A 57671-nucleotide genomic window follows, 5' to 3' on the forward strand; every position below is an offset into this window, starting at 1 on the left:
GGCAATGTAGCGCGGCTGGTGCGTCAGCTGGGCCTCAAAGCGCTGGATATTGGCCACGCCCACGCTGTGCGGAAAATGCTCGAACATCACCTGGTCATTGGGGGAGTCGCCGACAAAAGCCCACTGGTTCAGCTCGGCATCCAGCTCGCGCCCGAACAGCTCGCGCACGATCCAGCGCGCCCCGACAAGTTTGTTGTGGGCGCCAAACCAGCCGTTGATGTGAATGCTGCTGACCGAGGCCGTCATGCCGGCGCTTTGCATGATCCGGACCGCCTGGGCGATGTGTTCCGGGCCCAGGTGCGTGAACTCACTGTGGTCGATGGCGATGTCGGTTTCGCGGCCGGCCGAGTCTTGCGAGAGTTGGGCGCCGGGCACCTCGCGCAGCACCTGACGCGCCACTTCCTGCATCCGGCTGTAATTGGCGGCGCGCGTGGCGGCGTCCTGTTGATATAGTTTTGATAGCTGCTTGCGCAGGAGGGACGGTGGCTGGAGGCCAATTTCATATAAATTCTGGCAGGCAAAGGCGGCCGCACCGGTTTCGGCCACGATGGCGTCGACCGGCCAGGGCAAAAGCCCCCGGGTGGCGTCGCCCCGCGCCAACGGTTCGCTCCAGCCAATCGGACGCCCGGTGATGGGAATCACGTGCAGGCCCGCGGCCTTGAGGTCACCCAGCGCCTGCAAAGCGTCGGGCGTAATCGCGCCCTCGGTCGTCAGCGTGTCGTCGATGTCGGTGAAGACGCCAATGAGCTGGCGGCGGTCTGCCAGCGGCCAATCAGCCAGCTCCAGCATGTCGAAAAACGATCAGCCTGCGCTTTGCAGTGCCAGCCCGGCATGCTCGCGCAGCGGATGAAAGTGGATTTTCGGAAAGCGCTCCTGCGCCAGTCGCACGTCATAGGGCGAAGTGCACAGGTAGGCCAGGGTGTTGGCGGCGTCCCGCGCCATGCGCATGGGGTAGGCCTCGCAAAAGGTCTTGAGCTCGGCCGGGGTGTCGGCAGTGATCCAGCGCGCGCCGGTGTACTGGCTGCTTTCCAGCCGGATGTCGGCGTCGTATTCGCCTTTGAGGCGGTGCTGCACCACTTCAAACTGCAGCTGACCAATGGCACCGAGCAGCATGTTGCCGCCGACCTCAGGCCGGAACACCTGAATCGCGCCTTCTTCCCCCAGCTGCGCCAAGCCTTGCTGCAATTGCTTGGTGCGCAAGGGGTTGCGCAACACCACGGTCATGAACAGTTCGGGCGCAAAGAAGGGCAGGCCGGTGAACTGCAGGTTGACGCTGCCGTCGGTGATGGTGTCGCCCAGCTGCACGCCACCGTGGGTGGTAAAGCCGACGATGTCGCCGGCATAGGCTTCTTCCACCGCCTCGCGGCGCTGGCTCATGAAGGTCACCACGCTGGTCGGGCGCAGCTCCTTGCCGGTGCGCATCACCTTGAGCTTCATGCCCGGCGTGTACTTGCCCGAGGCCATGCGCACAAAGGCGATGCGGTCGCGGTGGTTGGCGTCCATATTGGCCTGCACCTTGAACACCACGCCGGAGAAGAATTCGTCTTCCGGCTGCACTTCCCTGAGCACCGGCTGCTTGTTGACAACGAAGGAACTGGTGCGGGACTGGGGCGAGGGCGCCAGGTCCACCAGCGCGTCCAGCACTTCCATCACGCCAAAGTTGTTCACGCCCGAGCCAAAAAACACCGGGGTTTGCTTGCCCGCCAGAAAGGCCTCGTGGTCCCAGGTGGGTGACGCGCCGGTGGCCAGTTCCATGCTCTCAAACGCTGTTTCGAATTCGTGGCCAAAGCGCTTCAGCAGTGTGGCTTGATCGCTCATGGGGATGGTGGTGAAGTCCTTCGGACCGCGGTCGCTGCCGGGCTCAAATACCGTCATGGCCTGCGTGCGCAGGTTGATGATGCCGCCAAAGGTCTTGCCTTGGCCGACCGGCCAGGTCATGGGCACGCAGGGCATGCCGAGTTCGCGCTCGATCTCGTCCATGATGTCCAGCGGTTCGCGCACTTCGCGGTCCATCTTGTTGACAAAAGTGATGATGGGCGTGTTGCGCTGGCGGCAGACTTCAATCAGGCGCCGGGTTTGTGCTTCCACGCCGGTGGCGGCGTCAATCACCATCAGCGCCGAGTCCACGGCAGTCAGCACGCGGTAGGTGTCTTCCGAGAAGTCCTTGTGGCCGGGGGTGTCAAGCAGGTTGATGACGTGGTCTCGGTACAGCATCTGCATGACGGATGAGGCCACCGAAATGCCGCGCTGCTTCTCGATTTCCATCCAGTCGCTGGTGGCATGGCGGGTCGCTTTGCGTGCCTTGACGCTGCCTGCGATCTGGATCGCGCCCGAGAACAGCAAGAGCTTTTCGGTCAGCGTGGTTTTACCCGCGTCGGGGTGGGAGATGATAGCAAAAGTGCGTCTCCGCTTTGTTTCTTCAAGGAATGATAGGTGCTGCATGCCGTCAATTTTTCAATTATGTACGCGAGTATGTACGCAGGCTATGAGCATGCCACCTGAACCGCCTTGCGGTAACCGGCTGCGTACCGTAACTGTGCCTTTCGCTGCTTCCCAACATGATAACCTAAAAACAGTACTACTGGATAACCTAAATATTGAACAACTCGATAACCTAAATACTACTTGACTCGATAACCTAAAAACTGCAATACTCGATAACCTAAAAAGTACAAGCAGAGAGCACCATGGCAACGCCATCAGAAAACCTCGCCGCATCCCTCGGAGTCCTGAAAACATTGCAGGATCAGGAGGTTGTGGCCATTCGAACCAACCACTTGACCCGCACCCACAGGGAGCGGCTGCTCAAAAACGGGTTCCTCCGAGAAGTCGTAAAAGGCTGGTACATCCCGACCCGCCCCGACGAAACCCCCGGCGAAAGCACCGCTTGGTACACGTCTTTCTGGGCATTTTGCGCCGACTATCTCAATGAACGCTTTGGTGAGGACTGGTGCCTTAGCCCTGAGCAATCCCTGACTCTTTTTACCGGCGACTGGACGGTGCCCAGACAGGTACAGGTCCGCTCCCCGAAAGGCGGTAACAAGCCTTTGTCCCTGCCCCACGGGACCTCGATATTCGATGTCCGCCTGGAGTTGCCACCCGTGCCGGATGTCGAAATCAACAGCGGCTTGCGCATTTACAACCTGCCTGCGGGCCTCATCGCTACCTCGCCGACGCATTTCACCGCGCAACCCATTGTCATGCGCGCTGCTCTAGCCGCAATTACGGATGCCTCTGAAGTGCTGGGCCGCTTGCTAGAGGGAGGGCATAGCACCATTGCCGGAAGACTGGCCGGAGCCTTTCGCAATATTGGCAGAGTCACCATAGCGGACAACATCGTGGAAACGATGCGGGCAGCGGGCTACACCATAACCGAAGCCGACCCCTTCAAAGGTATCCCGCACGTGGCGCTCAGCCTGCGCGAAACCTCTCCCTACGTAAACCGGGTCACGATGACATGGCAAAAAATGCGGGAGGATGTGCTTGCAAATTTTCCAGCCCCGCCGAAAATGCCACCCGACAAGGCGGCGTATCTTCAGCATGTTGATGATGTCTATGTTCTTGACGCCTACAACTCGCTGTCTATTGAGGGCTACCGGGTCAGCGCCGAACTGATTCAGCGGGTGCGTTCAGGTGACTGGAATCCCGACGCCGTGGAGGCGGATCGCAATCAGCGGGACGCTCTCGCAGCCCGTGGGTACTGGCAGGCTTTCCAGCGCGTGAAGCAAAGCGTTGACCGGGTTTTGAGCAACGAGAACGCAGGGAAAGTGGCGGAAGCCGATCACGGGGCCTGGTATCGAGAACTATTCGGACCGAGTATCACTGCCGGTATTCTTAAACCTGCCGACCTTGCCGGTTATCGCAGCGGCCCGGTCTACATTCGCCGCTCGCTGCACGTTCCCCCGAACCGTGAAGCGGTACGCGAACTCATGCCCGCATTCTTTGATTTGCTCCAGAACGAAGCCGAGCCAGCCGTTCGCGTGGTCATGGGGCATTTCATCTTCGTCTATATCCATCCCTATATCGACGGCAACGGACGCATGGGACGATTTTTGATGAACGTGATGTTTGCATCAGGCGGATACCCATGGACTGTCGTCCCGGTAGACCGGCGCAACGACTACATGGCTGCGCTGGAAAAGGCCAGTGCCGAAGGCAACATTGTTCCCTTCTCCCAGTTCTTAGGCCAACTCGTGGGGCAGTCCAACGGTTAAGCGCCTTTTGTCAGCTTCACCGCTCCCGGTCGCGCGTTGGATCAGGACCGGGTGAAACGTCACGGTCGCTGGTTTTATTGTCCGGCTCATTGCGTCCGGATTCCTCTGAACTTGCCTGTTGCCGGTCTGCCCCGGCGGCCTTTTTGAAGGCGGTAAGAACGTCCGGCAAATAAGCATGTTGCTTGTGCTTCGCCTTTTCAAACTCCTCTCCCAGCCTGGGGCTTTTAATTTCGCTGCTGTGGCTGTCTACAAGATGCGCCAGCGATGGCATGCCGTTATCACCGCGTGTAGCCGCGCTCGGCCAAAGCCTGAACGAAGGATCTGGGGTCATCGCTCTGCTGCCAGGCTTCGGTGACCTCGCGGATATGGTCCTTTTTGGTGAGACCCGTTTGCCGTGACTGCTCCTGCTCGTAAAGTGTGATTTGGCCGACCTGTCGCGACTTGTCATACCCTTCCGGCAAGGCAAGCTCGTGATCTCGTGCAAAGCTGCGGGTCACCCGCATTAGCTTGTCATGGTCAAAAGCAAGGTGCACCGCGCGCTTTTGATCCACGTCTAGGGGTGGGAAATGATGGCAAAGGTGCGGCGACGGCGGGTTTCGGCGAGAAATGACAAGATAAAAATCCAAAAAAGGGCGCGAGTCGGTCAGATCGCGCATAGGTTCGCTGGTGGTGCTGGCGCCTCGCGTCTTGATGCGATTGTCCACAAAGAACTTCAAATCGCCGGTCAAAGAGGTGTTTCCCGTAACGGTGACCATGGGTAGATTTTAAGCGGCGTGCCCCGCATCGCTTTTACAGAGTTGAAGATGTTAGGCTTGGCCACGAATGGGGCTACCCGAACTGCCGCCAAAAAACACGTCACTTGGGAATAAAAAATGAAATTGGTCCTGGCTCTTGCCTCGCTTTTAAGCGCTTGCGTTTCAAGCCACGCCGTCACCTGCGACATACTGGCGTCCCAGATTGAATCGAAGATCAAGGCTGCCGGTGTGACGAACTTCACACTCGACGTTGTCGACCCAGGAAGCGCGGGCACGGCCAAGGTTGTTGGCACATGCGACCTGGGCAAGAAAGAGATCGTTTATGCCAGCAGCAGTTCAACCGTCCTCCTTTCCAGGGGTACAGCCGCCAATTCCAACAGCCGCAGCTCCGACCGGGGTCAAAGCGAAGAAAAAATGTTGACCGAGTGCAAGGACGGTTTCTTCGGACCGGATTGCAAGAGGAAGTAGGTGCGGCGACGTGTGTTTTCCGGCCAATCCGTATAATGCTGCATTTCCGAGGAGCGTTGCAGTTCACGCACAGTGAACGAGGCTCGGACCGCGTGAGTTGGCACCCCGCCATTCACCGCATCAACCGCGCTCACCCACTGCTTTGTGAGGTGAGTCTTTCTTGGAAGCTTCTCCTGCGCAAGTGGTGATTTTTCAAAATCATTTTTTGGAGTTAAGCATGAGCGCCGTATTGAAACCCGTCAAATCCCAAGTTAAATCCTTAGCCAAGGCCCAAGCCAAGGCACCCGTCAAGGCCCTGGTTAAGGCTCCCGTTAAAGCCCCGGCCAAAGCCGCCGTCAAGGCCGTTGCTAAAGTTGTCGCCAAAGTCGAAGACTTTGTTGTAGCCGACCTGGGCTTGGCCGCCTGGGGCCGCAAAGAATTGAACATTGCCCAGACCGAAATGCCTGGCCTGATGGCGATTCGCGAAGAGTTCGCCAAGTCGCAGCCTTTGAAGGGCGCGCGCATCACCGGCTCGCTGCACATGACGATTCAGACCGGCGTGCTGGTCGAAACCCTGCAGGCGCTGGGGGCTGAAGTGCGCTGGGCCTCGTGCAATATTTTCTCCACCCAGGACCATGCTGCGGCGGCCCTGGTGGAAGCGGGTACCCCGGTGTTTGCCTACAAGGGCGAGACCCTGACCGACTACTGGGACTACACCCACCGCATCTTTGAATTCGGCGGCAAAAAGGGCACCGCGCTTGAGGGCCCGAACATGATTCTGGACGACGGTGGCGACGCCACCTTGCTGATGCACCTGGGTGCCAAGGCCGAGAAAGACATCAAGGTGCTGGCCAAGCCCGGCAGCGAAGAAGAGATCTGCCTGTTCAACGCCATCAAGGCCAAGCTCAAGCTGGACCCGACCTGGTACAGCCGCCGCCTGAAAAACATCATCGGCGTGACGGAAGAAACCACCACCGGCGTGCTGCGCTTGAATGAAATGGCCGCCCGTGGCGAGTTGGCCTTGCGCGCCATCAACGTCAACGACTCGGTGACCAAGAGCAAGTTCGACAACCTGTACGGCTGCCGCGAATCCCTGGTGGATGCGATCAAGCGCGCCACCGACGTGATGATTGCCGGCAAAGTGGCTTGCGTCGCCGGCTACGGCGATGTCGGCAAGGGCTCGGCCCAGGCGCTGCGTGCCCTGAGCGCCCAGGTGTGGGTGACCGAAGTGGACCCGATCAATGCGCTGCAAGCCGCGATGGAAGGTTACAAGGTCGTGACCATGGAATACGCCGCCGACAAGTGCGATATTTTCGTCTCCTGCACCGGCAACAAGAACGTCATCACCTACAAGCACATGGCGGCCATGAAAGACCAGGCCATCGTCTGCAACATTGGTCACTTTGACAATGAAATCGACGTCGCCTCGCTGTCTAAATGCAAGTGGGAAGAGATCAAGCCGCAGGTGGACCATGTCATCTTCCCGGCCAAAGGCAAGACCCCGTCCAAACGCATCATCCTGCTGGCCAAGGGCCGTCTGGTGAATCTGGGTTGCGGCACAGGCCACCCCAGCTTCGTGATGTCTTCCAGTTTCGCCAACCAGACGATCGCCCAGATCGAACTGTTCACCAAGCCCAAGGAGTACAAATCCGGCAAGGTGTATGTCTTGCCCAAGCACCTCGATGAGAAAGTGGCGCGTTTGCACCTGGGCAAGGTCGGCGCCATGCTGACCGTACTGACAGACGAGCAGGCCGCCTACATCGGTGTGGACAAAGCCGGCCCGTACAAGGCCAACACCTACCGCTATTGATGCGCATCGATCAGCTCCTGGTGGCCCGCGGTCTGGCCAGCACCCGCTCCCAGGCCCAGCGCCTGATTGCGGGTGGCGTGCAATGGCGCAAGGGCAACGAATGGAAGACCATCACCAAGAATGGCGATGAAGTGCCGGACGATGCCCCGATCCAGCTGCTGGACGACGCCGAAGCCCGCTACGTGTCCCGCGGCGGCCTGAAGCTCGAAGCCGCGTTGAAACAAGTGGGCCTGTCCGTTGCCGGTCTGGCCTGCTTGGATGTCGGCCAGTCCACCGGCGGCTTTACCGACTGCCTGTTGCAGCACGGTGCGGCCTCGGTGGTGGGGGTGGATGTGGGCAGTGCCCAGCTGCATCCGCGCCTGCGCGAAGACCCGCGTGTGCTGTGCGTTGAAAAAGTCAACGCCCGCTCCTTGAGTGCTATTGATTTAATAGCTGCTTACGCAGATAGTACGGGGGCTGATGGCCAATTTGACCATGAAGACGATGGGGCCGAAGCATCAGAATTCGTACCCGAGTTTGACCTGATCGTTGCTGACCTGTCCTTCATTTCGCAAACCCTGGTGCTGCCCGCGGTGGTGCCTCTGCTCAAAGGCGGCGGCACCCTGCTGACGCTTGTCAAACCCCAGTTCGAGTTGCAGCCCGGCCAGGTCGGCAAGGGTGGCATCGTGCGGGATGAGTCGATGTATGCGCTGGTTGAGCAGCGCCTGCGCGATGCCTGTGCCGCGCTCGGTCTGACGGTGACCGCGTGGTTCGACTCGCCGATTGAAGGCGGTGACGGCAATCGCGAGTTTTTCATTTGCGCCCGCAAGCCTGGCGCGCCCGTTTCCTGAGACCGAGCCAGCCATGCAAGAGACCTCCCGATTCCCCCTGAGTTTTGAGTTCTTTCCACCCAAGACTCCAGAGGGTGTTGAGAAGCTGCGGCTGGTGCGCCAGCAGCTCTATGCCCTGAAGCCCGAGTTCTGCTCAGTCACCTTTGGCGCGGGCGGCTCCACGCAGGAAGGCACTTTCAACACCGTGCGCGACATCCTGGCCGAGGGCGTCAGCGCCGCCTCGCATTTTTCCTGCATCGGCGCCACCCGCACCACCGTGCGCGAGCAACTGGCTACGCTCAAGGCCATGGGCGTGAAGCGGCTGGTGGCCTTGCGCGGCGACCTGCCCAGCGGCTATGGTGCCGGTGGCGAGTTTCAATACGCCAGTGACCTGGTGGCGTTCATCCGGGCGGAAACCGGCGACGACTTTCACATCGAGGTGGCCGCCTACCCGGAAGTGCATCCGCAGGCCAAATCGCCGGCGAGCGACTTGCAGGCCTTTGCCGCCAAGGTCAACGCCGGCGCCAACGCCGCCATCACCCAGTATTTTTACAACGCTGACGCCTACTTCCGGTTTGTGGAAGAGGTGGACGCGCTGGGCCTGACCATTCCCGTGGTGCCTGGCATCATGCCCATCACCAGTTCAAATCAGCTCATGCGATTCAGCGATGCCTGCGGCGCCGAGATCCCGCGCTGGATTCGCCTGCGCCTGCAAAGTTTCGGGGACGATGTGGCGTCCATCAAGGCCTTTGGTCTGGATGTGGTCACGGATCTGTGTGAACAACTTCGCGCGGGCGGTGCGCCGGGCTTGCATTTTTACAGCATGAACCAGAGCATGGCGACGCTGGAGATCTGTAGAAAGCTTGCTTTGTGACGGCAAGACGCGACAGTTGATTCGATTGGTGCGATGGTTGGGCCGAAGTGTCGGATTAACTTACAACATCAACCGGCCAGGGCTCCTGCAGCTGCCAGGAAATGACATAAGTGCTTGATTTGTCGTGATTGACTGAGTGTGGTCTTGTTTCGGCATAGTTCATGCTTATCAGGCTGGTCAGGTTAATGCTTGACCAGCCAGTTTTGAGCCGGACACATAATTTCCGCCGGCAGTGGTTGCTGATGATGTTGAAGCATGAAGCACAAAAAACCACAAAACAATACTCTCCCTTTGAAATATGCGCGGGGCGCTGACCGATTCATTACGGAATTGCCGGTCGACATGGGCGGCGTACAGGGGGTGACCCGCAACATCAGTGCAACAGGCATTTATTTTGAGACCGAGGTGGCGCATGAGCCAGGTTCTCGCGTGAACTTCACGGTCGAGGTCCATATTCGAGGTGAGAAATTAAAGCTGGTCTGCGAGGGTGAGGTGGTTCGGGTGGGCTGTTACGACGGCGTGTTGGGCATGGCCACCAAACTCCTGAGTTCCTTTTTTTCCGACGCTGCTGAAATTGTCGATGTCAACTCAAGGTCTCTGGCTGCCAGACAGATACATTAAGATCAGCCCGAATTAACTGGGTATCGAACATCGGGCTATGAAAATACTAATTACTGGGGCGGCCGGCTTCATTGGAATGACCACCGCTCTGCGCTTGCTGGCGCGCGGGGACGAGGTGGTGGGTCTGGACAACCTCAACGACTATTACGACGTCACCCTGAAAGAGAATCGCCTGAAACGGCTGACGTCCCACGCGAATTTCCGCTTCGTCAAAATGGACGTGGCCGATCGGGAGGGCATGGCCCAACTTTTTACCGCCGAGAAATTTGACCGGGTCATTCATCTTGCCGCTCAAGCGGGCGTGCGCTATTCGCTGCAGAACCCCCACGCGTATATAGACAGCAACGTCGTCGGTTTTACGAATATTCTGGAAGGGTGCCGTCACGCCCAGGTGCAGCACCTGGTTTACGCGTCAAGCTCCAGTGTCTACGGTGGCAACACCAAGATGCCGTTTTCCGAACACGACAGCGTGGATCACCCGGTCAGCCTGTATGCCGCCACCAAGAAAGCCAACGAGCTGATGGCCCATACCTACAGTCATCTGTATCGTCTGCCCACCACCGGTCTTCGCTTTTTCACCGTCTACGGTCCCTGGGGTCGGCCTGACATGGCGCTGTTCCTGTTTACCAAGGCTATTCTGGATGGGCGGCCCATTGATGTCTTCAACTATGGGCAGATGCAACGCGACTTCACTTTCGTGGACGACATCGTTGAAGGTGTCATTCGCGTGTTGGACCGCGTCGCGGTCTCCAACCCATCCTATGACGCCGTTTTGGCGGACCCCGCCACCAGCAATGCGCCTTACAGGGTATTCAACATTGGCAACAACAACCCGGTGCCCCTGCTCGATTTCATTGCGTGTATTGAAGATGCGCTGGGCAAGAAAGCTGAAAAGAACCTGTTGCCTCTGCAAGATGGTGATGTGCCTGCCACCTATGCCAACACCGATGCGTTGAACGAATGGGTCGGTTTTGTCCCCGGCACCTCCATTGAGCAGGGTATTGGCCGCTTTGTGGCGTGGTACCGCGATTACTACAAGATGTAAAACCTATCACAGTGCAGTCTGGCAATGTTCGACCAGGCCGCGCGCGCCGGCTTCGCACAGGTCCAGCACGCGTTCGAAACCCTCAATGTTGCCGTAATAAGGGTCAGGAACGTCGCTGACATCGACCCCTTGGGCGAATTCGAGAAACAGCCGGAGTTTGTGCCTGTGGTCGGCCGGGCATAGGCGCATCAGATCGTTCAGGTTGGACTGGTCCATCGCCAGGATCAGGTCGTACTGACTGAAGTCCTGTTCGATGACCCGGCGCGATCTGCGCTTGCCAATGGCATATCCGCGAGCAGACAGAACTGTTTTGACCCTTGGGTCGGGTGGTTCCTTGCGAGGGCTGGCATGGGTCCCAGCCGCATCAACCCGGATGCTTCCTGCACGGCCGGCTTGCTCCGCCAGGTGCAATGTCACTGTCTGCGCCATCGGCGAACGGCAGATGTTGGCCATGCAGACTATCAAGAGTTTCGTCATTGGAGGAGTTTCAGAGAGCTCGTTCTTGTGTTTCGCATAAGGCTCACTTGTGGGTTACGCTTTGCAAGATGGTACCCAAAGTTGTTTCCGGTAGAGCTCATGACCTCGAATGCGGTAATAATTCGCGAAGAGAGCGAACTTATTTCAATTGGGACAAGAGATGACAGAGCCAATGGCGGTCAACGCGGGAAACCACCGACCAGTGGCTGTTCTCACGAAGGTCGAGAAAACCTATCACCTGGATTCAGTGAACGTCCCCGTTATCAAGGGGGTTGATGTTGTCGTCCGGCGCGCATGTTTTACCGTGCTGCTGGGCCCCTCGGGCAGTGGCAAGACGACCCTGCTTAACATGATCGGCTGCATCGACAAGCCGGACAAAGGAGACGTGGTCGTGGCTGGCTGCAAGGTCGGCGACTTGACCGACGACGCTCTGTCGGATTTCCGCGCGAAAAACATTGGGTTCATTTTTCAGAACTTCAATCTGCTGCCGGTCTTGAGCGCCTACGAAAATATCGAATACCCTTTGCTGCTGGCGGGTGCATCTGCGAAAAAACGAGGTGAGCGGGTGCCCAAGCTGCTGGACGCCGTGGGCTTGGGTGACCGGGCAAAAAATCTTCCCGGGCAATTGTCGGGCGGCCAGCGACAACGGGTGGCCATTGCCCGCGCCTTGGCCTGCAAGCCCAAGTTGGTCATCGCGGATGAACCGACAGCGAATCTGGACAGCGAGACCGGGGCTTCCATTCTGGCCCTGATGCGCCAGATGGTGGAGCGTTATGAGGTGTCGTTTATCTTCTCGTCGCATGATCCTGATGTGATCAATGCCGCAGACGATACGATCTTCCTGAAGGATGGAGCGATTCAGGGCATTCGCCGCAAAGGTCAGGAGCCATCGCCATGATGACCTTGTCCCTGGCAATACGCAACCTTCTTCGCAATCGTCGTCGCTCACTTGCCACCTTACTGGCAATGGCGATCGGCGCGACGTCGATACTCTTGTTCGGGGGGTTCAGCGCCAACATCAACTACATGATGCACACCCATCACGTGCAAGCTGGTGGTCATCTGCAAATTCAGCATCGGGACTTTTATCTATATGGCAGCGGCAACCCGACTGCCTACGGCATTTCCGATTACGCGAAGATACTGACCGCCATACAGCACGATCAGGTATTGCGCGACATGGTGCTGGTCGCGTCGCCGACCATGCAATTTGGCGGCATTGCAGGCAATTACGTGGCCGGCGTGTCGCGCACCATCATCGGTAACGGGTTCGTGGCCGAAGACATCAACCGCATGCGGCGTTGGAACGACTTCAATCTGCGGACCACGTCCCGCGTGTTTGCGCTTGAGGGGGCGCCAGCCGATGCTGCGATTGTCGGGACTGGCGTTGCCCGGGTGCTGCAGCTCTGCGACGCGCTCAAGATCACCCGCTGTCCCAAGCCGGAAAAGGAAACAATACCCGACGGCAAGGCGACCCCCGACGATATCGCCCAACTCAGCCTCCAGGAGACCCCCGCTGTGTCCGGCGACGACCTGGCCCGTTCACGCAGAATTGAAGTGCTGGTGGGGAACGCCCGGGGTGCACCGAACGTCACCTCACTGGAGGTGATTCGCGCCGAAGAGCAGGGCATCAAGGAGCTTGATGAGGTCTACGTGATGATGCATCTGTCGCAAATACAAAGGCTGATCTATGGCAAGTCGTCGCCCAAGGTGACGTCGATCATGCTGCAGTTGCGCCACTCCGATCAAATTCCCGTGGTGCTGGAGCGCCTGGCGCCGATACTGGCCAAATTTTCTTCCAGCCAGCCGCTGGTCGTGCAGGACTTCCGGACCCTGAATCCTTTCTATGTACAGACCATACGGATGTTCGACACCATATTCGGATTCGTTTTTGTGCTGATTGGGGCCATCGTTCTGTTTACCGTCAGCAACACCATGAATACCGCCGTTGTTGAGCGCACTGTTGAAATCGGAACCCTGCGTGCCATCGGATTGCGGCGGGCAGGCATTCGGCGACTGTTCGTAACCGAGGGCGCGCTGATTGGTTTTTGCGGGACCGTGCTTGGCGTTGTGCTGGCCCTGGTGTTGTCGGCGGTTGTCAATCAGACGGGTCTGTCCTGGTTGCCACCCGGCAATGTTGATCCGCTGCCATTGACCATCACGGTGTGGGGTGAAAGCCGCATGATTCTCGGCACAAGTTTGGGTCTAATCTGCATTGCCATCCTGTCTGCCTGGTGGCCGGCCTATCGGGCCGCGCGACTGGACGTGGTCGACGCCCTGCGCCATGCTTGAAAAAAAGAGGTTCCTCAATCATGAAATCACTATTTTTCCTGTTGTTCATGCTTGCACCTGGTTGGGCATGGTCCGCGCCAAGCGCAGACGAGATCCTCGCCGCCAGTGATACCATTCGCAACCCAGGGCGACCCTTCAGTGTCACCGTCACGCTGACGGAGTATCAGGCGGGCAAGCAGATCGATACCAGCACGCTGGTCAGTTACGCCCGTAAACAGGAGCAAAGCGGACAGTTCGCAAGCCTGATCCGTTTCGTCTTGCCAGCGCGCGACGCCGGCAAGCTGATGCTTAAGAACGGCAATGACATGTGGTTCTACGATCCCGTAGCCAAGGCCAGCGTGCGCTTGTCACCGCAACAGCGGCTGCTGGGGCAGGCGTCCAATGGCGACGTGGCGACCGTGAATTTCGCTAAAGATTACAAAGCGACGCTGGTCGGCGACGAGGACATCCAGGACGGTGAACGCCACACACGCAAGGCCCACAAGCTTGCTCTGACTGCGGTGACTCCTGACGTCACCTACGCAAGCATTGAGATGTGGATCGACGTCGAAAACAATCGGCCCCTCAAGTCGCGATTCTTCGCCGAATCGTCGCGCCTGCTCAAGACCGCCTACTATCGCCGCTTTCAGGCGCAGTTGGGCGCAGAGCGTCCGACCGAGACTGTGATTATTGACGGTCTGAATCCCCAATCAGTCACGCTCATGCGCTTTTCAGACTACAAGGCGCGCGTGATTCCCGATACATGGCTGCAGCGGGATTACCTGCCGCGCTTCCAACCAGATTAAGCCCATGCGCTCTTTCACCCCCCGCACAGTTCTAAGCACCTTACTTGCGGCCGCCTTGAGCCAGGCGGTGCCGGCTCTTGCCGCCGATGCGGAGACAGATGCCCTGCTGCTTGAGAGCGCCCCCGAGGCGGCCTCCGAAGGAACTGGGGACACCAAGCTTTTCTTCGAAGGCATGATTGGCAACGCCAGTCGGCGCTTTCAACCCGGCAGTCGCGACCTCGGGCGCGCGTCGCTTGATTTCTCACATACCGCTCGCATTGCTCCTGGATTGCGAGCCGTTATTTCTGATCGCCTGGATCATGTCTATCCGGCGGACGTCGGCGCTGACGCGACGGTCAATAGCCTCCGCGAAGCCTATTTGAGCTGGCAGCCAGAGGGGGGCAATACGGTTTTAGAGTTTGGACGCATCAACCTGCGCTATGGGCCCGGTTACGGCTACAACCCGACGGATTTTTTTCGTGATGGCTCCCTGCGCACCCTGACCTCCGCCAATCCTTTTGCCATCCGCGAAAATCGCCTCGGAACGGTCATGCTGCGCGGACAGCGCCTGTGGTCCGGTGGCTCGCTGTCGGTTGCCTATTCACCCAAATTGGAAGACCGCCCCAATGCCGATGGCTGGAGCCTCGACCTCGGTTCAACCAACAACCGTGATCGTGCGTTGGTCGCACTCAGCAACCAATTTTCGCAAAGCATCAGCGGCCAGGTGCTGGCCTACAAGGAAGATGGCCTGTCGCCAACGCTGGGTGCGAATCTCACAGCCTTGCTGTCAGATGCGGCCGTGGCTCACCTGGAGTGGTCACATGGCAGCGAGCCCGACCTGCTGAGCCGCGCGCTGGCTTTGCCAAACACTGCAACAACCCGCAATCGCTTTGTTGGTGGTGTGACCTACACCACGTTGAGCAAGTTGTCAGTGACGGCGGAATACCAATACAACGGTTTTGGGTTGGATCGGTCCAACTGGGCCGCTCTGGGTGCGACGCCTGCGATCCAGTTGGCATACCTGCGTGAAGCCTTGCGGCTACAGGAGTTGGCGCCCCGACAGGCTTACTTGATCTACGTGACACAAAAGAGCCTGGGGTTCAAAGATCTGGATTTGACGGCGTACCTTCGGCAGAACGCTGACGATCACAGTCGGCTGGCCTGGCTTGAGTTGCGCCACCACTGGCCGAGTTTTGATTTGACCTTTCAGCTGCAGCAAAACATCGGCAGCCCGACCACCGAGTTCGGCATCTTGCCTGATCGCCGCGTTGTCCAAGTGCTTGGAACCTATTACTTCTGAGCTACCGGCCATGGCAGCGCTTTTGTCTGCGTTGTTCATTCACATCGTTACTGACGTTCTGAGCTGCTGTGCAAGCCTTGCCAAACCTAAACCTTGTTCAGGCTGGACCGCCCTGAGGTTAGCATCAGGTGGTTTGCTGGGGAATCCGAAACGCGTGTCAAGTGAATCCACTTGGTACTTACGTGGCAACCTTGTCTGCTTCGCCCGTGTGTAAAGCCAAGTCTGGGCCATGGCGGCGCGGCAGAGTCTGCTTCGCGGCCTGCAATACTTGAAGAGAAACAGGAAAACAAAAAACCCACCGAAGTGGGCTTTTTTGAACTGTAAGAAGAATCGACAGTTTTTATTTCACCAAATTCCGACGGCGCTGGATGAACCCCAGACCAGCGAGCCCAAGACCCAACAAAGCCAAGCTGCCTGGCTCTGGAACATTGAAGCTGACATTGATAGCGCCAGTTACATTCTGGTATTCGCCGGGCGTGCCACCCAAGCCAATCACATTGCCATCAGTCTGAACGACCAGATAGAACGGGTTGGGCGCGGTGAAATAGCTTGTGCCGCTTTGAACGCCGGCGGAGCCTGCGTCCTGATCAGTCGAGGTCAGCGTGAAGGGATTGAACTGGAATTCAAACGCTGTCGGCGAGATGATCGTGCCAAGCCCATAGGACAAAAGGGTAGAACTGGCAAGCAGGTAGTCGTCGGCGTTATTGCCCAGCGTGGCGGCTACACCGCTGCCGGTCAGCGTTTTTGTAGTGTTTTGATTGGGATCCATGTACAGGCTGAACGTACCACTTATGCCCTGGAAAAGGGTGCTACTGATCACCTGCCCAGTCGATTGGAACACCGCGTACAGGTTGTATGTATTAGTGCCAATACCGTTCAGTTGTGAGGGCACGTTGGTCGTGCCTTGGTTGCTGAAGAACGAACCAAAATTGGCATAGGCAGAGGAGATGAAGTTGCCGCCAGCGGTAACCGTAGTCCATTCAGCGTAGCCGCCATTGATTTTGTCAGCCAGAACGGTGTTGGATAAGGCGCCGGGCACGCTACCCTCACTGACTGTGAAGTCCGGGAACGGGTAGGACAACACGGATGCCGAGGCTCCAGTTGCCAAAGACCCTAAGACAGCGACTGCGGCCAAGGCCAGTAATTTCTTTTTCATTTCAATACTCCTTACAGGTTGATAGTGACTAAGTGCTTTAAGAACTTACTCTGACAAAAAAATATAAGCAGATAGCGTGCCAGAAATTTTTTCTTATTTAAAATCAATAGCTTATGGGGTCAATGGCAAAAGTGCCAAAAAGCACTGTAAAAGAAGCTGACAGATTGAAATGAAGATCATGGGAATTTTTCACACCGACGGTGGCGCATGCTTCTTGGTTGGCGGCTCGTGGCGCGGTGTAATGCGTGCACAATCCGCACGAACTTCCTGGGGCGCCTAGATGAGCACAGTTTTTGACTACGAACGAGCCTATTCCCGTAACATTGGCTGGGTGACCCAGGTTGAACAGTTGAAGCTTCGAGGTTCGCGGATTGCCATTGCTGGGCTGGGGGGGGTGGGCGGCGCGCATTTGTTGACACTCACCCGGCTCGGGATTAGCCATTTCAACATTGCCGACTTCGACGATTTCGACGTGCATAACCTGAACCGTCAGGCCGGTGCATTCATGTCGTTCATGGGGCAAGCAAAAATTGATACGGTGGCGCGCCTTGCGCGCGATGTCAATCCGGAGCTGGATATCAGGCTTTTTCCTCAAGGCGTCAACCCCGACAACGTCGATGAATTCTTGCGTGATGTCGATGTGTATGTCGATGGACTGGATTTTTTTGCGCTACCAGCGCGTCGGATGGTGTTCGCAAAGTGCCGGGAAAAGGGCATACCTGCACTGACTGCGGCGCCGCTCGGCATGGGAACTGCTTTGCTCTACTTTCGTCCGGATGGTATGAGCTTTGAAGATTACTTCAAGGTTGACGGGCGCGAGTCACAGGAGCAATACGCCCGTTTCATCGCTGGACTGTCGCCGGCAATGGTTCAGCGCGATTACCTGGTTGCTCCCGAGGCGGTCAATTTCCAAGAAAAGAGGGGGCCCTCAACCATCATGGCTTGCGACCTGTGTGCTGGCGTGATGGGCACGTCCGTCTTGAAGCTCTTGCTCGGGCGTGGCTCAATGAAGGCAGCTCCGTGGGGTATGCACTTTGACGCGTATCATCAAAAGCTTAAATTCACTTGGCGCCCGTTTGGCAATTCCAATCCGTTGCAGCAATTGCTGCTGAAATTCATTCGGCCCGTGCTCCGCGGACGCACAGGCACTTGAGCTTGAGTCGCAATGGTCAAATCCCAGTGGATTCTGGAGTTAGTGTGAAATAGTAACGTTGTAACAAACAAGAGCTTGGACTAGGGGCGATTTTCTTGCGGGTCGTTGCAGCAAATGCGCTATATTCAAACGCGGTATAAAACGATAGTCGGCAACTTATTTAGGGGATATGCTTTGAAAAGTCTTTTTATCACTGCTAAAACCGCGTCCCGTTGGGTCGCGCTTGGTTTGCTGGTTAGCTTGGTGTCCGCTTGTGCTGGCTTTTCGTCCACGTACCCCGCTGCGCCGGTTGTCGCAGCTACCCCCGGGTACAACTATGTTGTCGGCGCTGGTGACTCGCTTAATATTATTGTCTGGCGTAACCCCGAGCTTTCCATGTCAGTTCCGGTTCGTCCAGATGGCAAGGTGTCAACGCCACTTGTGGATGAGCTGGTTGCCCAAGGTAAAACTTCAGTTGAGATAGCTCGTGACGTCGAAAAGGCCCTGAGCAAACTGGTCCGCGACCCAGTTGTAACGGTTATTGTCACCAGCTTTGTTGGCCCCTACAGTGAGCAGATACGGGTCATTGGCGAGGCAGCCAAGCCGCAGGCCTTGCCCTACAAACAGAAGATGACCATATTGGACGTGATGATTGCTGTGGGTGGTTTGACCGACTTCGCCGACGGTAATGGCGCTTCGATCACACGTGCTTCAGAGGGCGACAAGCGGTATTCTGTTCGGCTCAAGGACCTCATCAAGCGGGGCGACATATCTGCCAATGTGGAAATGAAGCCGGGTGACGTCCTCATCATCCCGCAGGGTTGGTTTTGAGATTGACATCCTCTCTTTATGTGCGGCATTGCCTGATGATGGCTTTGCGGTGTTCGAACGCTAACCAGAACGACTTTACTTGATGGATGAGCTGATTGGTCAAATACTCACGGCTGCCAAAGGTCTGTGGAAGCATCGCTGGCTGGGTCTGCTGGTTGCGTGGTTGGTTGCTGCAATTGGTTCAGTCGTGGTGCTGTCGGTGCCCAATAAATATGAGGCAACAGCCCGTATTTTTGTGGACACACAGTCCATATTGAAGCCTTTGATGTCTGGCTTGGCGGTGCAGCCTAATGTCGGGCAGCAGGTGGTGATGCTGAGTCGAACGCTTATCAGTCGCCCCAACGTCGAAAAACTAATTCGCATGGCCGATCTTGACCTCAAAAGTCAATCTAAGAGCGACCAGGACGCGTTGATTGATCAGTTGATGAAAACGCTTGAAATCAAGAATGTAGGCCGGGATAACATTTATGTATTGTCGTATCGGGACTCTAGTCCCGACAAAGCGAAGAGGGTCGTTCAATCGCTTGTATCAATTTTTGTCGAATCCAGCTTGGGGGCGTCTCGCAAGGACTCTGATACGGCCAAGAAATTCATCGATGAGCAGATCAAGACTTATGAGGCCAAGCTTGAAGAAGCTGAAGCACGGTTAAAAGAGTTTAGAGTTCGAAACATTGAGCTTCAAACCGCGGATGGCAAAGATATGGCCGGACAGATTGGTGCGGTGAGCAGTCAACTGAGTCAAGCCCGATTGGAGCTACGTGAGGCAGAAAACGCACGTGATGCGGCTAAGCGTCAGTTGGAGGCCGAAAAATCGCAGAATGCGAATATCACGTCGCGCAGCCTGCTGCAGGAGTCAGCGATGTCGATTTCAACGCCGGAGATTGACGGACGCATTGATGTGCAGAAGCGCAATCTGGATGCGCTTCTGCAGCGCTTTACCGAGCAACATCCCGATGTTGTCGGGGCTAGGCGTCTGATCAAGGAGCTTGAGGATCTCAAACGAAAAGAAGTGCTGGAGTTGCGCAAGACCGCGATGGCCAACCCGGCGGCGGCGTCGACCAACAGCTTGGCCTATCAGGAGTTGAATCGCCTGCTCGCCACATCGGAGGTGCAAGTTGCTTCTTTGCGAGCAAGGGTGGCGGAGTACGAGGCGCGTTTCAACCGGGCTCGTGAGCTGATGAAGGTGGCTCCGCAAATTGAAGCTGAATTTGCTCAATTGAATCGTGACTACGACATCAACAAGAAAAACTATAACGACCTTGTTTCTCGAAGAGAGACTGCGGCCCTGACTGGCGATCTGGAGAGTGCTGCTGGAGTGGCAGACTTTCGCCTGATCGACCCGCCCCGGGCGTCGCCCCAGCCGGTAGCGCCCAATCGCCTGTTGCTGTTGCCCCTCGCTTTGTTGGTTGGGTTGGGTGCTGGACTTGCAGTTGCCTTTGTCGCCAGTCAATTGCGTGCCGTTTTTTATGATGGTCGTTCTCTGCGGGATGGGGTGGGCCTGCCTCTTCTGGGGGTTGTTACTTTGGTGATGGACGAAGAAGCGGTGCGACAAGAGAAGTCTGACTTGAAAAAGTTTCTGGGCGCTTCCGGTGGGTTGGTTGGTGTTTTTGTTGCTGGGATGATCATTTTTTCTTTGATATCCGGGCGGGTAGGATGAACAAACTATGAGTAGCTTGATCGAGCAGGCGGCGCAGCGTCTGGAACAGCTTCGTCAAGCGGGCGCCGACATGCCTCCGATACCGCCAGTTGGTCCGGCGGGTGGCGTGGCTGGGAAACCAGTGAGCGAAGCGCAGCCTGCGGCTCTGTCACGACGTGTTGAAATTAATTTGGACGCGCTTGCTGCTGCTGGGATTGTCAGTCCCAATGCACCACGATCCCAGATTGCAGATCAATACCGGGTGATAAAGCGGCCGCTGATTGCCAACGCCATGGGCAGAGGTGCCTCGATCATCGCCAACGGCAACCTGATCATGGTAACCAGTGCATTGCCTGGCGAAGGCAAGACTTTTACCGCGATCAATCTGGCGATGAGCATGGCCACCGAGTTGGATTACACCGTGATGCTGGTCGATGCTGATGTGGCGCGACCTTCGATCATGAATGTGCTGGGACTGCCTGAAGGTCCCGGTCTGCTCGACCTGGTTGTTGACGAGTCGAAAGACTTGTCCAGCATGCTGTTGAGAACAAACATCGATAAGTTGACAATTTTGCCAAGTGGAACGCAGCATGCGCGCGCCACCGAGTTGTTGGCCAGTGACGCCATGATCCGGCTACTGGATGACATGGCCAAGCGCTACGCCGATCGCATCATCGTTTTTGATTCTCCGCCGCTTCTTCCCACTACAGAGTCGCGGGTGTTAGCTTCTCACATGGGTCAGGTGGTGATGGTGGTGCAGGCAGAAAAAACTTTGCAGTCAGATGTCCAGCAAGCCTTGGCCACCATTGAAGCATGCCCTGTCAAACTGATGCTGCTAAATCAGGCAAAGACCATTTCCAAGATGGGGTATGAATATGGCTATGGATACGGGTATGCGCAGCCGCAAGCCTGACTATCTTTTTGTGTCAAATCGGCCATGAGCTCTAGCCTCATTTCTTCGTCAATGCTCCGAATGCGCGTTGCCCGCGTTCCACTGGCGGGATTCCTGTTCGTGGCGTCGGCGGGCGCGTATAGTCAGGTGACCATCGTGCCGCGTGTCTCGATCACCGAAACCGTGACGGACAACGTTCGCCTGAGCAACACCAGCCACCAAGCGGAGCAAATTACCGAAATCGGCGCTGGGATCCAAATCAATATTGACGGGGGAAAGCTCAAGACATATTTTGACTATTCTGGAAGTAGTGTGATGTATGCACAAGGCTCATCACCTAACAGCACCGAATTCCAGAACGGGCTCAATACATTTGGTACGCTGGAGATGGTGGATAACTGGGCGTTTGTCGATTTCAGTGGCGCCATTTCGCAGCAAGGAATTTCGCCCTTTGGCACCCAGTCAATTGGCAACACATCCATCAACGCCAATAGAGCAGAGGTCTCCAACTACCGGCTTTCGCCTTATGTGCGCGGTCGGTTGGGTAGTCTGGCCGACTATGAGGCTCGTTACAGTCGGGCGATCACAGGCAGCGATGCTGCGGCAACGTCAGGCGTGACTACGGTCGATGGTCTCGTCAAGATCAGCGGTGACACTAGCTTTCGGAGTCTTGGCTGGTCGGCAGATGCCAGTCAGCAAAGTGTTGATTACAGTGCTGGACGTTCCACTGAAGTTGACCGGTTCAACCTTGGCTTGTCCTATTCGTTTGCGCCTCAATTCAACGTGTTCGCCAGTGCCGGGCGTGAATCCAACAACTACACCACCTTTGACAAGGAGAGCTACGCGACCAGCGGGTTTGGGGCGAACTGGTCTCCGTCCGAGAGGACCAAGTTGTCAGCCGCCCGCTATCGCCGTTCATTCGGAGACGCGCACAGTCTGAGTTTCGATTACCGAACGGCACGCACTGCCTGGAAATATACTGATGCGAAGGATGTCTCGGCGACGCCAAACCAGATCGGTTTTGCAAGTCTCGGATCCATCTACGATATTTTGTATAGCCAGTTTGCATCGATCGAACCTAATCCCGTCTCTCGCGCGCAGTTGGTCAATGCATTCTTGCAGGCCAATGGCATCAATCCGAATGCTGCGGTAGTCAGCAGTTTTTTGACGTCGGCTCTGTCAGTGACGCGTCGGCAAGACCTGTCGTTCGCGCTGCTGGGTGTGCGTGACACTGTCACTTTTTTGGCTACCCGGAGCGAGAGCAACAGGCTCGATACCTTGTCGACCGGCGTTGATGATTTCAACACGTCTTCCTTGATTCGTCAGCGTGGATTCAGTGTCAATTACGCGCATCGCTTAACCCCCGACTATTCGTTAGGTGTTCTTGTGTCGCAACAACATACGTCTGGTGATTCGAATTTGCAGAGTACAAAACTGCAATTGCTCAACGTCAACGTTACGGGCAAAGTGGGCAAGCAGGCCGTCGCGTCTGTGGGGGTCCGTCATGTGGTTTCCAGTGGCAACACAGCGCCTTACATCGAAAACGCTGTCATCGGCAGTTTGAATGTGCAGTTCTGACCCATGTATGAAGCTTTCTACGGGCTAAACAGCAAGCCTTTTCAGCTCAATCCCGATCCCAGTTTCTACTTTGGCAGCAAGCAGCACCGGCGGGCCAAGGCCTACCTTGAATACGGTGTGCAACGGAACGAGGGTTTCATTGTCATAACGGGCGAGGTGGGGGCTGGCAAGACCACCATTGTGCGAGGCTTGCTCGCCAGTCTGGACCCGGATAAAGTCGTTGCCGCCAATCTGGTAACTACGCAGCTCGATGCTGAAGACACACTGCGTCTGGTCGGGGCTGCCTTTGGCGTGCGGGTCAAGGACGTCTCAAAAGCTGACGTGCTGATGGCGTTGGAGGCCTACCTTGTCAATCAGGCAAGCCAGGGCAAACGCTGCCTGCTGATCGTCGATGAAGCTCAAAACCTCACCCCCCGGGCGGTGGAGGAGCTTCGCATGTTGTCGAACTTTCAGTTTGGCCAGCAGGCGCTACTACAGACGTTCCTGGTCGGCCAGCCTGAGTTTCGTGCCATCTTGCAAAGCCCCACCATGCAGCAACTCAGGCAGCGCGTCACGGCAACTTGCCATATCGGGCCACTGGATCTGGACGAGACAAGGGGTTACATTGAACACCGCTTGAAATGTGCGGGCTCTTCCGGGCGCCCCACATTCGATGCAGAAGCTTTCGACGCCATTTTCAACGCCTCCGGGGGCATCCCTCGCCGTGTCAACCTCATCTGCGATCGCTTGTTGCTCCTTGGTTTTCTGGGCAATAAAGACGCCTTTGGCCTGGATGATGTCAACGAGGTGGTGAGCGAAATTCACGACGAAGCGGCGGTCCCAGCCAATAAGGTGCTGGGAGACCGGCCCCCCTGGGACGACTCGGGTATTCAGGGTCTGACAGCGACCGGGTCAGTTGATATTGACCTCGCCAAATTGCAGGTCACGCCTGGTCTGGCGGCTGCTATTTCCAATCAAATCGACGACCTGGGTATCGAGCAGTATGACGGCCGCTTGAGGCGGCTTGAACGAAGCGTGCTTCGGCTGGAGCGCATCAACCTCGAAATTCTTGTCATGCTGCAAAAACTGGTTGCAGCTGTCAAAAAGCCAGGCCAGGAGAGCAGTCAATGAGCAATCAGTCTTCCATGAAAACACCGGGTAATGACTTGGGCCCCGTCATTTGCGTCGTGGGTGCCCGGCCCAATTTCATGAAGATGGCGCCCATCCTGAGGGCGATGGCGGCACACGTTCCGCCACTGCCGGTGCTGCTGGTCCATACGGGCCAACATTACGATAAGGACATGAGTGATCGGCTGTTTGAAGATCTGCGTCTGCCACGGCCGGACGTCAATCTTGAAGTGGGCTCCGGTACCCACGCCATCCAGACTGCGGAAGTCATGCGCCGGTTTGAGCCCATTGTCGATACCTACAAACCATCCTGCGTGGCGGTCGTGGGTGACGTCAATTCAACGCTCGCATGCTCCCTGGTTGCCGTCAAGAAGGGCGTGCCGGTGGTACATATTGAGGCCGGCCTGCGCAGTTATGACCGCGCCATGCCAGAAGAAATCAACCGCATCCTAACCGATCAGATATCGGACCGGCTCTACACGACAGAGCGTACGGCGGAGGAAAATCTGCGACTGGAGGGCATACCCTCCAGTCGAGTGTGTTTTGCTGGCAATGTCATGATCGATTCGGTGGTCTTTGGCCGGTCAAACGCCCGTAGCGCAGCAGAGACGTTAAAGGTCTGCAATGCAGACGCTTCAGTGTTAAGTCATCCTCTCGGTTACGGTGTGGTGACGCTACACCGTCCCTCGAATGTGGACCATCCTGAAACCCTACGTGCCTTGTTGGGGGTGCTGGGGGAGGTGGCGGCCCGTCTGCCTCTGGTGTTTGCGCTGCATCCCCGCACCCGCAGCAATATTGAGCGGTTTGGTCTGATGGACTTGATCGATCCCACGCGCATGGTTTTGCTGCCGCCGCAGGGTTATCTTGAAATGCTCGGGCTGATGTCGGGCGCGACCGTGGTCCTCACGGATTCAGGGGGGCTGCAGGAAGAGACCACGGCGCTGGGCGTGCCTTGTCTGACATTGCGGGAAAACACGGAACGTCCTATTACCGTTGAGCAAGGTACCAACATTCTGGTCGGGCGTGACCGGCAAGCCATTCTTGGCGCGGTTCAGGAAATTTTGGCGGGCAACGGCAAACGTGGCCGCGTTCCCGAATTTTGGGATGGACATGCCGCTGAGCGCATTGCGGCTGATCTTTATCAGTGGCTAATGAGTGGGAAACCGCAAGCGGCCTTGAAGTCGAGCACCCCGTAGAACATCGGTATGCCAGCCTCGCCCATCATCAACGCCTTGACGATCGATGTCGAAGACTATTTTCAAGTCTCAGCCTTTGCGCCGCACATTGCGCGTTCGGAGTGGAATACCCGTGAATGCCGCGTCGAGCGCAATATCGACGTCATTCTTGAAATGCTGGCAAGGCACGATACCAAGGCAACGTTTTTTACCTTGGGCTGGATTGCCGAGCGTTACCCGGACATGGTGCGACAGATCGTTCAACAAGGGCATGAACTGGCCAGTCACGGTTATGGTCACGAACGCGCCAGCGATCAGACCGAAGAGGCTTTTTTTGCCGACATTCAGCTCGCCAAAATCGTTTTGGAGGATTTGACGGATCGCGAAGTCAATGGCTATCGTGCCCCGAGTTTTTCAATAGGGACCGGCAACCTATGGGCCTTTGACTGCCTGGCTCGGGCCGGTTACCGCTACAGCTCAAGCATTTATCCCATTCGGCACGACCACTATGGCATGCCGGATTCGCCGCGTTTTGCCTATGAAGTGCGTCCGGACCTGATGGAAATCCCGATCACGACTCTGCGGGTATTTAGCCGTAATTTGCCTTCCAGTGGAGGTGGGTATTTCAGGCTATTGCCTTACGCCCTGTCACGCTGGATGTTGAACCGGGTGAATACGGACGACCGTGAGTCGGGCATTTTCTATTTTCATCCGTGGGAGATTGACACCGAGCAGCCTCGCATTGAGGGGATCAGCCAAAAAACACGCTTTCGGCATTACGTCAATATTGACCGCATGGAGGGTCGTTTGAACCAGTTGCTGCTTGATTTCAAATGGGGACGTATGGATCAGATATTCCTGGACAGATTTGCCAAACATGCCGTCACCGCCTGAGCACTCCGCGCTGACCATCAAGCGCCTGGACCCCCTGGATATCGCCACCGCAGCCCTCTGGGATGACTTTGTCATGGCGTGCCCAGAGGCTACATTTTTTCACCGGGCTGGCTGGCAAAAAATTGTGCGTGAGGTTTTTCGCCACGACACGTATTTTTTGTATGCCGAGGCAGGTGGTCGCATCCAGGGTGTATTGCCTTTGGGTCATGTCAACAGCTGGCTGTTTGGCAATTCATTGACGAGCCTGCCATTTGCGGTCTACGGCGGGGTTGCTGCGATCAGTACCCAGGCCGCCGATGCGCTTGAAGCGGAGGCCCAGCAGATCGCCAGGCGCCTGGGTGTCGCGCACCTCGAGTTCCGCAATGTCAATCCACGTCATTCAGACTGGCCGACACAAGATTTGTATGTCACCTTCCGCAAGGAAATCCTGCCGGATGACGAGGCCAATCTTCTGGCCATTCCGCGCAAGCAGCGCGCCATGGTGCGCAAAGGCATCAAGAACGGTCTGACGAGTGAAATTGACAGCACCGTTGACAGGTTTTTTGCGCTCTTTACTGACAACGTTCATCGGCACGGTACCCCTGCAATGCCCAAGAAATATTTTCAGGCTTTGCAGGCGGAGTTTGGCGCCGATTGCGAAGTTCTCACCGTCGTGGCGCCTGATGGCCGGCCATTGAGCAGTGTGATCAGCTTTTACTTTCGGGACGAAGTGTTGCCTTACTACGCGGGTGACTTTGAACCGGCGCGTGACTTGGCCGCGAATGATTTCAAATACTGGGAACTCATGCGCCGTGCCTGTGCCCGGGGCATTCGGGTGTTCGACTATGGCCGCAGCAAGCGGGGTACCGGCCCGTTTGCATTCAAGAAAAACTGGGGTTTTGAGCCCAAGCCGCTGCACTATGAGTTTTGTCTCTACAAGCGTGACGCCATACCGCAGAACAACCCGAACAACGCCAAGTACAAACTCATGATCAGCGCCTGGCGCCGCATGCCACTTGGAATGGCCAACTGGCTCGGCCCATTTGTTGTCAGGAATCTGGGATGAATTCGATAGCCGCCAATTCGCCAATTCCGTCAACGTTAACCCGACCCTGGCGGCTCGCTTTGCCTGCGTTACTGTTGCTGCTGGCGTGGGTTTTGTTCCTGTACCGTGACACGGGCATCGCGATGGTCACGATCTGGGCGCGGTCTGAAACCTTCACCCACGGTTTTCTCGTGCCCCCCATTGTGTTGTGGCTCATCTGGCGCCAGCGACACGCCATTGCCGCGCAGCAGATTCAGCCGGCACTGTGGATCCTTTTACCTGTCGCATGCACGGCCCTGGTCTGGTTGCTGGGTGATCTGGCCGCCGTCAATGCGGTGACCCAACTGGCTCTGGTGGCGTTATTGGTTTTGTCAGTGCCGGCGGTTCTGGGTCTGGCGGTGACGCGTCAGATCATCTTCCCGCTCGGTTTTCTGTTTTTTGCAGTACCCATTGGCGAGTTCGTTATGCCGCAACTCATGGCGTGGACTGCAGATTTCACGGTCTTTGCTTTGCGCCTGAGTGGTGTCCCGGTATACAGGGAAGGGCTGCAGTTCGTCATACCTTCCGGTAACTGGTCCGTGGTTGAGGCCTGCAGCGGCGTGCGCTACCTCATTGCATCCATCACGGTGGGCACTTTATTTGCGTACCTCAACTATCAGTCCACCAAGCGTCGCATTCTATTTGTCATCGTCTCCATTCTGGTTCCCATCGTTGCCAACTGGCTGCGCGCCTACATGATTGTCATGCTCGGGCACTTTTCTGGCAACAAGCTCGCAGTTGGGGTCGATCACCTGGTGTATGGATGGGTCTTCTTCGGCGTCGTCATCATGTTGATGTTCATCATTGGCGCCCGCTGGTCAGAACCCGAAAAAATGACGAGCGTCGGCGCTTCTGGTCATACCCAGCCGCTGCAGGCGGTTACTGCGACGAGAGTGTGGGCGATCGCGGCCTGTTTTGCCGCTGTGCTGGCCTTGCCCCAAATCGCCCTGTGGGTGATGGACCAGAGCGAAAGCGCTAAACCGGCCTCCCTTGTTGCCCCCGCGGCATTGGCGCCAGAGTGGCAGGCAGTGGCGTCGCCTGTTGCGGGCGGGTTCAAGCCGGCGTTCCAGAATCCATCCGCCGAGATCAATAGCACCTATGCACACGAGGGCCGCCCGGTCGGGCTGTATCTGGGCTATTACCGGCATCAGAATTACACCCGCAAATTGGTCAGTTCCAATAATTCACTGGTGCCCAGCAACGACCCGCAATGGGCGCAGGTGGCCTCTGCCAGCCACGAAGTGGCTATTGACGGCAAATCAGTCGTTGTGCGATCGGCTGAACTGCGGGCCACTGACTTGGCCGCGCAGGCTGTAAACAGCCGCCTGATTGTCTGGCAAATTTATTGGATAAACGGCACTTTGACCTCCAGTGACCACCTTGCCAAAGCTTATAGTGCTTTCTATCGGTTGACAGGGCGCGGTGACGACTCCGCGGTCATCATTGTTTACATGCCCAAAGATGCGCCGGGCGGCACTGATACTGTTCTTGCGTCGTTTCTGACGGCCAACTATCCGGCTATCAATCGCCTGTTGCTGAAGACTCGGCAGGACAAGTGAGAAGTAGATTGGCGGGAAGTTGATTCATTCATGATGTTTTGGAGGTTTTGCGATGACTGTGGTTGCTGTGATCGGGTTGGGTTATGTGGGGCTGCCGCTGGTGGTGGAATTTGGCAAACACCTTCGCACCATCGGGTTTGACATCGCTGTCTCCAAGGTGGAGTCCTGTCTCAAAGGCATTGATCCATCCCGTGAACTGTCTGATGAAGAAATGAGCGCCTCGCCGCATGCGGTGTACACGGCTGACCCATCCCTTTTGGCCGAGGCCGACATCATTGTTGTGGCAGTTCCCACCCCGGTCGACAATGCCCACATACCAGATTTTCGTCCCCTCATCGGTTCAAGCACCAGCGTGGGCCGTCACATGAAGAAGGGCGCCATCGTGGTCTATGAATCGACGGTGTATCCCGGCGCCACGGAGGAGGTCTGCATCCCCGTGCTGGAGCGCGAGTCTGGCCTGAAGTGGAAGCAGGACTTCTTTGTAGGGTATTCGCCCGAGCGTATAAATCCCGGCGACAAGGAGCACACCCTCACCAAGATCCTGAAAATTGTTTCAGGCGACACTCCTGAGACGCTCGACAAGGTTGCCAAGCTGTATGAAACGATTATCTTGCCGGGTGTGCATCGTGCGTCCAGCATCAAGGCCGCCGAGGCCGCAAAGGTCATTGAGAATACCCAGCGCGATCTGAACATCTCGCTCATGAACGAACTGGCCATTATTTTCGACAAGCTCGGCATCGACACCACCGAGGTGCTCGAAGCGGCTGGTACCAAATGGAACTTTCTCAAGTTCAAGCCGGGCCTGGTGGGGGGGCATTGCATTGGCGTTGACCCCTATTACCTCACCCACAAGGCCGAAATGCTGGGCTACAACCCGCAGGTCATCCTGGCAGGGCGCCGCATCAATGACGGCATGGGCAAGTTCATCGCCGAGCAGACGATCAAGCACATGATCGCTGGCGGCAGCTACGTCAAGGGCGCCAAAGTAAACGTGCTGGGGCTCACCTTCAAGGAGAACTGCGGAGACTTGCGCAACTCCAAAGTCATTGACATCATCAACGAACTCAAGACTTATGGCGTCGAAGTTTTCGTAACCGACCCGCAAGCCGAGTCGGATGAAGCCATGCATGAATATGGCGTCCCATTGTTGTCTTGGGCCGATCTGCCACGCGCGGATGCCATCGTGGCCGCCGTGGCCCACAAAGAATTTGCGGCGCTCAGCCTGGACGACTTCGCCAAGAAACTGGTCAAGGGCGGCGCGTTCATCGACGTCAAGGCTGCTTTTGACCGCAGCGTCATCGAAGGCGCTGGCTACAAGCTCTGGCGCCTGTAAGCGCGATAGGATGTCCAGAGTCTGAGCATGCAAGGTGATGACCGCCCTCTCGTCCTTCATGTGATGTACCGCTTTGACGTTGGCGGGCTTGAGAACGGCATTGTCAATCTCATCAATCACATGCCTGCCGATGCGTATCGGCACGCCGTGCTCGCGCTGACCGAAGTGACCGATTTCCGGCAGCGTATTCAGCGCAATGATGTCGAGTTCGTCTCACTGCGCAAGCCGCCAGGCCATGGCGTCTGGCAGTACCCCAAGCTTTTCAGGCTGATCCGCAAACTGCGCCCCGCCATTGTGCACAGCCGCAACCTTGCAGCTCTTGAAGTGCAAGTCCCCGCATGGGCGGCCGGAGTGCCGGTTCGCATTCACGGTGAGCACGGGCGTGACGTGGGAGATCTGGATGGCAGCAACGTCACCTATCAGCGCGTACGCCGCTTCTACCGGCCATTCGTTCACCACTACATGGCCTTGTCGCGCGATCTGGCTGACTACCTGGTGGACAAGGTGCAAGTTCCCCCCAGCAAGATAAACCAGGTCTACAACGGTGTCGACACTGACCGCTTCTGCCCTGCGCCCCATGGGCAGCAAGTCATTGCGGGTTGTCCGTTCAATCCGGCAGAACACTTCATAGTGGGCACAGTGGGGCGCATGCAGCCTGTCAAAGACCAGATCATGCTGGCGAATGCATTTGTGCAGGCCATCGTTCTGGACCCCAAACTGAGACTGCGTATGCGCCTGGTCATGGTGGGGGAGGGTCCCTTGCGTGCGCAAGCGCAAGCCATGCTCGACACCGCCGGCCTGGGTGCGCTGGCCTGGTTGCCCGGCGAGCGCAGCGATGTGGCTGACATCATGCGCGGCATGCATGTTTTTGCATTGCCATCGTTGGCCGAGGGAATTTCCAACACGATTCTGGAGGCCATGGCCAGCGCTGTGCCGGTCGTTGCCACCGCTGTCGGTGGCAATGCGGATCTCGTGTTGCAGGGGCAAACCGGCTATATCGTTCCGTCCGCGCATCCGCAGGCCATGGCACTTCGGCTGGTGGAGCTCGCCTCCAGTCCTGCGCGTGCGCATGCCATGGGTCAGGCAGGCCGCCAGCGTGTGCAGGCCACGTTCAGCTTGCAGGCCATGGTGTCCACTTATCAGCGTGTGTACGACCAGCAGTTGCGGCTATCAGACTCCATACGTTCCACCCCGAAAAATCAGTAAACAATATGTGTGGCATCACCGGCATTTTTGACACCCGAGGCAATAGCGCGATCAGCCGTGCCGTGCTGCAGCGCATGAATGATTCGCAGCTGCACCGCGGGCCTGACGAAGGCAGCCTGCATTTTGAGGCCGGCGTGGGCCTGGGGCACCGGCGTCTGTCAATCATCGACATCGCTACGGGCCAGCAGCCACTGTTCAATGAAGACGGCTCGGTCGTGGTGGTTTTCAATGGCGAAATCTACAACTACCTGCAACTCATCCCCGAGTTGCAGGCCTTGGGCCATGTTTTTCACACCAAGAGCGACACTGAGGTCATCGTCCACGCCTGGGAATCTTGGGGCGCTGATTGTGTCAAACGCTTTCGTGGCATGTTCGCCTTCGCCTTGTGGGACCGCAACCAGCAAACATTCTTCATGGCACGCGACCGCATGGGCGTCAAACCCATGTACTACGCGATTCTGGACGACGGCACGCTGCTGTTTGGCTCCGAGCTCAAGTCCATTTTGGCCCACGGCGGCCTGCGTCGTGACATCGACCCGCTTGCCGTGGAAGAGTACTTCGCATTGGGCTACGTCGCCGAGCCGCGCACTATTTTCAAGCAGGCCAGAAAACTCTCGCCAGCCCACAGCCTCACCATCCGCCGCGGCCAGCCCGTGGGCGAGCCGGTGGCGTACTGGGACGTCAAGTTCAGTTTGGACAACCCCATTTCTGAGACCGATGCCCAGGCCGAACTGGTGCTGCGACTGAAAGAGTCCGTGCGTTTGCGCATGATTGCCGAAGTCCCGCTCGGGGCCTTCCTTTCAGGGGGCGTGGACAGCAGCGCGGTGGTCGCCGTCATGGCTGGCTTGTCGACAGAACCCGTCAACACCTGCTCCATCGGGTTTGACGATCCCGCCTTCAACGAATCTGCCTTTGCCCAAAAGGTGGCCGACCGTTACCGCACCAATCACCGACTTGAAGTCGTCAAGAGCGACGACTTCGACCTGATCGACACCCTGGCCCGGCTGTACGACGAGCCCTACGCCGACAGTTCCGCTATCCCGACCTACCGCGTCTGCCAACTGGCGCGCAAACACGTCACTGTGGCTCTGTCGGGAGACGGCGGTGACGAGGCCATGGGCGGCTACCGTCGCTACCGCATGCACCTGATGGAAGAGCGCATGCGCTCCGCGCTGCCCCAAGGCCTGCGTGGAGCGCTGTTTGGCACGCTGGGCAAGCTCTACCCCAAGGCCGACTGGGCACCGCGTATCTTTCGCGCCAAGACCACATTTGAGGGCCTGGCGCGCAGTTCAGTTGGGGCCTACTTTCATTCCGTCTCCATCCTGCGCGGCCCCATGCGTGAAGCCCTGTTCAGTCCGAGCTTCAAAAGTGAACTCGCAGGATACAACGCGCAAGAGGTGTTCAACCGTCACGCTGCCAACGCGGGCACCGACGACCCGCTCGCCCTCATTCAGTACCTTGACCTCAAGACTTATCTGGTCGGTGACATCAACACCAAGGTGGATCGCGCCAGCATGGCGCACTCCCTGGAAGTGCGTGAACCTTTGATGGACCATGAGCTGGTCGAATGGCTCGCCACCTTGCCATCCAGTCACAAGATCAAGGGCCAGGAGGGCAAGTACATCTTCAAGAAGTCCATGGAGCCCCACCTGCCGTACGACGTGCTGTACCGGCCCAAAATGGGTTTCTCGGTGCCGCTGGCCCGCTGGTTCCGTGGCCCGCTGAAGCAGCGCGTCCGCGATGCCGTGCTGGGCGATCGGCTGGCTGCCACCGGGTGGTTTAACGCCGACTATTTGCGGCATCTGGTGGACGCCCACCAGTCCGGTGCCAGCGACTACAGTTCGTCGCTGTGGACCCTGCTGATGTTCGAAGCCTTTTTGCGTCAGGTGGTTGATGCGCCTGTGGCTGTGACCCCTGGGGCTGAAGCAGCGGAAGCCACCCCATGAGCCTGCGCATCCTTCACGTGCTGGACCACTCTATCCCACTCCACAGCGGCTACACCTTTCGTACCCTCTCCATTCTGCGTGAGCAGCGCAAGCTTGGATGGGAGACTGTCCACCTGACGACGCCCAAGCAAGGCCCGACAGATTCCCATCATGACGATGTAGAAGGCATGACTTTCTACCGAACGCCGAGTGTCGAAGGTGTTGGCTTGTTGACTCAAATGCGGCTCACGGCAAATCGGCTGGGTGAAGTCATTCGCCTGACCAAGCCAGATCTTATTCATGCCCATTCGCCGGTTCTCAACGCTTTGCCCAGTTTGTGGGCTGGATGGCGCCAGCGCTTGCCAGTGGTCTACGAAATGCGAGCCTCCTGGGAGGACGCGGCCGTCGACCACGGCACTACCGTCGAAGGCAGTTTTCGCTACCGGGTGTCACGGACACTGGAGAGTTTTGCACTTCGCCGCGCGGATCAAATCACCACAATTTGCGAGGGGCTTCGGGGCGATATTGCCGTACGTGGAATTCCGGCTGAGCGTATCACCGTGATTCCGAACGCCGTTGATGCCACCATGTTCCGGTTTGGTGTCGAGGCAGATCCGGCGCTGCGTCGTTCACTCGGGCTTGATGGTGCCACAGTGATTGGATTTGCAGGCTCCTTCTATGGTTATGAAGGGCTGGATCTGTTGCTTGAGGCTGCGCGGCGAATGCTGCCACGGCACCCGAATTTGCGCGTGTTGCTAGTAGGGGGTGGCCCGCAAGAGGCCAATCTGAAAGCCCAGGCAATGGCCTCAGGCCTGGGGGACCGGGTAATTTTCACCGGGCGTGTCGCTCATGCGGAGGTGCAGCGCTACTACGAACTAATTGACGTGTTGGCCTACCCCCGCTTGCCCATCCGGCTAACTGAACTGGTCACACCCCTGAAACCACTTGAGGCGATGGCGCAGGGTCGCATGTTTGTTGCCTCTGACGTGGGAGGGCATCGCGAACTTGTCCGGCACGGTGAAACCGGTTTTCTGTTCCGGGCCGGCGATGCTGCTGCGCTGGAGACAGCGCTGGACGACGTGCTGGCGCGGCGCGAGATGTGGCCGACGATTCGACAGCAGGCCCGCCACTTTGTCGAATCGGAACGCACCTGGACCGCCAGTGTCGCGCGCTATCGCGAGGTTTATCAACGGGCACTGGCCGGTTATGGCCGCACCCAACTCCTTCAAACCTGAGGTCTCATTGTGTGCGGCATTCACGGAATTTATCGGTTTGATGGGCATGCGGTTGCCCCCGACATGCTGTCGGCGATGGGAAACGTTACCCGACATCGGGGTCCGGATGACGAGGGCATGCATATCGATGGCTCCTGCGGAATTGCCATGCGGCGACTCTCGATCATCGATCTGGCCGGCGGCCATCAACCCTTGTCCAACGTCGATCAAACACTCTGGCTGGTCTGCAACGGTGAGATCTACAACTACAGAGAGTTGCGCACTGAACTCCAGGCCAAGGGCTATCACTTCAAGACCGGTTCAGACAGCGAGGTGTTACTGCATCTCTATGACGCGGAGGGCGACGATTTTGTGCTCCGCCTCAATGGAATGTTCGATTTTGCGCTATGGGACGTCCGTCGACGCCGACTGCTGATCGGCCGCGACCGCATCGGCGTAAAGCCGCTCTACGTGATGCAGGACGGTCAGCGCTTGGCCTTTGCCACCGAGGCCAAGGCATTGCTCGCCTTGCCGGGTGTCAGCACCGAGTTGGATCGAAGCGTCGTCGCAAGTTATCTGCACCTGGGCTATGTCGCTGCGCCTGACTGCATCTTCAAGGGCATTAGAAAGCTGCCTCCGGCCACGCTTCTTGCTATTGAAAACGATCAGGTGCGCGAGTGGCGCTATTGGCGACTGCCCGAGCGCATTGATCAAGGCCTTTCCGAGCGTGAGTGGGTTGAGCGTGTGCGGGTCCAGCTTGAAGAGTCGGTCCGCATGCAGATGGTGAGCGATGTTCCGATTGGTGCCTTCCTTTCCGGCGGTGTCGATTCGAGCGCCGTGGTCGGGTTCATGGCCAAGCATTCGCCGCAACCCATACGCACCTACGCCATTGGTTTTACTGGCGGCGAGGCAGAGGCGCTTTATAACGAACTGCCCTATGCCCGCCGGGTCGCTGAGCTTTTCGGCACGCAGCATCGCGAGATCGTGGTCCGCCCGGATGTGGTTTCCCTATTGCCCAAACTTCTGTGGCACATGGATGAACCGTTGTCCGACACGGCCTTCATCACGACCTTCCTGGTGTCTGAATTTGCACGGCAAGATGTCAAAGTGATTCTTTCGGGCGTTGGCGGTGATGAGCTCTTTGGGGGCTATCGTCGCTACCTCGGGGCGCACTATGCGCAGCAATATCAACGGCTGCCGGGCTGGTTGCGACGCTCTGCTGCCTCCATTGCCGGGCGACTGCCGGCCGATCGTCACTCCGGTCTGCTCAACACCCTGCGCCTGGCCAAAGGATTTCTCGCTTCGGCTGAGATGAATGCCGATGAACGCTATCGCAGTTACCTGCAGGTGCTTGATCGGGAGACCGTATCGGCACTTCTATTGCACCCCGATGCCACCCAGAATGACCCCCTGGATGTTGCCTTTGCCGGGGCGGGTACTCAAGACGCACTCAATCGAATGTTCGCGGTAGATGCCGAGACCCAGTTGCCGGATGATCTGTTGATGTTGACCGACAAGATGAGCATGGCCGTCTCGCTTGAGTGCCGTGTGCCGTTGCTGGATCATCAGCTCGTTGAGTTGGCCGCCTCTATGCCTGCCGCGATCAAGGTGCGCGGGGGGCGCCTGAAGCATGTTTTGAAGGAATCCTTGAGCGATCTCCTCCCCAATGACATCCTGGACCGCAAAAAACGTGGTTTCGGCACCCCGATGGGTGCCTGGCTGAAGAAAGAACTCGCCCCCCTGCTGCGGCGCCTGCTGGCGCCTGACGTCGTCCAGCGGCGCGGGCTCTTTCGGCAACCGGTGGTTGACCGGCTGGTAGCCGATCATGAGGCGAACCGCATTGACGGCACTGATGCCTTGCTGGCCCTGATGAATCTGGAAATCTGGAGCCGGATCTATCTGGATCATCGCGAACCGTCGGACGTGGCGGCAGAACTAAAAAGCTACCTTGAATGAATATTCTCTATCTGTGCCACCGATTTCCCTTTCCGCCCAAGCGGGGCGGAAAAATTCGACCCTTCAATATGATTCGCCACCTTTCAGCCAGTGGGCATCAAGTGACCGTGTGCTCGCTGGCCCGGTCGCCGGAAGAGGCCGAGGAGGGCAGGGGAATTGCGCCCTACTGCGCCGGTTTCGAGATGGGTCATGTCAAGGAGTTGGTGCAGGTCGCGCGCATGATCGTGCGCCTGCCGGTGGTGACGCCTTCGTCGATGGGCTACTTCTATTCCCCTGAACTGGCAGAGCATGTGCAACGCTTGCTGGGTTCAAGGAAGTGGGATCTCATCTTTGTGCACTGTTCCTCTGTCGCTCAATACGTTGAGCATGTTACAGATGTCCCCAAGATACTCGACTTTGGCGACATGGATTCCCAAAAATGGTTCGAGTACGCCAACTACAAGCCTTTCCCCCTGTCGCTCGGTTACAGGTTTGAGGGCGCCAAGATGCTGGCTGCCGAGAAACGTCTGGCCCGTCAATTTGACCTGTGCACCGCTACGACACGTGCCGAATGGGAAACGTTGAATGACTACCAGACCGGGGCCGACACGGACTGGTTTCCGAACGGCGTGGATGCCGATTTTTTCTGTCCGGTTGACGAGTCTTATGACGCCGACACCATCAGTTTCATTGGACGCATGGACTACTACCCGAACCACGAGTGCATGGCCCGATTTTGCGAGCAAACATGGCCCTTGCTCAAGAGTCGTCGTCCGGCCATGAAGCTGCTGATTGTTGGTGCTGATCCATCGCCTGCGATGCGCAAACTGGGTGACTTGCCAGGTGTCACGGTCACGGGGTCGGTACCCGATGTCCGCCCCTTCATTCGCGGGTCGGCATTGATGGTGGCGCCGCTCAACATTGCGCGCGGCACACAGAATAAAATTCTGGAGGCGATGGCGATGGGCGTCCCGGTTGTTACCAGCACCATCGCGGCCGGTGGCGTAGATGCCGAATCCGTGACGCATTTCCTTGTTGCCGACACGCCGCAGGCCTATGCTGACGCCATCATGCAGATTGTTGACAGTCCTGCCGTGCGAGATCGCCTGGCCGTCGCCGGCCGGCAGCGCATGCTCAGCCATCATGCCTGGCCACGGTCCATGGTCCGCCTGGAGGGCATCATCGATCGCGGCATTGCGAATTTTTCAAGAAAAAAGGGAACGGTTACATGAAGATCAGTATTTTCGGATTGGGTTATGTCGGGGCGGTGTCGCTGGCCTGTTTGTCGCGTGACGGGCACGACGTGATTGGAGTGGATATCGATCGCACAAAACTCGATCTGATCATGGCGGGCAAAACACCCGTGGTTGAGGAGGGCATGGTTGACCTGATGGCGCGTGTTGCTGCCAGCGGCAAGGTGACGGTCACCACCGATGTCCAGCGTGCCGTGTTCGACAGTGAAATGTCCCTGGTGTGCGTTGGCACGCCGTCTGCGGCCAACGGCAGCCAGGATCAGGGTGCCATTCTTCGACTGGCGGAAGAAATAGGCCGCGCGATTGGTGAAAAACAGGAGCCGCACGTGGTCGTCTTTCGCTCGACACTCGTGCCAGGCACGGTGGAGGATGTTTTGCGCCCGATCATCGAGGCGAAGTCCGGCAAGAAGGACGGGGAAGGTTTTTTCCTGTGCTTTCAGCCTGAGTTCCTGCGGGAAGGCTCATCCATCCGCGACTACGACAAGCCGCCATTCACCGTCGTGGGCGCCAACCACGCCTATCCAGTGGATCGTCTGCGTGCCCTGTTCGGACAGTTGCCCTGCAAATTTGTGCAAACCTCGGTGCGCTCCGCCGAGATGATGAAGTACTGCTGCAACAACTTTCACGCGCTGAAGATCACCTTCGCCAACGAAACAGCCCGTCTCTGCGAGGCACTCGGCGTCGATGCCTTTGAGGTCATGGACCTGGTGTGCCAGGACACCCAGCTCAACATTTCTCCGGCTTATCTCAAGCCCGGTTTTGCCTTCGGGGGGTCTTGCTTGCCCAAGGACTTGAGAGCTACGACCTATCTGGCCAAGGTGCATGACGTCGAGATTCCCATGTTGGCGGGCATCTTGCCGTCAAACCGGAATCACCTCGAACTTGCCATGCAAAAGTTGTTGGCCACGGGCAAGCGAAAGATCGGGTTTATCGGCTTGTCGTTCAAGACTGGAACCGATGACCTGCGCGAGAGCCCGCTGGTCACTCTGGCAGAGCAATTGATTGGCAAGGGCATGCAGTTGTCGATTTACGATCCGGAGGTGCACCTGGCAAGTCTCCTGGGTTCCAATCGCAGCTTTATCGAGAAACATCTGCCGCACATCGGGCAGATGTTGCGCCCGGACATCGAGGGAGTCATTGATGATTCTGAGGTTTTGGTGGTTGGACTCGCTGGACAAGCGGTATTCGACACCCTGGCAAGTTGCAGCCGGCCAGATCAGGTGCTGCTTGACTTGGTCAATTTGCCCAACTGCGCAACCATTCGCGCCAAAGTGGAAGGTTTGTGTTGGTAACAAAATCTTGTCCGGAATGATGACTATAAGTTGCAGTCAGGTGAAGATCCGTTCTGGCGCGAATCCGTTTCCGCGTGTGGGCCTGGTTGGTCCCTTGCCGCCGCCATCCGGCGGCATGGCGAATCAGTGCGAACAACTTTTGCGACTACTTCGGTCGGAAGGGGTTGACGTTGAACTTGTACGCACCAACAGCCCGTATCAACCAGCTTGGGTGGGTCGTATCCCATTGTTGCGCGCAGCCTTTCGTCTTTTTCCGTATCTGACTCATTTATGGGGGGTTGCCGGGAGGGTCAATGTGATGCACGTTCTCGCCAACTCCGGCTGGGCTTGGCATCTTTTTGCGGCACCTGCCCTCGTGATCGCGCGTATGCGGGGGACGCCGGCTATCGTTAACTACCGGGGCGGGAATGCGGACCCTTTTCTTATGCGGGCGCCTGGATATGTTCAAAGAATGCTTGCGCAGGTGTCAATGCGCGTCACACCTTCGGCATTTCTGCAAAGAGTCTTCGCCAAGCACGGTTTGAGTGCCGAAGTCATTCCAAATATTATTGATCTGTCGCGCTTTTCGCCGAGGCCACCGCGATTATTTGGCGATTCGCCTCATATTGTCGTAACTCGAAATCTGGAGCCGATATACGACATTCCCACGGCGATTCGCGCTTTCGCGGTCATCAAGAAAACTTTTGTCCAGGCCAGACTGACTGTGGCCGGCAGTGGCCCCGAGCTTGCAAACCTGCAGGCGCTTGTTCTGCAACTTCAGTTAGATGACTCTGTGCAGTTTTCTGGTCGCATTGACAATGCCAGCATTCCAGCGCTATATGCATCCGCTGACTGTATGGTCAATTCAAGTACCGTAGACAACATGCCCATCTCGATCCTCGAAGCTTTTGCCAGCGGTGTGACTGTGGTCACCACTTGTGCCGGAGGGATTCCCGATATGGTCGAGCACGGTGTATCCGGATTATTGGTGCCAATAGGAGACGATGAGGCCATGGCTCGGGAGGTGCTTCGCGTCTTGCAGAACCCCGAAATTGCATCTGGTTTGCGGCAGGCTGGTTTGGCGGAGGCCGAGAAATATGCTTGGTCGCAAGTACGAGCAGAGTGGCTGAATGCTTACGTTCGGTCAGCGACGCCAGGGAGGGCATCGTGAGTCTTTATACCGCGGTGTGTTCACAGTTCCTGTTTCCGCTTCACGAGGGCCTCAAGGGCCATGATTCCGTGGCCCGGCGCAAACGCCTGGAGGAGAGTCAATGGTTGTCCGTTGAGCAACTTGAGCTTTACCGCGCCAGACGACTGCAGCAATTCCTGGTCGAAGTTGGGCAGCGTGTGCCCTATTACCGCCGCCTGTTCAAGCATCTCGATTTCGATCCGAACACTGTCCGCTCAACGCAGGCGTTGCGGGCCCTGCCATTACTCACCAAACCGGACATCCGGGAAAACGTTGAAGACATGAAGGCTGATGGCCATGGTCCTTTGACGCGCTACAACACTGGCGGCTCCTCTGGGGAACCACTCATTTTTTACATGGGGAAAGCACGGAAAAGCCACGACGTCGCGGCCAAATGGCGTGCCACACGCTGGTGGGGTGTTGACATTGGCGACCCGGAGTTGGTTGTATGGGGTAGCCCGATTGAGCTCGGTGCACAAGACCGCGTCAGGCGTCTGCGTGATGGGCTGATGCGAAGTCATCTGTTGCCAGCGTTTGAGATGTCGCCGCAAAACCTCGACAGGTTTGTGGCCGCTATTCAATCGGCTCGTCCCGCGATGTTGTTTGGGTATCCGTCGAGCCTCTCTGTGATCGCGGCCCATGCGCGGCAGAAGAATCTGGCAATGGATCGCTTGGGCATCCGCGTTGTTTTCGTCACGTCCGAGAAGCTCTACGATGCGCAGCGGGCCATCATCAGTGAGGTATTTGGCTGCTCCGTCGCTAACGGATACGGAGCCCGCGATGCGGGGTTCATTGCACACGAGTGCCCCTCCGGAAGTTTGCACATCAGCGCAGAGGATATCGTCGTCGAGACGGTGCAGCCCGATGGAACGCCTGCGGCCGTGGGAGAACTGGGCGAGATTGTCGTAACGCATATGGCAACCGGGGATTTCCCTTTTGTGCGCTATCGTACCGGCGATATGGGCGTTTTGGGCCATGAGCCATGCATATGTGGGCGTAGCTTGCCAGTCCTCAAAGAAGTGCAGGGCCGCACTACCGACTTTGTTGTCGCCCGCAATGGCAATGTCATGCATGGCCTGGCTTTGATTTACACCGTGCGAGACCTGCCGGGTGTCGAGCGTTTCAAAATAGAGCAGATGACGATGAATCAAACTATCGTCAAGGTGGTTGCCGGGTCAACCTTCGGCGCCGCAGAAGAGGCGCGCATCATCCGCGATTTCAAGTCGCGCTTGGGTGAAGAAGTCGATATTCGTGTTGACAAAGTGAACGATATTGCCAATGAGATCTCAGGCAAGTTCCGCTATGTTGTCAGCCATGTGAAGGCTTTCGCGAATGAGAAGGGGGCCAACGGTGCGTGATCTTCTATTGGTCGGGATCTTTCTTGGCATATTGCCGTATGCTATTCGGCGCCCTTGGGTCGGCGTGTTGTTGTGGACGTGGGTCAGCATCATGAATCCCCACAGACTGGCTTTTGGGTTTGCCCATGATGCGCCTTTTGCGGCTGTGGCGGCTGGCATAACATTTCTTGGGCTGTTCATGACCCGCGACAAAGTGAGCATGCCATCGCACCCGTCGGTCAAACTGTTACTTGCGTTTTTCATTTGGATGTGCATAACAACTGCCTTTGCTTTTTTCCCCGTGGCCTCATGGGATCAGCTCAAGAAGGTCTGGAAAATCCTTCTGATGACCGGCATTGCGTTCGCGGTCTTGCGAGAGCGCAAGCACATAGAGCTTTTCATCTGGGTGAATGTGCTTTCAATCGGTTTTTATGGTTTTAAGGGTGGTATTTTTACCATCCGGAGCGGGGGCGGAGAAAAGGTGTGGGGGCCGGCGGGGAGCTTCATTGAAGGGAACAATGAAATAGGGCTTGCTCTTGTCGCCATCATTCCTCTGATGAATTACCTGCGCATGGTATCGACGCGTGGCTGGATTCGTTTGGGCCTGCTGGTCTTGATGCTGCTATCGGCGACAGCGGCGTTGGGGACTCAATCGCGCGGGGCTTTTCTTGCTATTGCCGCGATGGCTGTGGTGTTGTGGATTCGAACCAAGCGGAAAGTAATTGGAGGAGCTTTGATAACCCTGTCTGCGGTCGCCCTGTTGGCGTTTATGCCCGCCTCATGGGAGGAAAGGATGAGGACGATCGGGAATTACGAAGAGGATGGGTCGGCGATGGGTCGAATTAACGCGTGGTGGATGGCGTTTAGACTTGCCAACGATCATCTGTTTGGAGGGGGATTTGAAATTTATACGGGGTCCATCTTTGCGCGTTACGCCCCGATGCCGAACGATGTTCATGCCGCACACAGCATCTATTTTCAAGTGCTCGGCGAACACGGATATGTTGGACTGATCTTATTTTTGTTGATTTGGTTCTTCGCGTTTCAGACTGCGGGGAAACTTCGTAAACAAGCACTCAAAAGAGACGAAACGCAGTGGCTTCACCATCTGGCAGGCATGTGCCAAGTTTCATTGGTAGGGTATGCTGTTGGTGGAGCCTTTCTCAGCTTGGCGTATTTCGACCTACCCTACAACATTCTTGTGACCCTGGTTGTTTCTCTGCGCTGGCTGCAAGGAGAACGTTGGGAGACCGAGCCACAAGGCGCCTTCGCTTCTGCCGCGCCGGTAAGCCAAATTCGGGCCGCTGCCCGGACAAAGGTCCAGCAGTGGTCCTGAAAAGCATCATGGGTGCGCTGTCCCCGGGTGGGACGCGGGCCCGTCTGTCAATTCTCATTTTTCATCGGGTGCTGTCGCAACAAGACCCCCTGTTTCCCGGGGAGCAGGATGTTCGTCGCTTTAACGACGTCTTGTCATGGGTAGCGAGGTGGTTTCAAGTTATGCCGCTTGATGAGGCCGCGTTGCGACTTGGCGCTGGCACTTTGCCGGCGCGGGCAGCGGCAATCACCTTTGATGATGGTTACGCTGACAATGCCACAAATGCACTGCCGATTTTGGAGCGTCACGGGATGCCGGCAACGTTCTTTGTGGCCACTTCGTTTCTGGACGGGGGGCGCATGTGGAATGATTCGATCATTGAATCCGTTCGCGCTTTTCGTGGGAATCGGCTGGATCTGAGTGATGCCGGACTCGGCGCTTACCATCTCGATTCAATTGACGAGCGGCGCATGGCGATAGAGGCTTTGCTGGGGCAGATAAAGTACCTCGACCCCAACGAGCGTCGCGAAGCTGTTGCATGCGTGCAGCAATCAGCGAGCGGCGCATTGCCTGATGATCTGATGATGTCCTCAAAGCAAGTGCTGCAGTTGCGTCAGGCAGGTATGCAGATTGGTGCCCACACGTGCTCTCACCCAATTTTGGCCCGTCTTTCCGATGGGGATGCACTCAATGAGATCATTGGCAGCAAGGCGGCTCTTGAGTCTTTGCTGCAAGAGCCGGTCAGTCTGTTTGCATATCCAAATGGCAAGCCAGGCAAGGACTATCTCGCCAAGCATGCGCTGATGGTGCAGCAGGCCGGCTTTAAGGCGGCGGTTTCTACGGCCTCCGGAGTCTCGTCTTTGGGCAGCGACCGGTTTCAATTGCCTCGCTTCTCTCCGTGGGACACTGGGCGCCTTCGCTACGGAATCCGGATGTTGGCCAATCTGCGCAACATGAAACCGCAAGTTGCTTGAGCGGCCGGAGTTTACTGCCTGGATTTGGATCAATGATTGTGGAGGGCTTCAGCCGCCGCCTGCGTGACAATGCGCACCCCCAGCGCATTCAGGTGTCCATCATACGGGCCAACATCGAACTTCAGAGGTGAGCGCGCCAGTTGGGCGCGAAACAGCGGCTCGGTATCGATCACGATAGCGCCAGCTGCTCGGGCCATCGCAATGAAACGTGCGCGGGCCGCATCGTCGGTCGGCTGCCCTCGGTACATGGCGGTGCGATCGCTGTCGAGGACAATCACCAGCTTGCCGGCGACCTTGCCTTCAATCCGTGCAAAGAAGGTTGTAACGACCGCGTCCAGCCCGGGCGACGGCATGTCGGCAAGGGCCGCCTGTGGCGCCCACCAGCCAGTGGTTTCTGGCGCAGGAACCGCCACCGGTCGCGATTGAGCGATCGCCTGTCGCCACAGCCGGTCTGGATCAAACTTGAGTTGCCCAAACACGTATTGCGCCAGTGCTGAGTGGCGCAGGATGCGCCTAGCCGCACTGGGTGGCGCCTGGATCTCGGTACGAGGTGCGAGCGTCATCCGGTCGAGGCAGGGTCCTTGGATGTTGCCTGAGCCGCACAGTGACTGGCGCACGTCACCACGTTCCATCAGCAACACGAAGTCGCGCACGCCATAGCGTAATTGCGCCAGCCGGATGCGTTCCGCATAATCCAGCAGAGCCGAGCCGGGGCCGCCCATTGTGAACACCGGCCGATCGCCCAAGCCGCGTTCAAGCTGTTGGCCGGGTCGGTCGTCGGCGGCGAGCATCGACGCTTCGACGAAGCTGTCACCAATCAGCGCGACCGCGCGCGGGTCGGGGGCGAAGTCGCGGTGAGCGAGGAATCCCACGTTGTTGCTGCGGTTGTTCTGGGCGTTGCGCAGATCCCATCCGGTCGCAATGGTCCAGGCGTGCCGCGGCGGGTAGGTGAGGATCAGTGGGTCGAGGTGATAGCCGGTCGCCGTCGCCGTCGATACGGGCAAGACTTGCAGTGCAAGTTCGCAGAAAACCAGAAAACCAGCAAGACCCAGCAGAAAATGGAAGACTATGCGCGCCATGTCAAAAATTGAAATAGATAAAGGCGCTCACTGAATCGCGCGCCGTGTTCATCAGCACGAGGAAAAGGGAGGCTGCGAGCGCCGCACCGCCAACCCACGCACGGGCCGTGGTATGAATGCGGCACAGGTCGAGCACACGTGTTCCGATGCGGTTGCTGTTGGGGGCGAGAAACGCGATGACTCCCAACACGAAACACCACCGCGCGCCGGTTGAGAACTGCATCCCGGCATTCCACAACAGTGGATGAACCTGCCCGGTGAGGTTCTCCCCGGCCATGCCGCGCAGCATGCGCCAGGCGCCGGAAAAAGTTTCGGCCCGGAAGAAGACCCAGGCGACGATGACCGACAGCATTGTCAGCATCCAGGTCAGCACCAGGAAGATGGGACTGCGGCTGAGCCGGCCAAGCAGCGTCTTGCCGCACAGCGCGCGAAAGCCATGATTGAGCACCAGATACAGCCCGTGCAGTCCACCCCAGAAGACGAAAGTCCAGTTGGCGCCGTGCCAAAGACCTCCCAGCACCATCGTGATCGCAAGATTGGCGTAACGCCGCGCCGGCCCGTAGCGGTTGCCGCCAAGCGCGATGTAGAGGTAATCGCGCAGGAATGTGGATAGCGACATGTGCCAGCGACGCCAGAAGTCGCTGATGTTGGTTGCGCGATAAGGTGAGTTGAAATTGAAGGGCAATCGTACATTGAACAGCCACGACAGGCCAACAGCCATGTCGGAGTAGCCCGAGAAGTCGAAGTAGATCTGGAACGTATAGGCGAGCGCGCCTAGCCAGGCTTCATGAAGGTCTGGTGATAGACCCGTCTCGGCCGGTTTGAACACTGCGTCCGCGTAGGGGCTAATCCCGTCGGCCAACACCACTTTTTTGAAAAGACCGATCGCAAAGATTGCAAGCCCGCCAGCGACCTGTGCTGTATTCCAGCGGTATGTTTGGGCGTCATCGAACTGGGGCATCATTTGGGAATGATGCAAAACCGGCCCGGCAATCAGGTGTGGAAAGTAGGTGACAAAGAGTCCGTAATGTATGAACTTGTACTCCCGCACGCCTTTCTGATAGGCGTCGGCCAGAAATGCGATCTGCGTGAAGGTGAAGAATGAGATCCCGACAGGCAGCAGCACCCGGCCGACATTCCAATTGAATCCTACCATCGCGTTGAGGTTGTCGACAAAGAAGTTGGCGTACTTGAAGTAGGCCAACAGCATCAAGTTGGCGGCTAAACCCGCCACCAACCAATGTTTTGCCGTGGCCCGGGGCGTGCGGCCGATCCGTGTCCCAACGAAGAAGTTGCCGACAATCGAACCGATGAGCAGCAGGGTGAATTCCGGCATCCAATAGCCATAGAAAAACAGCGATGCGCCGAACAGCCATGTCGCGGCGGCAGAGTGTGAGATACGGGCGGCGATGAAGAAACCTGCCAAAACCAGCGGCAGAAACAGGCAGGCAAATACGGCGGTGGTGAACAGCATGGACCGTTGGAGTGTTCTTTGGCTTACGGGGGCGACTCCCTAGCAGTCATTTATACCATCGGCGGCAGCGCACACGCGTCATTTCCGTTTTTTATCGGGATTGACATTTCTCAACTGCGAGCCGCTTAAGGTCCGTAATATGAGTTGTGGAGTGGGCTGGCTATGTCAGGCTCCCGCGATCGTCAATACGCGTGGCCGGAATGATCGACAGTCAGGCAGGAGGGAATTTCAATGGGGCTCGATGTACAGAAAATTTCATCAACGGCGAGCGGGGCGATAGCTTGGCCAGTCATGATCCTTGCGCACAATGAGGAGCGCCACATTGAGGCCTGCCTCGATAGCATCTTCAGTGCCGATCCCGGCGCACCGCTGGAAGCTTATGTGATGGCGAATGGCTGTACCGATGACACAGAGGACTTGGTGCGCCGGTACAGCAAGCATAATCCGTCGGTCCACTTGGTCTCCATCAAACTAGGTGATAAGTGCAACGCTTGGAATGTCTTCGTGCACGAAACGGTGCCCAGCCAATGTCCGGGACAATCGATTTATTTTTTCATGGATGGCGATGCCAGGGCTGCCCCCGGCTCCTTTTCCGCCATGGCAAAGGTGCTCGAGTCACAGCCAAAGGCGCACGCGGTTGGCGCACCGCCAGCTTCTGGTCGAAGCATGGCACATGATCGCGAAGAACTTCTTCGGGAGCGTGGGCTTGTCGCTAACCTCTATGCCTTGCGTGGAACATTCATTGAACGATGCCGGGCGCTTGACGTGCGAATCCCGCTGAAACTGGAGGGGGACGATGGACTGATTGGAGCGCTTGTTCGTTGGGATCTTGACCCCAGGCAGCCCATGAACCCGCAGCTGATTGCACCCTGTGCGGACGCCGGGTTTCTCTTCGAGTCGTTCAAGATCTCGCGCCCTTCCCAATGGCTTGCCTACTGGAAACGAATGGTCCGCTACGGCCGAAGACGCTATGAGTTCGCGATTCTGGGGCCAAGGCTATCAGTTGGGGGGCTGGCTGCGTTGCCTAAAGACATCCGCGACATTTATCGAGACGCTGACAAATTGGATCTGAAGTGGGATGGCATTTACACGATCAACAACTGGTTCGCGCTCCGCGAGATGCGGCGTTTGGCACGAAATCCGTGATAACGCCCCAAGAGTTTGGTAAGGTGTTTGGTTCTTAAGCAGAGGCAAGGAGCGCGAGAATGAGTAGTAACTTGCAGAAGATCACTGAATTGGTGTTGGGCGTCCATAACCCTGTTGTGGCCGTGCTGGATCGACTCGGATTACGGCGATCTCCGTACATTTTGCGTCTCCGCAACGGACATGTCATGGAACTGCGCCCAAAAACTGGCGACTTGTTCGGGTTCTACGAGATTGTCCTTAGACGGGACTATTTTGCGGCTGGACAGGTCATCAAGCCAGGCGCAACGGTTATCGATGTCGGCGCCAACATCGGATGCTTCACGATCACCGCAGCCAAGCTCGCCGGCCCCACTGGAAGGGTAATCGCAATAGAGCCAGAGGAATCCACCTACCAGCAGTTGCTTGGAAACATAAAGCTCAACAAACTCGACAACGTGACGGCGTTGCGGCTGGCAGTTGGCGCAACGGAAGGGGAAATTCTCCTCCACTCCGACCCCAATCGCTTGTTCAGTTCAGTCTTCTCATCCGTCAATGGGCGTCCAATCGGTGGCAGTGACCAGCGAGTGCCAATGGTCACCCTCGATTCTCTGATGGATAAGTACCGGATCGAACGCTGTGACTACCTGAAGCTCGACTGCGAAGGCGCCGAACACGAGATTGTTGCAAACATGTCCTTTGCCACCGCCTCGCGCGTCGCGCAGATCACCATGGAGGTACACAAGGTTCCCGGCTGTGACTCCGAAATTCTGACGAGCCGATTGGAAAACTTCGGATATCAACGTATCGGCACTTCAACGTTGCCGTTCTATGCGCTTTCCCCTCTTGGTGGCGTGGTTTAGCAGGTATTTGGGATGCTTCTGTTCCTGAGTTATTTTTGGTCCCGCGGCGTTGACATAGCTATGTTCAAGATCGAGTCTGACACATAACAATTCGTGACTAGGTTTAAACCTTGAATTTTGGCGCATGATCCAGTAGCCACTGCTCGAGCATCATCAAGATCCACACCATCTCGCCAAAGTAACCCGGGTGCTCTGGCAGTCGTTGCGTCAGCAGGGTCTGAACGAAATCGTTACGCACCACGCCGCGCTGGGCGAGGCTGTGCAGAGAGTCACTGGCCAAGGTGTTGAGCGCCGGGTGGGTGTTAGCCCACACGCCAAATGGCAATCCAAAACCCTGCTTCTTCTTGGTGATGATTTCACTCGGGAGAAAGCCCCGTAGCGCTTCCTTGAAGAACCAGCGCAGGTGCAATCCCTTGAGCTTGTAGTCCGTTGGCAGCCTTTGCGAGAATGCCAACAAACGGTCGTCCAGCATTGGGAAACCGACTTTCACCCCGGCAAAGCCGGTGGCGCCGGTTACCTTCGGAAGGTCACTCTCGGCCAGGGTGAAGCGCCAGTCAAAAGCCAGTTCCTGGTTCAGCGCGCTGCAGTTCCGGGACATTTGCCAGACGTCGCGCTGCAACTCCAGTGGCGCGGCGACGTCAATTTGCGCCAACATGCCTGGTGTAAGCACTTCACTCGGGTCCAGGCGCATGATCAGGTTGTACATTTTCAGCCGGTCAGGCATAGGTACACGGGCCTGCTCAACGTAGCTCCCCGCCTTGCGGGTCAGTGCGAATGCCCTCGCCGCACCCGTGCCCAGCATCGGCTCCATCAGGCCCCTTTTCAAAAAACTAGGCATATGGTCGTACCAGCCAAACATCCGCTGCTTGGCGTAGCGTGAGTTGCCACCAAAAAGTTCGTCTCCACCGTCCCCAGCCAGTAGTTTGCTCACGCCGTCTTCGCGCGCCATCTTCGCGCAGTAGTAGGCGGGCAGCGCGGACGAATTGCCGAACGGCTGGTCGAAATGTGCCGCCACGGCCGGGATGCTTCGTACCAGGTCGTCGGGCGTTACGTAATACTCGTGGTGCTCGGTCTTGAAGTGTTTGGCCGCGAGGCGTGCAAATTCCATCTCGTCGTAGCCTTGCGCGTCGAAGCCGATTGAGTAGCTGGCCACCGTTTCATCACTGGCCTGCGCCGCCATTCCCGCCACGGTGGAGCTGTCGGTGCCGCCGCTCAAAAAGCACGCTGGTTTGCTGCCGTCGAGTTGCGTGGCGACCGCGTCACGCAGCAACTGCCTGAATTCATCTTTCAGCGCGCCAAATGAGGCGCCTTGTTGCTCCTCGAAGGTCGGAACCCAATATGGCGCCACGGTGAGCTGGCCGTTTTCAAACAATGCATAGTGTCCGGGAGGCAACCGGTAAATGCCTTTGTAAATGGTGCGCGGGGAAGGAATGACGTGAAAGTACAGGTAGTCGAAAATCGCCTGTGGGTCGATAGGTGTGTCCGCATCCGCCAGTTCATCCGCACGGCCTGCATAGCGCAACTGCCCGTCCACGACCCGGTAGCAGAGCGTGTGAATGGCAAAGCGATCCACTGCCATAAAGGTGCGGCCGCCGGGCTCGTGCAGGCCCACGGCGAAGTCACCGGTCACGCGGGCGGCGGCACTTGCGGCGTCCTTGGTTACAGCTTCCTGCCAAGCCGCCAGGGGGCCCTGAGTGTTGGCCAGCCCGGCTAGGCGGGTATCAGAGAATAGGGGTGAGCCAAGGGTTAAGGAAGAGTTGGTCGCGGGCATAAGGTCATTGGGTAATCAACGAGGGGAGGGCGGCGCCATGCGCTGCGTCGCCCCCAGATTATGCGTGGTGCCGCCGAGTCTCCGCGCATAGTCGCGCGGGTCAACCGTGACGTTGTTTCGATACACCCCCTGGCCGGCCGACTCTAGCCTGCCCGGCCCGACCAGCAGGTTGTTGACGGCGCGTATGGCGTCTGCGCCCGGTGCCACCCGCAGAAACACGCCGCCCCGCGGCAGTGCGTCCACCAGCGTGTTGTTTTCCAGGTGGATTTCGTTGCGCGGCCACTTGTAGCCTTCCGCGCCAAAGGAGATCATGTGCGGGTTTTCCGTCTGGGTGCCCTGCGCAATGAGGTTGCCCACCACATACGCTACTCCGCCATTCGGGAACTCCAGTTCGTAGCTGGCGGTTCCCCCCGCGTCGTCGGTCAGCCGGTTGTAAAAAATATGGTTCACCGCCGCCCGGCTCTTGAGCAGGTGGCCAATGCGCGCGTGGTGAAAGTAGCTGCCTGTAACCGACAGCCGTGCAATCTGCCCAACATATAAATTGTGGTTGTGGCCGTCGGGCCGCTGGTTATAGGCAAACTCGCTGTTCTCTACCTCCAGCACGGTGGCCGGGTCATTGCTGGTGAGCAGCCCCATTTCGTTGCGCATGAAGCTGCAATTACGTACGAGGAGTGAGCCCTTCTCCAGGCGGATGCCTGCGCCGTTGCGGTCGGGCACGGCTGCGCCCTCAAAGTCAAAGCCCTCCACGCGCATGCCGTTGGCGCGCACTACCCAGATGCCCTTTCCTTCGGCTGCGGCGCCTTGCGCCAACAGCCGAACCCTCCCACCGACGGCGCGCACGGTCAAACCATCGTGCTCCCAGACCGCGACGTCACCAGCATAGTCGCCCGAATCTACTTCAATTGTGCTGCCAGCCCTTGCCAGGCGGGCGGCATTAGCTATCGTTTTGATAGCTTTTGTGGGGCCCACGCGTAGAAGCGATGGTTCAACACTTTGCCTCGTTGGCAGGGCTGGTGCGAGTAAAGGCCCCATGAGCAGCAATAGGCATGCAACCCGGCGACCGATGCACGGCGTCATATCCCGTCTTTCCGGATCGAGGCTGAACCGTGTGCGCAGCACGAACTTTCACCCAAGCGGATTCCCGTAGCGAGAATCAACACACCACCGACTTGAACCAAACACCAGCGCAAAAAGAGAACTTCCGGGCTGAGCAGTTTGGCACGATCAGGTCCCAGCAGAAACTGCGGTCCTGAAAACACAAAACTGTATTTTTCGATGTGCTGCTCAAGTCCCTGGTTTAGCAGCCACCAGCCAAGCGGCAGCGCAGCCAGACTGAGAAGAATCATCAAAGCCAATTTGCGCCTACTCGCGCCAGCGGCTTCGCCAAGAAGCAGTCCATTGATGCAGAACAACAGTAGCAGGCCATACAAAAAGCCACCGCCACCCCAGCCCCACTCTCCGTCGCGGGCAATGAGTTCATTCAGGTTGTCAGTGCTCGTCCAGTCAAATGCGATGGCCTTGCACAGCCACAAAAGCAAGAGCGCACTGACGACCAAACCGCTGAGCGGCCCGACGCCAGCAAATGCGTGGCGGGAGCCCGCGCGTAACGCAATGACCAAAGCCAGGAAAATCGGCAACGGTGCATAAAGTGCAATGTAGCGTACGCAATGCTCGATGAACCCGATCGCCGCGGGCGCGTCCAGGTAGAGGAAAGTTCGGCGCCAAAACTCCCCCCAGGTATCCCTGTTTGTGACCCACCAGAAAACGTTCGCGGAGCCAGAAATGTCTTCAATACTTTCAGTCGTTACGCCTGCCCAGAGAAATGCGAGGCTGATCAGGCTAACAAGCAATGCCAAGGGGGGCAACTGCAGCCCTGGCCAGCGCGATAGAGTCAGGCGGGTGCCCAGCCATACCGCGCCACCACCGGCCCAGAGCAGGGCCATTGAAAACGCAAACAGTGCAGGGATGCTGCCATCGCCTCTGAAGAGTTGCTTTACGTTGTAGGGGATTCCTGGCAGCTTCAGCAGCACAGCTATGCCCAGCACGATGGTGGCAACCGCGACCGTGGTCTGCAAAACGAAGACCTTGAGCCTGGGTCGAGTCATCGTCGATTGGGAAACAACCTTGGGTTGGGACTTGGCTGGACCGGGCGATTCGCCCGAAACGGACGATAGTTTGCGAAATTTCTGAGCTTTGGATCGACTGTTTTCATGCAAGTGCAAGGCGCCGAACACTTGCCCCAGCAGCAGGACAAGTAGCGGCTCAGTCATATCGGAAGTTCTTGTTTCTATCAGGGTTTGCATCAATTCCAGCAAAAAAACCCACAACGCCAATCCGATACTCGCCAGAAAGACCCGCCTGGAAGCTGTGGCAGCCACATAGAGGATGCCAGCAAAAACCACCATATTGCTCGCCAAAGATCGAACGTTGCTCGCCATCGAGCCTTCGAGCATCGCAGAAAAAGGCAGCCAGGAAACTGCGGCGGGTTCGTCACGCAGGCTAAAAGGTGAGAGTGCACTGACGGTATAACCTGTAAGCAACAACAGCCAAATAATGGTGCCGCGTCTTGTTTCGGCAATCCGCGCAAGTGCCCACCAACTGGCAGCACCTAAAGCGAATCCGAGCGGTGCCGACATGTCCATACGCACCCCGTGCATGAAAAACTTGCCGAGGCTGATTGCCATCAGCAGCAGGGGAAGCAGCACTACGGAGCGGCGTGTACTAGTTAAGGCCGCCAGCAGTTGACCTGCCAGCACCGCCATGGCAGCCTGTTGCAAAAGTACTGCCGTCGAAAGCGTGGGTTCGGTCCAAAGTGATTTGAGTTGTTCTTTAATCAGTTGCAGATCGATGCTCGGCACCAGCGGCAGCCATTCGGCCACAACAAACGCAACGAGCAGACTAGCAGGCACCACGGCCGAATGTTGATCGACGGTTTTGCCCGGCAGGCGCATCGTGAAGTATCCGCCCACCACTATGCCCCCCGCGATGCCAATCAAATTCCAGAAAACATCGGCCAAAGCCGCATCCCGCGATGGCACCCAAATCTGCAATACCTGTACGCCAAGCGAAATGACAAACCCTGACAAGGCTGTCATAGCCGCTGCACGCGGCAAGCCCCAACGCGGAGCAAGGGCCAGCATGCCAATCAAGCCCCAAGGTGCAAACAACCCACCATTGCCAAGCAAGTCACCAGGTGAAGTCAGTAAATTCCAATTTGAAAACAGTCGGGCAACTGCGCCTGGCGTAGCGGGAGAAAAATTGAAGGGGTAAAGCGATCCGTAAACGATGAGACCCGCAATCAGCGCAAAGAGCAGTAGACGTTTCATGGTTGGGATGCAGTGTAAATCCCGTGGTTCATTCGGTCGCTGGTGCTTCGCAGCGACGATGCATTCCCGCACGGGTTATTTGCTTCTCTGATTGACGCACTGAGGCTACTGATATTGTTATCTTTGCGTGCGTGCGCGGGTCTGTCTTCATTTGCCACCCGCCTGCCAGCCATCCTCGGTCAGCGACGTCTGCGACGTGGACAATGAACCAGACGCAGCTTCATAAATAGTGGTGGTTTCATCCTTTTCGCGATCTGGTTGAACTTAAAAGTCTTTGGAGATTTCTTGCCCGCAAGGGATGTAAATTCCGCTATGCATGCCGTTGGCGGTCTTTGTCCGCCGCCATGCCTCGAAGACCTTTATCTCTTTCGGGCAACCACCAACTGATAGAGTCCTGCTCCTGCTTGGCACCTAAGTACTTCTACCAACCGGAGCATGCCGATAGTTGACATTAGTCGTTTGAATTTCGGGGCATTGAAAAGCCGTCTAAAACCACGATAGCTGAAGTAGAGATAGAAGGTCTCTTGGCGAATGATGTCCAAGTTTGGTTTTAGGAGGCCCTTTAGCGTGCTAGGTGTAAGCCATTTTTCGATTACCTGTTCCGAATCGTTCACTTCTTTCCATGCTGATTTCTGCAATCCGTTTGGGCATGTCATTAGCAGCAAACCTCCTGGTTTGAGAATGGACGAAATAACCTCCGCGTATCTGGTTTGATCGTCAATATGCTCAATGACTTCAGAGGAGAGGACGAGATCGAATTTTTTGGATGGCGAATAATTCAGTACATTGGCGCAGATAAATTCTATATTTGGGTACCGCGAAGTCGCGCTATGTACCGCCTCTTGCGAAAAGTCTACTGCGGTAACGGATCCGAATCGAGATAAATAGTCAGAAAGCCATCCCCGACCACAGCCAAGATCGCATATTGACAGATGTTGTTGCTCCCCCAGTTCTAACTTGATGAGCCCCAATGCAGAGAAGATTTCGGCCAGCCTGCAGATCTCATGGTGATTCAGATCGTTTTTGTGTGACGCCCAATACTGATCGTAATATTGAGACTGGGAGGTGATGTCCACGATGCGCTGCTCCTAGAATTGGCGAATACCCATTGGAGTCGGACTCTACCACGCTCGTGTGCTATCAATGGGGGACTCTGGCCGGTAATCCCCCGAAAGTCAAGCGGGAGTGGACTTCAACCGCGAAGCGCAGGGCCTTGAGGTTAATTCTTCCTTGGCCTCAGAACTCGTCATCCGGGCGCTAACACAGACCATTGCCAAACGGGGCGAGCCGTAGGTGATTCGCAGTGACAGCGGCCCACAATATATCAGCGCTGAGATTTAGCGTCGGGCCATATTGAGCCCTGTCTCAGGGCGCAGCCATTCCTGGTTAGTCATGAGAACCCAACGACTGGCTGTCTTAAGCCAAGAAGACGGTATGTCTTAAAAAAATGCTTACTGGTTCCGTTCGCCGGCTATTCAGCCCCGGCCTCAACAACCAACGACGCAAAGGTGAATGCAGTTTCTCTGGCGTGATACATGGGTTCTGACCGGAAAGTTCGGCCTGAAATGGGCCGCCGTGATTTCAGCATCGTTGCGCAAACCGGGTGTGGCTCTGGTCACCAGATGAAATGCCAAATCTTCGTCGACGATTGAGCCGGTATTCATGCTTGATTTGAGATGATGGACAAATTAGGCGGCTTTGCGCTTCCATTAACCCAAGTTGGTGATCTCCGGTCGCAGTTCGAGCATCAGCGCGTCGGCAAAGAACTTGGTTGCCCAGTTGGGATAGCGCCAAGTCATATAAGCGCCGTTGATAGGGTGTGATCCCTTGAGCGCGCCGGCGCGATTCGGATCTCGCTGCCGTAGATCCTGGACACGCATGCTGTAGCGGTTGGATGCGATCGCGTTTTTTTCGAACCGTTTCTCTCCCGTGATACGGGCCAAGCGCAGCCAGTTGATTGCCAACTGGGAATTTCCCGTCAGACAGCTCCAATCCGCGGCCGGCTGCCACTGCGCATCGTAGCGGCCCGGCATTGAGCCATCGGCGCGCTGCTGCGCTGCAATCGCATCAGCCATGCGTACCGCGTGATCGACGTAACGCGTTTGCCCTGTGGCCACACCCACCTCCATCAGCCCGCGCATTGAATAAGCCAATGTATGGGTCAGGGGGTGGGGGTTGGCAGTCAAACAGTTGTGCGGGAGGAAGGCATTGGGCAGGGCGCTTTCTATGGCCCAGTGGGCATTGGCGTCGGCGGCTTCCAGCCAACGCGACTCGCCCAGCGCCTCCCAGGCGCGCACCAAGCCGAAGGCCGAACGGGTGTTGTAGGCTTTTACGTCGGTTCCTGGCGCGAAGGGTGACGGGAAACGGCGCCAAGCGCCATCGGCATCCTGCGCAGCCACCAGCCAATCGGCAGCGCGCCGCAGCGCATCGGCAAAGCGCGGCTCGTGCGTGGCGGTGAAAGCGCGAGCGAAGCCGAACAGCACCTGACCGGTGTTGAAGATAGTCGGTGCCACGACCTCGGCGTCCATCGTGCCAGCTCGCACGCCGCCGTCTGGAAGCTGCACGGCAATTTCCCAGTCCGCCATGCGCAGTGCGGCCTGCACGTAGCGCGGCTCGTGGAACAGTTCGGCATAGTCGAGCAGGGTCGGGATGATGTAGCCAGTGGTCTCTGGGTAGGAGGCATGCCACAGGCCGCGCCGCAGATCGTAGCTCTGCGGCACACCGTCGTCGGGCGTGGCGGCCTGGGCTCGCAGCAGCCAGTCGACTGCGGCGCGTAAATGCTGCTCGGGTGCTTCTTCCGGTCCGAGCGACCAGGTCAGACGGTCGCGTATCAGTTGCCAATAGTGTTTCAAGCAAGTACTCCAGGGAAAGCGTTTCAGTGGGTGGTCTCGGAGACGCAAAACGGTGCCACGCTGCGTGCGAGCAGGGCGATATCGTCGGCCGTCCAATGGGCGGGCAGCGGCAGTTCGAGCAGTTCGGCCGCGCTGCGCGTTGCTTGCGGACAAGTCAGGGGGTCGAGTGCGGCTGGCAGGCGGTATGGCAGACGTGATGCAATGCCTTGTGCGGCCAAGGCATTGCGGCAGGCCTCGCGCTGCTCGGGCACGATTCTCACCATCAGGCGCGCCAGATAGTCAGGGCTTGCGGCTGACGCCAACTGCGGCGCCTCGATGCCGAAACGGTGCAAGGCCTCGCGATATTGCTCTAGCAATTGCCGCCGACGTTGCTGGCGTCGTTCCAGCGAAGCTAATTGAGGCAACGCGATGGCGGCGTCAACGCCGGCAATGCGCGCCGGGCGCCTTGGCGATGCCGCACCGCGGCGACGCCATCGTGACACGTAGTAGGCAGCCTGCGGGGCCCTTGGTGTCAGCAGAAATTCCAGCCATGCCAGCCGGCGCCGCTCGGCTACCGGCAGTTCGCGCCAACGCTGCTCCATCGCCATTTGCTGCCGGCGCGAATTGACCAGCAGAACACCGCCGCTGCCATCAATTCCGCAGACCACGCTCTTTGACTGGGCGAAGCTGAAGATGCCGAAGTCTCCGGCCGTACCCAGACCACTACCCGGCTCTATGCGCTGGGCTGCATCGTCGATCAAGGCCACCCCAGCTTGCTCGCACAGCGCCTGGATGCCGGCGCTGTCCGCCGGATGACCATAGGCATGGACCAGGATAACGGCCAGGCTGCGTGGACCGAGGCAGTGATGCAGCGCGTCGACCGGTGTGTTGAGGTTGGCCCCAATATCGGCATAGCAGGCCTTCAGGCCGCACGCCAGCACGACGCGGGTCAGCGCCGGGCAAGCCAAGGCCGGCAGCACTACCTCATCGCGATCGGGGTTTTGCGCCGACAACAGTTGAAGCGCCAATTGCAGGGCGCTGCTACCCGAGTTGAGCATTAGAGCCGGGACGCCAAAGCGCTCGCTGAACCAGCGCGTAAGAGCTGCCTCGCTGGACGCTCGCGCAGTCAGGCCCATGGCGCCGCGCAATCCAGCCCACAGTTCCGCGGGCCCCCATTCGCGCAGACCCAGTCTCATGCCCACGGGCGCACCTTTCGCCAGCGTTGTTCAACGCGCGCCCACTGCATCGCCAGCCACGGGCTCAGGTCATCCCAACGGAAATACGCGTCATCAACTCTGTATTGTGCAAAGGCAGGGTGCGGGCCCTGGGTCTGCTCTGACCAGCGGTCGCTTGTGGGCTCTCGCCAGATGGTGGGTTCGGTAGGCCGGACCTCAGGCACAGGCAGGCCGCATTCATGGCAATACGCGGCGTAGGGCAGGTTGTTGCCGTTGACTGTGGCGACTTCCTGCTGGAAATCGGTGCGCCCAACCGTGGGTTCAACCACATAGAACCGGCCATCACGGACATCGCGTTTGTATTCCATGCTGCCCATGCCCTGGAAGCCGACCGCGGCAAAGAAGCGCTCGGTCAGCATGCCGAGTTCGGCCTCCGCCTCCGGCGCGGGCATGCAACTGGCTGTGCCCCCAATCTGCGGCGGCCAAGCGCGCAGCTTGCGGCCAGTGAAGCTGGCCACCGCGTGGCCATCATCGGCGATGTATTGCAGACAGAAATAGATCGCGTCGTCGCCGCCCTCAATCCATTCCTGCACGACCAGATCGGGCAACACCGGGGCAATTTCTTCGAACAACTGCTCCGCCTCGGT

The 57671-nt window shown here is 57.5% G+C and carries 49 protein-coding genes and 1 riboswitch (1 of these 50 running past the window's edge); of the genes, 34 read left to right on the forward strand and 15 right to left on the reverse strand.

What is annotated here, in order from left to right:
• Nucleotides 1–789, reverse strand: a 789-nt coding sequence (locus Q7T10_RS18695; RefSeq protein WP_304751110.1) for an HAD-IIB family hydrolase, incomplete at its 3' end; no start/stop codon positions are given.
• A gap of 12 nt (nucleotides 790–801) precedes the next feature.
• Entirely contained in the window at nucleotides 802–2442 is a 1641-nt protein-coding gene (locus tag Q7T10_RS18700; protein WP_304751111.1) for a peptide chain release factor 3, read from the reverse strand.
• 245 nt (nucleotides 2443–2687) lie between these two features.
• Between Q7T10_RS18700 and Q7T10_RS18705 the strand changes: the two genes are divergently transcribed.
• Nucleotides 2688–4214 carry a Fic family protein gene (locus Q7T10_RS18705; RefSeq protein ID WP_304751113.1) on the forward strand — a complete coding sequence of 509 codons (1527 nt, stop codon included), beginning with the start codon at nucleotides 2688–2690 and terminating at the stop codon, nucleotides 4212–4214.
• A gap of 16 nt (nucleotides 4215–4230) precedes the next feature.
• Here Q7T10_RS18705 and Q7T10_RS18710 read toward each other — a convergent pair whose 3' ends face one another.
• Nucleotides 4231–4485 (reverse strand): hypothetical protein, encoded by a 255-nt coding sequence (locus Q7T10_RS18710; RefSeq protein WP_304751114.1) that lies wholly within the window; start codon nucleotides 4483–4485, stop codon nucleotides 4231–4233.
• 7 nt (nucleotides 4486–4492) lie between these two features.
• Nucleotides 4493–4969 (reverse strand): hypothetical protein, encoded by a 477-nt coding sequence (locus Q7T10_RS18715; RefSeq protein ID WP_304751116.1) that lies wholly within the window; start codon nucleotides 4967–4969, stop codon nucleotides 4493–4495.
• A gap of 117 nt (nucleotides 4970–5086) precedes the next feature.
• Here Q7T10_RS18715 and Q7T10_RS18720 point away from each other — a divergent pair, with 117 nt between their 5' ends.
• The 6 genes from Q7T10_RS18720 (at nucleotide 5087) to Q7T10_RS18745 (ending at nucleotide 10575) form a co-directional block, all read left to right on the forward strand.
• The gene (locus tag Q7T10_RS18720) at nucleotides 5087–5437 is read left to right on the forward strand and encodes a DUF1161 domain-containing protein (protein WP_304751117.1); all 351 of its coding nucleotides are present in this window, start codon (nucleotides 5087–5089) and stop codon (nucleotides 5435–5437) included.
• Nucleotides 5438–5479: 42 nt separating this feature from the next.
• A riboswitch (S-adenosyl-L-homocysteine riboswitch) is annotated at nucleotides 5480–5576 on the forward strand.
• Between the two features lie 78 nt (nucleotides 5577–5654).
• The gene (gene ahcY, locus Q7T10_RS18725; RefSeq protein WP_304751118.1) at nucleotides 5655–7226 is read left to right on the forward strand and encodes an adenosylhomocysteinase; all 1572 of its coding nucleotides are present in this window, start codon (nucleotides 5655–5657) and stop codon (nucleotides 7224–7226) included.
• A complete protein-coding gene (locus Q7T10_RS18730) occupies nucleotides 7226–8056 on the forward strand; it encodes a TlyA family RNA methyltransferase (RefSeq protein WP_304751120.1) in 831 nt (276 codons plus the stop codon). The genes ahcY and Q7T10_RS18730 overlap by 1 nt, the downstream gene beginning before the upstream one ends.
• 13 nt (nucleotides 8057–8069) lie before the next feature.
• Nucleotides 8070–8909 carry a methylenetetrahydrofolate reductase [NAD(P)H] gene (gene metF, locus Q7T10_RS18735; protein ID WP_304751122.1) on the forward strand — a complete coding sequence of 280 codons (840 nt, stop codon included), beginning with the start codon at nucleotides 8070–8072 and terminating at the stop codon, nucleotides 8907–8909.
• Nucleotides 8910–9164: 255 nt separating this feature from the next.
• Nucleotides 9165–9530, forward strand: a complete 366-nt coding sequence (locus Q7T10_RS18740) for a PilZ domain-containing protein (RefSeq protein WP_304751124.1) — start codon at nucleotides 9165–9167, stop codon at nucleotides 9528–9530.
• Between the two features lie 37 nt (nucleotides 9531–9567).
• Complete coding sequence (locus Q7T10_RS18745; RefSeq protein ID WP_304751126.1) at nucleotides 9568–10575, forward strand: NAD-dependent epimerase; 1008 nt, start codon at nucleotides 9568–9570, stop codon at nucleotides 10573–10575.
• Nucleotides 10576–10581: 6 nt separating this feature from the next.
• On the opposite strand, the gene Q7T10_RS18750 is transcribed toward Q7T10_RS18745, so the two are convergent.
• Nucleotides 10582–11052 carry a low molecular weight protein-tyrosine-phosphatase gene (locus Q7T10_RS18750; RefSeq protein ID WP_304751128.1) on the reverse strand — a complete coding sequence of 157 codons (471 nt, stop codon included), beginning with the start codon at nucleotides 11050–11052 and terminating at the stop codon, nucleotides 10582–10584.
• 172 nt (nucleotides 11053–11224) lie between these two features.
• Between Q7T10_RS18750 and Q7T10_RS18755 the strand changes: the two genes are divergently transcribed.
• Genes Q7T10_RS18755 through Q7T10_RS18770 form a run of 4 tightly spaced genes read left to right on the forward strand, consistent with a single transcriptional unit; the run spans nucleotide 11225 to nucleotide 15408 of the window.
• Nucleotides 11225–11950: an ABC transporter ATP-binding protein gene (locus tag Q7T10_RS18755; RefSeq protein WP_304751259.1), complete on the forward strand. Its 726-nt coding sequence runs from the start codon at nucleotides 11225–11227 to the stop codon at nucleotides 11948–11950.
• Entirely contained in the window at nucleotides 11947–13344 is a 1398-nt protein-coding gene (locus Q7T10_RS18760; protein ID WP_304751130.1) for an ABC transporter permease, read from the forward strand. The genes Q7T10_RS18755 and Q7T10_RS18760 overlap by 4 nt, the downstream gene beginning before the upstream one ends.
• A gap of 20 nt (nucleotides 13345–13364) precedes the next feature.
• On the forward strand, nucleotides 13365–14129 hold the full coding sequence (locus tag Q7T10_RS18765; RefSeq protein WP_370653798.1) for an outer membrane lipoprotein-sorting protein: 765 nt from the start codon (nucleotides 13365–13367) through the stop codon (nucleotides 14127–14129).
• Between the two features lie 4 nt (nucleotides 14130–14133).
• Nucleotides 14134–15408 carry a hypothetical protein gene (locus Q7T10_RS18770; RefSeq protein ID WP_304751131.1) on the forward strand — a complete coding sequence of 425 codons (1275 nt, stop codon included), beginning with the start codon at nucleotides 14134–14136 and terminating at the stop codon, nucleotides 15406–15408.
• A 340-nt stretch (nucleotides 15409–15748) separates the two neighbouring features.
• Here Q7T10_RS18770 and pepA read toward each other — a convergent pair whose 3' ends face one another.
• A complete protein-coding gene (pepA, locus tag Q7T10_RS18775) occupies nucleotides 15749–16564 on the reverse strand; it encodes a flocculation-associated PEP-CTERM protein PepA (protein ID WP_304751133.1) in 816 nt (271 codons plus the stop codon).
• A 280-nt stretch (nucleotides 16565–16844) separates the two neighbouring features.
• On the opposite strand from pepA, the gene Q7T10_RS18780 reads away from it, so the two are divergent.
• The 21 genes from Q7T10_RS18780 to Q7T10_RS18880 all read left to right on the forward strand — a co-directional run bounded on the left by Q7T10_RS18780 (nucleotide 16845) and on the right by Q7T10_RS18880 (nucleotide 43383).
• Nucleotides 16845–17717 carry a ThiF family adenylyltransferase gene (locus Q7T10_RS18780; protein WP_304751135.1) on the forward strand — a complete coding sequence of 291 codons (873 nt, stop codon included), beginning with the start codon at nucleotides 16845–16847 and terminating at the stop codon, nucleotides 17715–17717.
• A 240-nt stretch (nucleotides 17718–17957) separates the two neighbouring features.
• Nucleotides 17958–18527, forward strand: coding sequence for an XrtA/PEP-CTERM system exopolysaccharide export protein (locus Q7T10_RS18785; protein ID WP_304751263.1), 570 nt, complete (start codon nucleotides 17958–17960; stop codon nucleotides 18525–18527).
• A gap of 82 nt (nucleotides 18528–18609) precedes the next feature.
• Nucleotides 18610–20184, forward strand: a complete 1575-nt coding sequence (locus tag Q7T10_RS18790) for an XrtA system polysaccharide chain length determinant (RefSeq protein ID WP_304751138.1) — start codon at nucleotides 18610–18612, stop codon at nucleotides 20182–20184.
• A gap of 7 nt (nucleotides 20185–20191) precedes the next feature.
• Nucleotides 20192–21076: an XrtA-associated tyrosine autokinase gene (locus tag Q7T10_RS18795; RefSeq protein WP_304751139.1), complete on the forward strand. Its 885-nt coding sequence runs from the start codon at nucleotides 20192–20194 to the stop codon at nucleotides 21074–21076.
• 24 nt (nucleotides 21077–21100) lie between these two features.
• Nucleotides 21101–22633 carry a TIGR03016 family PEP-CTERM system-associated outer membrane protein gene (locus Q7T10_RS18800; protein WP_304751141.1) on the forward strand — a complete coding sequence of 511 codons (1533 nt, stop codon included), beginning with the start codon at nucleotides 21101–21103 and terminating at the stop codon, nucleotides 22631–22633.
• 3 nt (nucleotides 22634–22636) lie between these two features.
• Nucleotides 22637–23743: an XrtA/PEP-CTERM system-associated ATPase gene (locus tag Q7T10_RS18805; protein WP_304751143.1), complete on the forward strand. Its 1107-nt coding sequence runs from the start codon at nucleotides 22637–22639 to the stop codon at nucleotides 23741–23743.
• The gene (wecB, locus tag Q7T10_RS18810) at nucleotides 23740–24936 is read left to right on the forward strand and encodes a non-hydrolyzing UDP-N-acetylglucosamine 2-epimerase (protein ID WP_304751145.1); all 1197 of its coding nucleotides are present in this window, start codon (nucleotides 23740–23742) and stop codon (nucleotides 24934–24936) included. Before Q7T10_RS18805 ends, wecB begins: the two co-directional genes overlap by 4 nt.
• Nucleotides 24937–24945: 9 nt before the next feature.
• Nucleotides 24946–25809 carry an XrtA system polysaccharide deacetylase gene (locus Q7T10_RS18815; RefSeq protein ID WP_304751147.1) on the forward strand — a complete coding sequence of 288 codons (864 nt, stop codon included), beginning with the start codon at nucleotides 24946–24948 and terminating at the stop codon, nucleotides 25807–25809.
• Nucleotides 25793–26854, forward strand: a complete 1062-nt coding sequence (locus tag Q7T10_RS18820; protein WP_304751149.1) for a FemAB family XrtA/PEP-CTERM system-associated protein — start codon at nucleotides 25793–25795, stop codon at nucleotides 26852–26854. Before Q7T10_RS18815 ends, Q7T10_RS18820 begins: the two co-directional genes overlap by 17 nt.
• A complete protein-coding gene (gene xrtA / locus Q7T10_RS18825; protein ID WP_304751151.1) occupies nucleotides 26851–28431 on the forward strand; it encodes an exosortase A in 1581 nt (526 codons plus the stop codon). Before Q7T10_RS18820 ends, xrtA begins: the two co-directional genes overlap by 4 nt.
• Before the next feature lie 52 nt (nucleotides 28432–28483).
• Nucleotides 28484–29764, forward strand: a complete 1281-nt coding sequence (locus Q7T10_RS18830; protein ID WP_304751152.1) for a nucleotide sugar dehydrogenase — start codon at nucleotides 28484–28486, stop codon at nucleotides 29762–29764.
• A gap of 27 nt (nucleotides 29765–29791) precedes the next feature.
• Nucleotides 29792–30970 carry a TIGR03088 family PEP-CTERM/XrtA system glycosyltransferase gene (locus tag Q7T10_RS18835; protein ID WP_304751154.1) on the forward strand — a complete coding sequence of 393 codons (1179 nt, stop codon included), beginning with the start codon at nucleotides 29792–29794 and terminating at the stop codon, nucleotides 30968–30970.
• Between the two features lie 5 nt (nucleotides 30971–30975).
• Nucleotides 30976–32916 carry an XrtA/PEP-CTERM system amidotransferase gene (locus Q7T10_RS18840; protein ID WP_304751156.1) on the forward strand — a complete coding sequence of 647 codons (1941 nt, stop codon included), beginning with the start codon at nucleotides 30976–30978 and terminating at the stop codon, nucleotides 32914–32916.
• Nucleotides 32913–34130, forward strand: a complete 1218-nt coding sequence (locus Q7T10_RS18845; RefSeq protein WP_304751158.1) for a TIGR04063 family PEP-CTERM/XrtA system glycosyltransferase — start codon at nucleotides 32913–32915, stop codon at nucleotides 34128–34130. Before Q7T10_RS18840 ends, Q7T10_RS18845 begins: the two co-directional genes overlap by 4 nt.
• 9 nt (nucleotides 34131–34139) lie before the next feature.
• Nucleotides 34140–36065, forward strand: coding sequence for an asparagine synthase (glutamine-hydrolyzing) (gene asnB, locus Q7T10_RS18850; protein ID WP_304751160.1), 1926 nt, complete (start codon nucleotides 34140–34142; stop codon nucleotides 36063–36065).
• Nucleotides 36062–37276: a TIGR03087 family PEP-CTERM/XrtA system glycosyltransferase gene (locus Q7T10_RS18855; protein ID WP_304751162.1), complete on the forward strand. Its 1215-nt coding sequence runs from the start codon at nucleotides 36062–36064 to the stop codon at nucleotides 37274–37276. Before asnB ends, Q7T10_RS18855 begins: the two co-directional genes overlap by 4 nt.
• Entirely contained in the window at nucleotides 37273–38589 is a 1317-nt protein-coding gene (locus tag Q7T10_RS18860; RefSeq protein WP_304751163.1) for a nucleotide sugar dehydrogenase, read from the forward strand. Before Q7T10_RS18855 ends, Q7T10_RS18860 begins: the two co-directional genes overlap by 4 nt.
• Before the next feature lie 40 nt (nucleotides 38590–38629).
• Complete coding sequence (locus Q7T10_RS18865; RefSeq protein ID WP_304751165.1) at nucleotides 38630–39739, forward strand: glycosyltransferase family 4 protein; 1110 nt, start codon at nucleotides 38630–38632, stop codon at nucleotides 39737–39739.
• Nucleotides 39736–41115 carry a phenylacetate--CoA ligase family protein gene (locus tag Q7T10_RS18870; RefSeq protein WP_304751167.1) on the forward strand — a complete coding sequence of 460 codons (1380 nt, stop codon included), beginning with the start codon at nucleotides 39736–39738 and terminating at the stop codon, nucleotides 41113–41115. Before Q7T10_RS18865 ends, Q7T10_RS18870 begins: the two co-directional genes overlap by 4 nt.
• Entirely contained in the window at nucleotides 41108–42430 is a 1323-nt protein-coding gene (locus tag Q7T10_RS18875; RefSeq protein ID WP_304751169.1) for a putative O-glycosylation ligase, exosortase A system-associated, read from the forward strand. The genes Q7T10_RS18870 and Q7T10_RS18875 overlap by 8 nt, the downstream gene beginning before the upstream one ends.
• 8 nt (nucleotides 42431–42438) lie before the next feature.
• Nucleotides 42439–43383 (forward strand): polysaccharide deacetylase family protein, encoded by a 945-nt coding sequence (locus Q7T10_RS18880; protein ID WP_304751170.1) that lies wholly within the window; start codon nucleotides 42439–42441, stop codon nucleotides 43381–43383.
• A 29-nt stretch (nucleotides 43384–43412) separates the two neighbouring features.
• Here Q7T10_RS18880 and Q7T10_RS18885 read toward each other — a convergent pair whose 3' ends face one another.
• Both Q7T10_RS18885 and Q7T10_RS18890 read right to left on the reverse strand, forming a co-directional pair.
• Nucleotides 43413–44462, reverse strand: coding sequence for a hypothetical protein (locus Q7T10_RS18885; RefSeq protein WP_304751171.1), 1050 nt, complete (start codon nucleotides 44460–44462; stop codon nucleotides 43413–43415).
• A gap of 1 nt (nucleotide 44463) precedes the next feature.
• Nucleotides 44464–45936 carry an MBOAT family protein gene (locus Q7T10_RS18890; protein WP_304751173.1) on the reverse strand — a complete coding sequence of 491 codons (1473 nt, stop codon included), beginning with the start codon at nucleotides 45934–45936 and terminating at the stop codon, nucleotides 44464–44466.
• A 231-nt stretch (nucleotides 45937–46167) separates the two neighbouring features.
• Here Q7T10_RS18890 and Q7T10_RS18895 point away from each other — a divergent pair, with 231 nt between their 5' ends.
• A complete protein-coding gene (locus tag Q7T10_RS18895) occupies nucleotides 46168–47082 on the forward strand; it encodes a glycosyltransferase family A protein (protein WP_304751174.1) in 915 nt (304 codons plus the stop codon).
• Nucleotides 47083–47141: 59 nt separating this feature from the next.
• Nucleotides 47142–47921: an FkbM family methyltransferase gene (locus Q7T10_RS18900; RefSeq protein ID WP_304751176.1), complete on the forward strand. Its 780-nt coding sequence runs from the start codon at nucleotides 47142–47144 to the stop codon at nucleotides 47919–47921.
• Between the two features lie 103 nt (nucleotides 47922–48024).
• On the opposite strand, the gene Q7T10_RS18905 is transcribed toward Q7T10_RS18900, so the two are convergent.
• The 7 genes from Q7T10_RS18905 to Q7T10_RS18935 form a co-directional block, all read right to left on the reverse strand.
• Entirely contained in the window at nucleotides 48025–49692 is a 1668-nt protein-coding gene (locus Q7T10_RS18905) for an asparagine synthetase B (RefSeq protein WP_304751178.1), read from the reverse strand.
• Nucleotides 49693–49707: 15 nt separating this feature from the next.
• Nucleotides 49708–50661, reverse strand: a complete 954-nt coding sequence (locus Q7T10_RS18910; protein WP_304751179.1) for a hypothetical protein — start codon at nucleotides 50659–50661, stop codon at nucleotides 49708–49710.
• Between the two features lie 104 nt (nucleotides 50662–50765).
• The gene (locus Q7T10_RS18915) at nucleotides 50766–53018 is read right to left on the reverse strand and encodes a VanZ family protein (protein WP_304751180.1); all 2253 of its coding nucleotides are present in this window, start codon (nucleotides 53016–53018) and stop codon (nucleotides 50766–50768) included.
• Between the two features lie 359 nt (nucleotides 53019–53377).
• Nucleotides 53378–54094 (reverse strand): bifunctional 2-polyprenyl-6-hydroxyphenol methylase/3-demethylubiquinol 3-O-methyltransferase UbiG, encoded by a 717-nt coding sequence (locus tag Q7T10_RS18920; protein ID WP_304751182.1) that lies wholly within the window; start codon nucleotides 54092–54094, stop codon nucleotides 53378–53380.
• A gap of 633 nt (nucleotides 54095–54727) precedes the next feature.
• Complete coding sequence (locus tag Q7T10_RS18925) at nucleotides 54728–55870, reverse strand: pectate lyase (protein WP_304751184.1); 1143 nt, start codon at nucleotides 55868–55870, stop codon at nucleotides 54728–54730.
• A 23-nt stretch (nucleotides 55871–55893) separates the two neighbouring features.
• The gene (locus Q7T10_RS18930; RefSeq protein ID WP_304751265.1) at nucleotides 55894–57045 is read right to left on the reverse strand and encodes a DegT/DnrJ/EryC1/StrS family aminotransferase; all 1152 of its coding nucleotides are present in this window, start codon (nucleotides 57043–57045) and stop codon (nucleotides 55894–55896) included.
• Nucleotides 57042–57671, reverse strand: partial view of a carboxylate--amine ligase gene (locus tag Q7T10_RS18935; protein WP_304751185.1) — the 3' portion only. 540 nt of this gene lie beyond the right edge of the window; the window shows 630 of its 1170 coding nt (coding positions 541–1170); its start codon lies off the right edge, out of view; it ends in the stop codon at nucleotides 57042–57044. Before Q7T10_RS18935 ends, Q7T10_RS18930 begins: the two co-directional genes overlap by 4 nt.

It is taken from the genome of Rhodoferax sp. (assembly GCF_030646845.1).
Lineage (GTDB): Bacteria > Pseudomonadota > Gammaproteobacteria > Burkholderiales > Burkholderiaceae_C > Rhodoferax.

What these genes read in the sequence shown, in the direction of transcription:
- Q7T10_RS18700 (WP_304751111.1), bottom strand. Translation starts at nt 2,442, where the DNA reads ATGCAGCACCTATCATTCCTTGAAGAAACAAAGCGGAGACGCACTTTT.
- Q7T10_RS18705 (WP_304751113.1), top strand. Translation starts at nt 2,688, where the DNA reads ATGGCAACGCCATCAGAAAACCTCGCCGCATCCCTCGGAGTCCTGAAA.
- Q7T10_RS18710 (WP_304751114.1), bottom strand. Translation starts at nt 4,485, where the DNA reads ATGCCATCGCTGGCGCATCTTGTAGACAGCCACAGCAGCGAAATTAAA.
- Q7T10_RS18715 (WP_304751116.1), bottom strand. Translation starts at nt 4,969, where the DNA reads ATGGTCACCGTTACGGGAAACACCTCTTTGACCGGCGATTTGAAGTTC.
- Q7T10_RS18720 (WP_304751117.1), top strand. Translation starts at nt 5,087, where the DNA reads ATGAAATTGGTCCTGGCTCTTGCCTCGCTTTTAAGCGCTTGCGTTTCA.
- ahcY (WP_304751118.1), top strand. Translation starts at nt 5,655, where the DNA reads ATGAGCGCCGTATTGAAACCCGTCAAATCCCAAGTTAAATCCTTAGCC.
- Q7T10_RS18730 (WP_304751120.1), top strand. Translation starts at nt 7,226, where the DNA reads ATGCGCATCGATCAGCTCCTGGTGGCCCGCGGTCTGGCCAGCACCCGC.
- metF (WP_304751122.1), top strand. Translation starts at nt 8,070, where the DNA reads ATGCAAGAGACCTCCCGATTCCCCCTGAGTTTTGAGTTCTTTCCACCC.
- Q7T10_RS18740 (WP_304751124.1), top strand. Translation starts at nt 9,165, where the DNA reads ATGAAGCACAAAAAACCACAAAACAATACTCTCCCTTTGAAATATGCG.
- Q7T10_RS18745 (WP_304751126.1), top strand. Translation starts at nt 9,568, where the DNA reads ATGAAAATACTAATTACTGGGGCGGCCGGCTTCATTGGAATGACCACC.
- Q7T10_RS18750 (WP_304751128.1), bottom strand. Translation starts at nt 11,052, where the DNA reads ATGACGAAACTCTTGATAGTCTGCATGGCCAACATCTGCCGTTCGCCG.
- Q7T10_RS18755 (WP_304751259.1), top strand. Translation starts at nt 11,225, where the DNA reads ATGGCGGTCAACGCGGGAAACCACCGACCAGTGGCTGTTCTCACGAAG.
- Q7T10_RS18760 (WP_304751130.1), top strand. Translation starts at nt 11,947, where the DNA reads ATGATGACCTTGTCCCTGGCAATACGCAACCTTCTTCGCAATCGTCGT.
- Q7T10_RS18765 (WP_370653798.1), top strand. Translation starts at nt 13,365, where the DNA reads ATGAAATCACTATTTTTCCTGTTGTTCATGCTTGCACCTGGTTGGGCA.
- Q7T10_RS18770 (WP_304751131.1), top strand. Translation starts at nt 14,134, where the DNA reads ATGCGCTCTTTCACCCCCCGCACAGTTCTAAGCACCTTACTTGCGGCC.
- pepA (WP_304751133.1), bottom strand. Translation starts at nt 16,564, where the DNA reads ATGAAAAAGAAATTACTGGCCTTGGCCGCAGTCGCTGTCTTAGGGTCT.
- Q7T10_RS18780 (WP_304751135.1), top strand. Translation starts at nt 16,845, where the DNA reads ATGAGCACAGTTTTTGACTACGAACGAGCCTATTCCCGTAACATTGGC.
- Q7T10_RS18790 (WP_304751138.1), top strand. Translation starts at nt 18,610, where the DNA reads ATGGATGAGCTGATTGGTCAAATACTCACGGCTGCCAAAGGTCTGTGG.
- Q7T10_RS18795 (WP_304751139.1), top strand. Translation starts at nt 20,192, where the DNA reads ATGAGTAGCTTGATCGAGCAGGCGGCGCAGCGTCTGGAACAGCTTCGT.
- Q7T10_RS18800 (WP_304751141.1), top strand. Translation starts at nt 21,101, where the DNA reads ATGAGCTCTAGCCTCATTTCTTCGTCAATGCTCCGAATGCGCGTTGCC.
- Q7T10_RS18805 (WP_304751143.1), top strand. Translation starts at nt 22,637, where the DNA reads ATGTATGAAGCTTTCTACGGGCTAAACAGCAAGCCTTTTCAGCTCAAT.
- wecB (WP_304751145.1), top strand. Translation starts at nt 23,740, where the DNA reads ATGAGCAATCAGTCTTCCATGAAAACACCGGGTAATGACTTGGGCCCC.
- Q7T10_RS18815 (WP_304751147.1), top strand. Translation starts at nt 24,946, where the DNA reads ATGCCAGCCTCGCCCATCATCAACGCCTTGACGATCGATGTCGAAGAC.
- Q7T10_RS18820 (WP_304751149.1), top strand. Translation starts at nt 25,793, where the DNA reads ATGCCGTCACCGCCTGAGCACTCCGCGCTGACCATCAAGCGCCTGGAC.
- xrtA (WP_304751151.1), top strand. Translation starts at nt 26,851, where the DNA reads ATGAATTCGATAGCCGCCAATTCGCCAATTCCGTCAACGTTAACCCGA.
- Q7T10_RS18830 (WP_304751152.1), top strand. Translation starts at nt 28,484, where the DNA reads ATGACTGTGGTTGCTGTGATCGGGTTGGGTTATGTGGGGCTGCCGCTG.
- Q7T10_RS18835 (WP_304751154.1), top strand. Translation starts at nt 29,792, where the DNA reads ATGCAAGGTGATGACCGCCCTCTCGTCCTTCATGTGATGTACCGCTTT.
- Q7T10_RS18840 (WP_304751156.1), top strand. Translation starts at nt 30,976, where the DNA reads ATGTGTGGCATCACCGGCATTTTTGACACCCGAGGCAATAGCGCGATC.
- Q7T10_RS18845 (WP_304751158.1), top strand. Translation starts at nt 32,913, where the DNA reads ATGAGCCTGCGCATCCTTCACGTGCTGGACCACTCTATCCCACTCCAC.
- Q7T10_RS18855 (WP_304751162.1), top strand. Translation starts at nt 36,062, where the DNA reads ATGAATATTCTCTATCTGTGCCACCGATTTCCCTTTCCGCCCAAGCGG.
- Q7T10_RS18860 (WP_304751163.1), top strand. Translation starts at nt 37,273, where the DNA reads ATGAAGATCAGTATTTTCGGATTGGGTTATGTCGGGGCGGTGTCGCTG.
- Q7T10_RS18880 (WP_304751170.1), top strand. Translation starts at nt 42,439, where the DNA reads ATGGGTGCGCTGTCCCCGGGTGGGACGCGGGCCCGTCTGTCAATTCTC.
- Q7T10_RS18885 (WP_304751171.1), bottom strand. Translation starts at nt 44,462, where the DNA reads ATGGCGCGCATAGTCTTCCATTTTCTGCTGGGTCTTGCTGGTTTTCTG.
- Q7T10_RS18890 (WP_304751173.1), bottom strand. Translation starts at nt 45,936, where the DNA reads ATGCTGTTCACCACCGCCGTATTTGCCTGCCTGTTTCTGCCGCTGGTT.
- Q7T10_RS18895 (WP_304751174.1), top strand. Translation starts at nt 46,168, where the DNA reads ATGGGGCTCGATGTACAGAAAATTTCATCAACGGCGAGCGGGGCGATA.
- Q7T10_RS18900 (WP_304751176.1), top strand. Translation starts at nt 47,142, where the DNA reads ATGAGTAGTAACTTGCAGAAGATCACTGAATTGGTGTTGGGCGTCCAT.
- Q7T10_RS18905 (WP_304751178.1), bottom strand. Translation starts at nt 49,692, where the DNA reads ATGCCCGCGACCAACTCTTCCTTAACCCTTGGCTCACCCCTATTCTCT.
- Q7T10_RS18915 (WP_304751180.1), bottom strand. Translation starts at nt 53,018, where the DNA reads ATGAAACGTCTACTGCTCTTTGCGCTGATTGCGGGTCTCATCGTTTAC.
- Q7T10_RS18930 (WP_304751265.1), bottom strand. Translation starts at nt 57,045, where the DNA reads ATGAGACTGGGTCTGCGCGAATGGGGGCCCGCGGAACTGTGGGCTGGA.